General features: G+C 28.8%; 38 protein-coding genes, 9 tRNA genes and 1 other annotated feature. Of the genes, 1 reads left to right on the plus strand and 46 read right to left on the minus strand.

Going from position 1 to position 48109, the window contains the following annotated elements; all coding sequences use genetic code 11:
* Positions 1–652 precede the first annotated feature (652 nt).
* The 46 genes from murD to BN346_RS19985 all read right to left on the minus strand — a co-directional run bounded on the left by murD (position 653) and on the right by BN346_RS19985 (position 46834).
* Complete coding sequence (murD, locus tag BN346_RS19755) at positions 653–2029, minus strand: UDP-N-acetylmuramoyl-L-alanine--D-glutamate ligase (RefSeq protein ID WP_040330839.1); 1377 nt, start codon at positions 2027–2029, stop codon at positions 653–655.
* Between the two features lie 455 nt (positions 2030–2484).
* Positions 2485–3873, minus strand: a complete 1389-nt coding sequence (locus BN346_RS19760; protein ID WP_040330840.1) for a glycine--tRNA ligase — start codon at positions 3871–3873, stop codon at positions 2485–2487.
* A 50-nt stretch (positions 3874–3923) separates the two neighbouring features.
* Positions 3924–4088 (minus strand) — a binding site (T-box leader).
* Between the two features lie 99 nt (positions 4089–4187).
* Positions 4188–4262, minus strand: a tRNA-Asn gene (locus BN346_RS19765).
* A 117-nt stretch (positions 4263–4379) separates the two neighbouring features.
* A complete protein-coding gene (lysS, locus tag BN346_RS19770) occupies positions 4380–5888 on the minus strand; it encodes a lysine--tRNA ligase (RefSeq protein ID WP_101541731.1) in 1509 nt (502 codons plus the stop codon).
* A gap of 37 nt (positions 5889–5925) precedes the next feature.
* A complete protein-coding gene (gene greA / locus BN346_RS19775) occupies positions 5926–6408 on the minus strand; it encodes a transcription elongation factor GreA (RefSeq protein ID WP_040330842.1) in 483 nt (160 codons plus the stop codon).
* 161 nt (positions 6409–6569) lie between these two features.
* Complete coding sequence (gene dusB, locus BN346_RS19780; protein ID WP_040330843.1) at positions 6570–7544, minus strand: tRNA dihydrouridine synthase DusB; 975 nt, start codon at positions 7542–7544, stop codon at positions 6570–6572.
* Positions 7545–7552: 8 nt separating this feature from the next.
* Positions 7553–8332 (minus strand): type III pantothenate kinase, encoded by a 780-nt coding sequence (locus BN346_RS19785; RefSeq protein WP_040330844.1) that lies wholly within the window; start codon positions 8330–8332, stop codon positions 7553–7555.
* 528 nt (positions 8333–8860) lie between these two features.
* Positions 8861–9058: a hypothetical protein gene (locus tag BN346_RS19790; RefSeq protein WP_040330846.1), complete on the minus strand. Its 198-nt coding sequence runs from the start codon at positions 9056–9058 to the stop codon at positions 8861–8863.
* A 1-nt stretch (position 9059) separates the two neighbouring features.
* The gene (locus BN346_RS19795) at positions 9060–9242 is read right to left on the minus strand and encodes a hypothetical protein (protein WP_040330847.1); all 183 of its coding nucleotides are present in this window, start codon (positions 9240–9242) and stop codon (positions 9060–9062) included.
* Between the two features lie 95 nt (positions 9243–9337).
* Positions 9338–10474 carry a sodium ion-translocating decarboxylase subunit beta gene (locus tag BN346_RS19800; RefSeq protein WP_040330848.1) on the minus strand — a complete coding sequence of 379 codons (1137 nt, stop codon included), beginning with the start codon at positions 10472–10474 and terminating at the stop codon, positions 9338–9340.
* A 19-nt stretch (positions 10475–10493) separates the two neighbouring features.
* Complete coding sequence (locus BN346_RS19805; protein WP_040330850.1) at positions 10494–10859, minus strand: biotin/lipoyl-containing protein; 366 nt, start codon at positions 10857–10859, stop codon at positions 10494–10496.
* A gap of 34 nt (positions 10860–10893) precedes the next feature.
* Positions 10894–11241, minus strand: a complete 348-nt coding sequence (locus tag BN346_RS19810) for an OadG family protein (protein ID WP_040330851.1) — start codon at positions 11239–11241, stop codon at positions 10894–10896.
* 13 nt (positions 11242–11254) lie between these two features.
* Positions 11255–12655, minus strand: coding sequence for a carboxyl transferase domain-containing protein (locus BN346_RS19815; RefSeq protein WP_040330852.1), 1401 nt, complete (start codon positions 12653–12655; stop codon positions 11255–11257).
* 357 nt (positions 12656–13012) lie between these two features.
* Positions 13013–14677 carry a formate--tetrahydrofolate ligase gene (locus tag BN346_RS19820; protein WP_040330853.1) on the minus strand — a complete coding sequence of 555 codons (1665 nt, stop codon included), beginning with the start codon at positions 14675–14677 and terminating at the stop codon, positions 13013–13015.
* A 380-nt stretch (positions 14678–15057) separates the two neighbouring features.
* The gene (gene ftsH / locus BN346_RS19825) at positions 15058–17043 is read right to left on the minus strand and encodes an ATP-dependent zinc metalloprotease FtsH (RefSeq protein ID WP_040330854.1); all 1986 of its coding nucleotides are present in this window, start codon (positions 17041–17043) and stop codon (positions 15058–15060) included.
* 105 nt (positions 17044–17148) lie between these two features.
* Positions 17149–17688, minus strand: coding sequence for a hypoxanthine phosphoribosyltransferase (gene hpt, locus BN346_RS19830; protein WP_040330856.1), 540 nt, complete (start codon positions 17686–17688; stop codon positions 17149–17151).
* A 7-nt stretch (positions 17689–17695) separates the two neighbouring features.
* Positions 17696–19072 (minus strand): tRNA lysidine(34) synthetase TilS, encoded by a 1377-nt coding sequence (tilS, locus tag BN346_RS19835; protein ID WP_187372154.1) that lies wholly within the window; start codon positions 19070–19072, stop codon positions 17696–17698.
* 533 nt (positions 19073–19605) lie between these two features.
* A complete protein-coding gene (gene spoIIE / locus BN346_RS19840) occupies positions 19606–22005 on the minus strand; it encodes a stage II sporulation protein E (protein WP_040330857.1) in 2400 nt (799 codons plus the stop codon).
* Between the two features lie 370 nt (positions 22006–22375).
* Positions 22376–22452: transfer RNA gene (locus tag BN346_RS19845), tRNA-Met, on the minus strand.
* 4 nt (positions 22453–22456) lie between these two features.
* Positions 22457–22532: transfer RNA gene (locus BN346_RS19850), tRNA-Met, on the minus strand.
* Between the two features lie 4 nt (positions 22533–22536).
* Positions 22537–22625 (minus strand) — tRNA-Leu (locus BN346_RS19855).
* 22 nt (positions 22626–22647) lie between these two features.
* A tRNA-Met gene (locus tag BN346_RS19860) sits at positions 22648–22723 on the minus strand.
* Between the two features lie 4 nt (positions 22724–22727).
* Positions 22728–22816, minus strand: a tRNA-Leu gene (locus BN346_RS19865).
* 31 nt (positions 22817–22847) lie between these two features.
* Positions 22848–22924: transfer RNA gene (locus BN346_RS19870), tRNA-Met, on the minus strand.
* Positions 22925–22928: 4 nt separating this feature from the next.
* Positions 22929–23004: transfer RNA gene (locus BN346_RS19875), tRNA-Met, on the minus strand.
* A 4-nt stretch (positions 23005–23008) separates the two neighbouring features.
* A tRNA-Leu gene (locus tag BN346_RS19880) sits at positions 23009–23097 on the minus strand.
* Positions 23098–23725: 628 nt separating this feature from the next.
* Positions 23726–24139 carry a S1 domain-containing RNA-binding protein gene (locus BN346_RS19885; RefSeq protein WP_040330858.1) on the minus strand — a complete coding sequence of 138 codons (414 nt, stop codon included), beginning with the start codon at positions 24137–24139 and terminating at the stop codon, positions 23726–23728.
* A gap of 61 nt (positions 24140–24200) precedes the next feature.
* Positions 24201–24491 carry a septum formation initiator family protein gene (locus BN346_RS19890; RefSeq protein WP_074432748.1) on the minus strand — a complete coding sequence of 97 codons (291 nt, stop codon included), beginning with the start codon at positions 24489–24491 and terminating at the stop codon, positions 24201–24203.
* 111 nt (positions 24492–24602) lie between these two features.
* Positions 24603–25001, minus strand: coding sequence for a spore cortex biosynthesis protein YabQ (gene yabQ, locus BN346_RS19895; RefSeq protein ID WP_040330859.1), 399 nt, complete (start codon positions 24999–25001; stop codon positions 24603–24605).
* A 7-nt stretch (positions 25002–25008) separates the two neighbouring features.
* Entirely contained in the window at positions 25009–25302 is a 294-nt protein-coding gene (gene yabP / locus BN346_RS19900) for a sporulation protein YabP (protein WP_040330860.1), read from the minus strand.
* Positions 25303–26294: 992 nt separating this feature from the next.
* Positions 26295–26555, minus strand: coding sequence for an RNA-binding S4 domain-containing protein (locus tag BN346_RS19905; RefSeq protein WP_040330861.1), 261 nt, complete (start codon positions 26553–26555; stop codon positions 26295–26297).
* 173 nt (positions 26556–26728) lie between these two features.
* Positions 26729–27004: an HU family DNA-binding protein gene (locus BN346_RS19910; protein WP_040330862.1), complete on the minus strand. Its 276-nt coding sequence runs from the start codon at positions 27002–27004 to the stop codon at positions 26729–26731.
* A 126-nt stretch (positions 27005–27130) separates the two neighbouring features.
* Entirely contained in the window at positions 27131–28576 is a 1446-nt protein-coding gene (gene yabN, locus BN346_RS19915; protein ID WP_040330864.1) for a bifunctional methyltransferase/pyrophosphohydrolase YabN, read from the minus strand.
* A 255-nt stretch (positions 28577–28831) separates the two neighbouring features.
* Positions 28832–30379, minus strand: coding sequence for a putative polysaccharide biosynthesis protein (locus BN346_RS19920; RefSeq protein ID WP_040330865.1), 1548 nt, complete (start codon positions 30377–30379; stop codon positions 28832–28834).
* Positions 30380–30896: 517 nt separating this feature from the next.
* Positions 30897–31448: a stage V sporulation protein T gene (spoVT, locus tag BN346_RS19925; protein ID WP_040330866.1), complete on the minus strand. Its 552-nt coding sequence runs from the start codon at positions 31446–31448 to the stop codon at positions 30897–30899.
* 502 nt (positions 31449–31950) lie between these two features.
* The gene (locus tag BN346_RS19930; RefSeq protein ID WP_040330867.1) at positions 31951–33045 is read right to left on the minus strand and encodes a SurA N-terminal domain-containing protein; all 1095 of its coding nucleotides are present in this window, start codon (positions 33043–33045) and stop codon (positions 31951–31953) included.
* A gap of 253 nt (positions 33046–33298) precedes the next feature.
* Entirely contained in the window at positions 33299–36844 is a 3546-nt protein-coding gene (gene mfd / locus BN346_RS19935) for a transcription-repair coupling factor (protein WP_040330869.1), read from the minus strand.
* A 164-nt stretch (positions 36845–37008) separates the two neighbouring features.
* Positions 37009–37581 (minus strand): aminoacyl-tRNA hydrolase, encoded by a 573-nt coding sequence (gene pth, locus BN346_RS19940; RefSeq protein WP_040330870.1) that lies wholly within the window; start codon positions 37579–37581, stop codon positions 37009–37011.
* A 1080-nt stretch (positions 37582–38661) separates the two neighbouring features.
* On the minus strand, positions 38662–39828 hold the full coding sequence (locus BN346_RS19945) for a S1C family serine protease (RefSeq protein ID WP_040330871.1): 1167 nt from the start codon (positions 39826–39828) through the stop codon (positions 38662–38664).
* Between the two features lie 144 nt (positions 39829–39972).
* Positions 39973–41394, minus strand: a complete 1422-nt coding sequence (locus tag BN346_RS19950; RefSeq protein ID WP_040330872.1) for a sensor histidine kinase — start codon at positions 41392–41394, stop codon at positions 39973–39975.
* Positions 41394–42080: a response regulator transcription factor gene (locus BN346_RS19955; protein ID WP_040330874.1), complete on the minus strand. Its 687-nt coding sequence runs from the start codon at positions 42078–42080 to the stop codon at positions 41394–41396. The genes BN346_RS19950 and BN346_RS19955 overlap by 1 nt, the downstream gene beginning before the upstream one ends.
* Before the next feature lie 364 nt (positions 42081–42444).
* Complete coding sequence (locus BN346_RS19960) at positions 42445–43401, minus strand: ribose-phosphate diphosphokinase (protein WP_040330875.1); 957 nt, start codon at positions 43399–43401, stop codon at positions 42445–42447.
* Positions 43402–43421: 20 nt separating this feature from the next.
* Complete coding sequence (glmU, locus tag BN346_RS19965) at positions 43422–44783, minus strand: bifunctional UDP-N-acetylglucosamine diphosphorylase/glucosamine-1-phosphate N-acetyltransferase GlmU (RefSeq protein ID WP_040330876.1); 1362 nt, start codon at positions 44781–44783, stop codon at positions 43422–43424.
* Positions 44784–45160: 377 nt separating this feature from the next.
* Positions 45161–45448, minus strand: a complete 288-nt coding sequence (spoVG, locus tag BN346_RS19975) for a septation regulator SpoVG (RefSeq protein WP_040330878.1) — start codon at positions 45446–45448, stop codon at positions 45161–45163.
* A gap of 189 nt (positions 45449–45637) precedes the next feature.
* Complete coding sequence (gene purR, locus BN346_RS19980) at positions 45638–46477, minus strand: pur operon repressor (RefSeq protein ID WP_040330879.1); 840 nt, start codon at positions 46475–46477, stop codon at positions 45638–45640.
* 75 nt (positions 46478–46552) lie between these two features.
* Entirely contained in the window at positions 46553–46834 is a 282-nt protein-coding gene (locus tag BN346_RS19985) for an ArsR/SmtB family transcription factor (protein WP_040330881.1), read from the minus strand.
* A gap of 718 nt (positions 46835–47552) precedes the next feature.
* Here BN346_RS19985 and BN346_RS21835 point away from each other — a divergent pair.
* Complete coding sequence (locus BN346_RS21835; RefSeq protein ID WP_158644521.1) at positions 47553–47717, plus strand: hypothetical protein; 165 nt, start codon at positions 47553–47555, stop codon at positions 47715–47717.
* The last annotated feature ends 392 nt before the right edge of the window (positions 47718–48109 follow it).

Here is a 48109-nt window from a genome sequence, read left to right on the forward strand (position 1 = left end):
TTGTTACTTTTTTGTCAGTCTTTAACGACTGCTTATTTATAATATCATTTTGTGTTTTTATTGTCAATAACTTTTTTCAAGTTATTTTTAAAACAATTCACTGCTTTTCCCTCAACAACTTGCTGATGTCTCGCAGCGACAAGATTTATTATATTAGTATTTATTCTATTATATAATTATTCTCCCACCGATTTAATAAAATTATTCACTTATATCTCTTTTTTTCTCTTTTTTTTTCTTAAATTCATTTATTGATACACTAGGGGTAGTTTTTGCTTTATTTTTATATTATGCCTATTTAACTATACTTTTAAGCTATATTTCTTAAAATTTATTGCTCCATCTTTATTGAAAATGTTAATATAGGGTTTAAATTTAAAATAATACATTTATCAAATGATACTATTAAGCTTACAGTTTATTCTATTATAATGTTGAGAACCAAGTAAAAAGTAAGAGTGAATAGTGATGGTGAATATCACTCACTTCGTTCTTAATATTTATGGCTAGAACCCCATAAAAACTATGTTTTTATATAATCTTTAATCAATTTATTCTCTCTCAATTAGAATAATTCCATTTTTCAACTTGTTTCCTTATAATAAAAATAAGTTTTAATTTATAACAATTAAAACTTATTTCTATATTTATATTATTTTATTTCCTTAATTAATTTTTTAAACTTATTTCCTCTTTCCATAAAGTTAGGGAACATATCAAAACTTGCACACGCTGGTGATAATGTTACAATATCTCCCTCTTTAGCTATTTCTCTTGCAACTTCTACAGCTTCTTCAAGTGTTGATACTGTGTTAATTGGAACTACTATTCCCTTTTCTTTTTCTAGTCTAGAAAATTGTTCTTTTATCTTATCTTTTGTTGCACCTAATACTATTAGGTGTTTTATAAAGCTATATCCTTCAAATGCTAAGGGTTCAAATGGTAAGTTCTTATCATATCCACCAGCAATAAGAATTACAGGTTTTTCAAAAGCTTTAATACTTGCCAATGTTCTAGTTGGACTTGATGCTATAGAATCATTGTAGTATTCAACACCATCTATTTTTCTTATAAATTCGCTTCTATGCTCTACTCCCCCAAATGTAATAGCTACATTTTTCATTGACTCTACACTTACTTCATCACAAGTTGCAGCAAATGCAGCCAATAAGTTTTCAACATTGTGTAGTCCTTTCAGTTTTATATCTTCCCTTTTACAAACTAACTTACCTTTAACATATAATCCGCCATCTTTATATATAGCATCACTATCTTCTGATTTTCTAGTGAATGTATATACTCTACCTTTTGCTTCACTAATCATTTTATTAGTTATATCATTATCAAGGTTAAGAACTAATAAATTTTCACTTTCTTGATACTTAAATACATTTTTCTTACTATCTACATATTCATTCATATCTTTATGCATATCTAAGTGATTAGGAGATAAATTTGTTACTACAGCCACATCTGTTGATGTATCCATAGTCATAAGTTGAAAACTTGAAAGTTCTAATACAACTCTATCATTTTTTGTCATCTTCTCTATATTTGCAAATAATGGTGCTCCTATATTTCCACCTACCCAAGTGGTATATCCAGCTTCCTTTAAAATTTTATATATAAGAGTTGTTGTCGTTGTCTTTCCATCACTACCTGTTATTCCGTATACTTTAGCAGGACAATATCTTACAAACTCCTCCATTTCAGAAGTTACATATGCACCCTCTTCTTTAACCTTAACTAAGGCTTCACTATCAATTCTCATAGATGGAGTTTTGAAAACCACTTCAAATCCTGTTAGATTTGCTAAATAATCTTTTCCTAATTGAAACTTAACACCAAGTTTTGAATATTTATCTACAACTTCTTTAAGTTCATTTTCCTCTTTTTTATCAAATGCAGTAACCTTTCCCCCTAATGATACTAAAAACTCTATTAGTGGTATATTACTAACCCCTATGCCAACTACAGCAATATTCTTGTTTTTTATATATTTCTTGAATTCATTAAAATCTTTTTTCATTTCTATTTTCTCCTCCGAGATTAGTCGTAATTTTAATTATGCCTTACACATTCTATTTAATATCATTATATCATTTTTTCCTTTGCTTTTAAAATTTACATGCTTTAATTGTGATAATTTTCTTTCATTTTATATCATTTCATATTTTAGGCCTTTTTTTAAGTTCATGTCTTTGTTTGTTCATGTCGAAATTTTGAGAATTTATTTAATATATAAACTTATCATTTTTATATTGCACGTTTACCCATTATAGTGCTATACTTTGGTTGTGCCGTAAGGAATATGTTAAAATGATTCCCCAAAGTTTTAACATAACACATAACATATCCCCATGATTAAACCCTATTTTTTACCGGATTTTTATCCGGTTATTTTTTTTATTCTTAAATATAATTAAAAACTCAACAAATAATTTGTTGAGTTTTTTTTATTTATTCATACAATATATAGTTATCTTAGAATTCTACTCTTTCTTCTATATACTTAGCTAGTTCATCTATAGATATTCTAACTTGTTCCATAGTATCTCTATCTCTAACTGTTACTGCATTATCTTCCATAGTGTCAAAATCAACAGTAATACAGAAAGGTGTTCCTATTTCATCTTCTCTTCTATATCTCTTACCTATACTTCCAGCTTCATCATATTCAACATTGAATTTTTTAGCAAGCATGCTGTGTACTTCTAATGCTTTTTCACTTAATTTCTTACTTAGCGGTAATACAGCTGCTTTAAATGGTGCAAGAGCTGGGTGTAAGTGTAATACATTTCTAGAATCTCCACCTTCTAATTCTTGCTCTTCATATGCATTTATTAAGAATGCTAGCGTTACCCTATCAGCACCTAAAGATGGTTCTATTACATATGGTATATATCTTTCATTTGTTGTTGGATCTAGATAATTCATATCTTCTCCTGAATGTTCCATATGTCTCTTTAAGTCATAGTCAGTTCTATCTGCTATACCCCAAAGTTCTCCCCATCCAAATGGGAATAAATATTCTATATCACATGTTGCATTACTATAGAATGATAACTCTTCTTGACTGTGATCTCTAAATCTTAGTGAATCTTCTTTCATTCCTAGGTCAAATAAGAATTTTTTACAGTATTCTTTCCAATAATCAAACCATTCTAAATCAGTTCCTGGTTTACAGAAGAATTCAAGTTCCATTTGTTCAAACTCTCTTGTTCTGAAAGTAAAGTTACCTGGAGTTATTTCATTTCTAAAAGATTTACCTATTTGAGCTATACCAAAAGGTACTTTCTTTCTTGATGCTCTTTGAGTACTTTTGAAGTTTACAAATATACCTTGAGCAGTCTCTGGTCTTAAATATATTTCTGATTTATTATCTTCAGTTATTCCTTGGAAAGTTTTAAACATAAGATTAAATTTTCTTATGTCTGTGAAGTTCTTCTTTCCACATTTAGGACAAACTATTTCATGTTCTTCTATATATTTTTTATATTCTTCATTACTCCATCCATCAGCAACAGCAACTTCTGCTCCTTGTGATGTCATATGATCTTCTACTAATTTATCAGCTCTAAATCTAGCTTTACAATCTTTACAATCCATTAAAGGATCTGAGAATCCGCCAACATGACCTGTAGCAACCCAAACTTGTGGATTCATTAATATAGAACAATCTAATCCTACATTGTAAGGACTTTCTTGAACAAATTTTTTCCACCAAGCTTTTTTTACATTGTTTTTAAATTCTACACCTAAAGGACCGTAATCCCATGAGTTAGCTAAACCTCCATATATTTCAGATCCAGCAAATATAAATCCTCTATTTTTACATAAACTAATAATTTTATCCATAGTTACTTCAGCCATGAAAATTCCTCCTCTATTTACTTATTAAAATAAAAAAAACTATTACTTATTTAAGGGACGAAATTTAATTCCGCGGTTCCACCCTTATTAGCAATAGCTCAACTTTCATATTCAGTATTCAAAAGCGCCCTTCACAATAATTCTTTAATGATTTTCACCAAACATCATCTCTCTAAAAAAGTTTTATTGTTACTCCTCTTTATCATCATACATATTAAATTATATAAATAATTTTATCAAAAACCTTAATATTGTCAAGATAATTATTGTTATACTAAAAAAGCAATACATAAGTACTGCTTTAAATATCAATTTGGCTCCGCGAAAAGGATTCGAACCTTCAACCTATCGGTTAACAGCCGAGTGCTCCACCGTTGAGCTATCGCGGAATATTTATCTTATACTGTAATTATATACAAATCAATAATATTTTGCAATACTTTTTTTAGTTTTTTTATAAATTTTTATAAAAGGGTAGGAATTATTATTCCCACCCATAGTATACATTATTTATTTAATGGTTTCATTGTTGGGAATAAGATTACATCTTTAATAGATGTAGCATTTGTTAAGAACATTATCATTCTATCTATTCCTATTCCTAATCCACCTGTTGGAGGCATACCTATTTCTAAAGCGTTCATGAACTCTTCATCTATCATGTATGCTTCGTCATCTCCAAGTTCTCTTTCTTGTTCTTGTTGCTCAAATCTAGATCTTTGAACTATAGGATCATTTAATTCTGAGTAAGCATTACATACTTCTCTACCATAAACAAATCCTTCAAATCTCTCTGTAAACTCTTCATTTCCACGTTTCTTTTTAGTTAGTGGTGATATTTCAACTGGGTAATCACAAAGGAATGTTGGTTGTATTAAATTCTTTTCACCATATTCTTCAAATAGTGCATTTAATACATCTGCCTTTGTACAGTCTTTTAATTCTTTTTTAAATTCTAAGTGTTTTTCTTTTGCTATTGCTTGAGCTTCTTCATCTGATTTTATTTCATTGAAGTCAACACCAGCATATTCTTTAACAGCATCAACCATAGTTAATCTTCTCCATGGTGGTGTGAAATCTATTTCTGTATCTTCATACATTACTTTTGTTGAGCCATTAACTTTTTCACAAACATAGGCAATAAGCTGTTCCATTATTTCCATCATGTCATTATAATCTGCATAAGCTTCATATAATTCTATACATGTAAATTCTGGGTTATGTCTTATACTCATTCCTTCATTTCTGAAGTTTTTACCCATATCATAAACTTTTTCAAATCCACCAACTATACATCTCTTTAAGTATAACTCTGTAGCTATTCTTAAATACATATCTATATCTAATGTATTATGATGTGTTATAAATGGTCTAGCTGCAGCTCCTCCAGCTATTGGTGATAGTATAGGTGTTTCAACTTCTATGTATCCTCTGTTGTCAAGGAACTCTCTTACACCTTTTATAATTTGAGATCTCTTAATAAATGTTTCTCTAACTTCTTTATTCATTACAAGATCTACTTCTCTTTGTCTGTATTTTAAATCTGGATTTTTAAGTCCATGCCATTTTTCTGGTAATGGTTTTAATGATTTACTTATTAATTGAACTTCTTCTGCACGAATTGAAGTCTCACCTGTTTTAGTTACAAATGCAGTTCCTTTAATTCTAACAAAATCTCCAATATCAAATGTCTTAGCATCTTTGAATGACTCTTCTCCAACTGCATCTAATCTTATATACACTTGGATTTTTCCATATCTATCGTGTACATCACAGAATCCAGCTTTTCCTTGAAGTCTTTTTGACATTAATCTTCCTGCTATAGTTACTCTTTCTTCACCTAAGCTTTCAAAGTTGTCTTTAACTTCTTGTGATGTGTGAGTTCTATTAACTTTATAAACATCAAAAGGATCTTTTCCTGCTGCTTGAAGTTCTGCAAGCTTTTCTCTTCTAATTCTTACTTGTTCATTAAATTCTTCTTCTTTAGCTTTTATATCTATTAATTCTTCATCAATAGTATTTGAATTGTTTTCTGCCATTGGTTATTCCCCCCTATGCTCTTTTAATCTCAAGTATTTTATATTTGCTTACTCCATCTGGAATAGCTACTTCTACCATTTCCCCTACTCTTTTTCCCAAAAGAGCGCTTCCTACTGGTGATTCATTAGAAATTTTATTTTCCATTGGATCTGCTTCAGCTGATCCTACTATTAAAAAGTCAACTTCTTCATCAAAGTCATAATCCATAACTTTAACAATAGATCCTACACCAACTACATCTGTATCTAATTCTGATTCATCTACTACATTTGCATTTCTTAGCATATTTTCAAGTTGTATTATTCTACCTTCAACAAAAGCTTGTTCATTTTTAGCTTCATCATACTCAGAGTTCTCACTTAAATCTCCGTATCCTAGTGCAACTTTTATCTTCTCAGTTATTTCTTTTCTTTTTACTGTTTTTAAATATTCTAATTCCTCTTCTAGCTTTTTAACACCTTCATAGGTCATTACATACTTCTTTGAATCACTCATGTCTTTCTCCCCTTTAATTATTTATAATTAAATTTATTCTAATTTCTTACTTTAAATTCGCGACTTGTGTATTTACCAATACTTTAAGTTATTATAAATCAGCTATTTAGTTGTGTCAATAAAAGTATATGTGCATGCTTTCCTATTATAACAACATATTCTTATATATTATCCACAAATACACTTTTATATTCAATTAGTATACTCATCAGCTCATCATAAGTTACTGCTGAGTTTACTTTGTCCTTAATATCTGTACAATACTTTAATCCTTTTATATACCATGCTATATGCTTTCTCATTTCTCTTATAGCCTTTTTCTCTTCAAAATATTTAACGGCCAAATTTAAATGATTTATGCACATTTCAACTTTTTCTACTCCTGTTGGTCCTACAACTTCTTTTCCATCTAAAGCTGCTTGTATTTCTCTAAACAACCATGGGTTACCCATAGCTCCTCTTGCAACCATTATTGCATCACAATTAGTATGCTTTTTTATGTTTAGAGCATCTTCATAAGAAAATACATCTCCATTTCCTATAACAGGTATTTTCACAGCTTCCTTAACTTTTCTAATTATATCCCAATCTGCACTTCCATTGTACATTTGTTCACGTGTTCTTCCATGTACAGCAATAGCATCAGCTCCTGCGTCTTCTAAAGCTTTTGCAAATTCAACAGCATTTATGTTGTCTTCATCAAAACCTTTTCTAAATTTAACTGTGATAGGCTTTTTACTTACCTTTTTCATTTCACTTACTATTTCAGATGCTAACTTAGGATTTTTCATTAGTGCAGAGCCTTCTCCATTTTTCACAATTTTAGGCACTGGACACCCCATATTTATATCTATTATACGTATATCATCATTTTCACTAAATACACTAGCAGCATAAGCCATAATTTTAGGATCATTACCGAATACTTGAATAGCTACTGGTTTTTCCTCATCTGCAACTCTCATTAAAACTTCAGTATTTTTACTTCCATAGAATAATCCCTTAGCACTTACCATTTCTGTATACACGAGTCCACATCCCATTTGTTTACAAATGCCTCTATAGGCTATATCTGTAACTCCTGCCATAGGTGCTAAAAACACCTCATTTTCAAAATGAAGATTTGCTATATCCATAAAATCACCTATTCCTTGTTCTTTTCATATATAATTCTAAGTCCATCTAATGTTAAAATTGGTTCTATTTTATCTACATACTTCGATTCTTCTGATATTAATGTAGCCAGACCCCCTGTTGCAATAACTATAGGATCCTCTTCACCTTTATCAATCATTTCTTGTTTCATTTTTTCTACTATATAATCAACTTGACCAACGTATCCATATATTATGCCTGCTTGCATACTTGAAACAGTATTTTTACATATTACAGTTTCTGGCTTAACAAGTTCTACTCTTGGAAGTTTTGCAGCTCTTTCAAACAATGCATCTGATGCTATTTTTATTCCTGGACAAATTGTACCACCTAAATAATCTCCATTTTTGTTTATAGCACAAAATGTAGTGGCAGTTCCAAAGTCTATTATTATCATAGCTTTTTTATATTTTTCAAAGGCCGCTACTGCATTTACTATTCTATCTGCTCCAACTTCTTTTGGATTATCATATTTAATATTTATTCCTGTTTTCACTCCAGGTCCTACAACTATAGGATTTTTACCAAAATACTTTCTAATCATATGTTCTAATGAATACATAATATTAGGTACAACTGATGAAATTATTATTCCTTTTATATCATCTTTATTTATATTATTTTGTTCAAATAATTGTCTAACTTGTATACCATACTCATCTGCACTTCTCTTATGATCAGTAGATAATCTCCAATCGGCTATTAATTTTTTATCTCTATATATCCCTAAAACTATATTGGTATTTCCAACATCTAAAACAAAAATCATTTAAATCCACCTCTATACAATTAAAAGCAGCCCTTAGAGCTGCTTTATAGATTATGTTAATAAGTAAATGTGTAAATTAATAATTTAATTTTAACAACTTAATATATTTTGTCAAGTATTTAACTAGCTTTAACAGCTTAAATTTAAGGCTTTAACATAGTTTATTTTCTCTTACCCTTATTTATTTTAATACATTATTCACAAATTGTACATTATAATAATACAATTATACAATTAGTAAACTAACCATCTGTAAGTGCATTTGTTAAATTTTCTATAATTATATACATTACATATTAATTTTTTATAACATCTAGGGTTACAAGTTCAAATTTTAATAAATAACTTAAAGTTTCAACTTGTATTCCTGTAGCTACTTTTTATTAACTTTAATGAGATTAATCAAGAGTATTATTTAAATTCTTGATTAATCTCATTAAATTAATTATATTTATTGTTACTTTGCTAACAATACTAAATCCTCGTTATCATCTAACTGTTAGCTTTATTAAATATTTAAGTGTTCTTTTATGACATTTCAAATTTCGGTAAGGTATTAATTATTTCTTCTTCATCTTTTAATATTTCATATATTTCTTGTTTAAAGCTACCTTCTCTTGAATTCATTACTAGTCTTTTGTATGCGTCTTTCAAACTTTCTTCTTTGTTTTTTACATATCCTGCTACAACATTTATTGCATCTTTATTCTTATTGTTAAGCTGCACGTTAATTACCCCCTAACATATTTTGTAATGCTTCAATATGATTGCTGTGCTTATTAATTAAACCCTCTAAAGAGTTTATAGCCACTTCATCACTTGAGTGCTCCAAGTATTTTTTATACTTACCAATAAGCACTTCTTCTTTTTCAATAACTCCTTTTATATCACTTTTGTTTTGAAATATCATAGGTGAATCACTCCTTTTTCTTTTATTATGGTCAATATAAAAAAGGTATATACCCCTTTTGGATATATACCTTAATAATTCATATTTTATTCATTTTAACCAAACATTGAAAGAAGTACACCTGCTGCAACAGCACTACCTATAACACCAGCAACGTTTGGTCCCATAGCATTCATAAGTAAGAAGTTTGTAGGATCATATTTTTGTCCCACAACTTGAGATACCCTTGCTGCCATTGGAACTGCTGAAACTCCAGCTGATCCTATAAGTGGATTTATCTTTCCTTTAGTTACTTTATACATTATTTTTCCTATTATAACACCTGATGCTGTTGCAATAGAAAATGCTAATACTCCGATTACTATTATACCTATAGTTTTTGGAGTTAAGAAAACTTCTGCTTTTGCAGTTGCTCCAACTGATAAACCTAAGAATATAGTAATTATATTTATTAATGCATTTTGAGCTGTGTCTGCAAGTCTTCCAACAACTCCTGATTCTTTAAATAAGTTACCAAGCATTAACATACCAACTAATGGTTTTAATGATGGTAAGAATAATATTACAAGCATCGCAACTACTATTGGGAAAATAACTTTCTCAGCTTTTGATACTTGTCTTAATCCTCCCATTTTTACTGTTCTTTCTTTTTCTGTTGTTAATGCTTTCATTATCGGTGGTTGTATCATCGGTACTAGTGCCATATATGAATATGCCGCTACAGCTATAGGTCCAAGTAAGTCTGGAGCTAATTTATTAGTTAAAAATATTGCTGTAGGACCATCTGCTCCACCTATTATTCCTATTGAAGCTGCTTCTTGTGGTGTAAATCCAAATAACATAGCAACTGTAAATGCAAAGAATACTCCAAATTGAGCTCCTGCACCCATTAGTACGCTAGATGGGTTTGCAAGTAACGGACCAAAGTCTGTCATGGCTCCTACACCCAAGAATATTAATGGCGGGAATATCTCCCACTTAACACCTCTAGACAAGTAATACAACAGTCCTCCTGCCTCACCATGTGCTGGAGCTGCCATAATGTCTGCTACTGGCAAGTTAGTTAAAAGCATTCCAAAGGCAATTGGCAATAGTAATAATGGTTCAAATTGTTTTACTATAGCTAAGTATATTAAAACACCTATTATTACAAACATTATTAATTCTTTATATGTTAATGCTGCGAATCCAGAGGAAGCTATAAGGTCTTTTAGAACTTCTAAAATATTCATTTATTTTGCCTCCCTTTTATTATCCGATTACAGCTAATACGTCTCCTGTGTTTACAGCTGCTCCTTTTGCTACGTTTACGTCAGCTACTACACCATCTACTGGTGACATAATTTCATTTTCCATTTTCATAGCTTCTAAAACAAATAGAACATCACCTTTTTTAACTGTTGCACCATTTGTTGCATTTATTTTAACTATTGTTCCTGGCATTGGGCTTGTAACCTTTTCGCCACTTGCATTTGATTTTTTTGGTGCTGCAGTTTTTGGCGCTTGAGGTGCTGCTTTTGGTGCAACTGGTTGTGGTGCTGATGTAAATTCACCTTTTACTTCCTCAACTTCTACTTGATATATATTTCCGTTAACTGTTACGTTATATCTTTTCATAATTCTTAATTCCTCCCTAATTTAACAAACTCAATTATCTTAAATTGTTCCATTTAGAATTTGAAACTCTCTTTATACTTCTTATATTTAATCCTTCTAATGATGTTCCAAATTCTAATGCTAAAGCTCCCATTATAGCAGCAACTATTTCAGAATCATCTTGAATATCTATTTCTTCAAATTCTTCAACAGACTCAGCTACTACAACTTGTGTAGATTCATCAGATTTTTCATTTTTAGCTTTTTTAGTTGTTTTAGCAAATATAAAACTTTGAAATTTTATTATATACATTAAAATAACTAATACTGCAAAAACGATTAACATTGCTACTACTGAAACGCCTAATGAATAGGTTAATTTTTCAATAAAAGTTCCTTCCATATCTGATACCCTCCTACACTAATGTGCTTCCATGTTTTTTAGGGTACTCTAATTCTCTTTTAGTTTGTAACATGTCAAACATAGCAAATAACACTTGCTTTGTTTCACTTGGTTTTATAATGTCATCTATTAAACCAACTTCAGCCGCTAAATAAGGATCTGCTACCTCTTTTGTTTCATTTGATTTTAAAGAAATCTTAGCTGTTGGCCAAGCTATAGCTTTATCAAATGCAACTTCTTTGCTTGCAAACGCCAAATATCCAGCACCATAAGCTTCACCTGTAACTAAAGCAACTTTTGGTACTGTAGCATCTGCAAATGCATAAACCATTTTTGCAACATTTGAAGCTAATCCATTTTTCTCTTCTTCTAAACTAACCACAAATGCTTTTGTATCAACTATTGTTAATACTGGTATATTGAAACTATCACATAATCTAACAAATTTACTTACTTTATTAGAAATGTTTACATTTAATTCACTTTGCTCATTTCCTGTTGCAACAACTCCAACAGTTAATCCATTTAATTTAATAAAATAAGTGCTTATTGCAGTTTTTTCACATTTATTTATTTCTAAAACTGAATTTAAATCTGAAATAGCATTAACTATTGAATCTTTTGTAAATGTTTCATTTTCCATTTCATTATTTAATTCTTCTTTTGCTATGTTTAAATCAGAACATTCTTCTCCTAAACAAGCACCTTCTAAATTGTTTGATGGTATGAAATCAAATATTTTCTTTATAGTTTCTATAGCTTCCATTTCACTTTCTACTGCAAAATGTGCATTTCCACTTTTAACAGCTCCATCACCACTATAACAATTGTTATTTATGTATAATGCTTCCTTAATTCTTAAGCTATCATTTGTACTAACACTTAATTCTGATATATTTTTAACTACTACAGTAAAATCACTTAAAGTAGCATTCATCGCCATAGTTCCATTACATGGTCCTGCAACCATTGATATTTGTGGAACAACTCCACTTAATTTTGATGATTTTCTTAAAATATTTCCATAAGATGCTAAAAGTTCTAATCCTTCTGAAACTTTTCCACCTATTGAATCAAATATTTTAATTATAGGTGCACCCATTTTTGCAGCTTCATCCATAATGTTGCAAATCTTTTTGCTTACAACACCATTAAAAGATGCTCCTTCAACTGTGTAATCTTCACTATATACATAAACTAATCTTCCACCTATAGTTCCATGTCCAGTAACTACACCTGCACCATTTTTTTTCATTAAACCGCCAACTTCTATAAAAGAACCCTCATCCAATAAATTTAAAATTCTTTCTCTAGCAGTCATTTTCTCTAAATTATGTTGCATTGCAACTTTTTCTTCTCCACCGCCTTGGTGAGCTTTATGTCTAACTTCATCAAAGACATTCAGTTTATCCATATCATTGCCTCCTGACTTTTGAATACTCATGTTACCCACAAACAATAATATCATAATTGTTTCAGGTTGTATACAATATTTGCAAGTTTTATTTCATTTTTCTGTGTATTGAAAAAAAACTTCTGTTTATCTATAAGAAAGAATTAAATTATTCGTTTTTCAAATATTGATACTAAAAAAATAATATTTATATCACCTTTTAAAACTTCATAACAATAGAAAAAGACTAACTATAAAACTACATTTTTATAATTAGTCTTTTTTATTTTAATTATTCATTATATAGGTCTCCAAATTTTAGAATTAAGTTTGATTTTCTATATTTTTAAAACTAAATTCTATACTTTAATTTTTAAATTAGAATAATCCGTATATAACACCATTTTCATCTATATCTATTTTTTCAGCTGCTGGAACTTTTGGAAGTCCTGGCATTGTCATAATATTACCTGTTAATACAACTATAAATCCTGCACCATTAGATAATCTTACTTCTTTTATAGAAATTTTAAAATTTGTTGGTCTTCCTAATAACTTTGGATCATCTGATAGTGAGTTTTGTGTTTTAGCTACACATATAGGTAATTTGTCTGCTCCTATTTTTTCAATCTCTTTTATTTGCTTTTTAGCTGCAGGTAAAATCTCAACACCATCAGCTCCATATATTTCTTTTGCAATTCTATTTATCTTTTCAATTATAGATAGATTCTCATCATATAATACTTTGAAATCATCTTTTCCTTCCTCTATAACCTTAACAACTTTTTCAGCAAGGTCCATTCCACCTTCTGCACCTTTTCCCCATACTTCTGTTAAAGAAACTTCTACACCTAATTTTGCACAGAATTCTTTTATGAAGTTAATTTCTTCGTCACTATCACTTACAAATTTATTTATAGCTACTATAACGGGAACACCAAATTTTTTAACATTTTCTATTTGTTTTTCTAGATTTCCTATTCCTCTAGATAAAGCTTCTACATTTGAATTGTTTAATTCATCTTTAGCTACACCACCGTGATGTTTTAATGCTCTTATTGTTGCAACTAAAACTACAGCACTTGGTTTTAAGTTTCCATATCTACATTTTATATCGAAGAATTTTTCTGCACCTAAGTCTGCTCCAAATCCTGCTTCTGTTATTGCATAATCACCTAACTTTAATGCCATCTTAGTAGCTAATATACTGTTACATCCATGTGCTATATTAGCAAAAGGTCCTCCGTGAATTATTGCTGGTGTATTATCTAATGTTTGTACTAAATTAGGTTTCACTGCATCTTTCATAAGCATTGCCATTGCACCATGAACACCTAGCTCCTTACAATAAACTGGCTCTCCATCTAGATTATATGCAACTAATATATCTCCAAATCTTTCTTTTAAATCCATTAAACTATTAGATAAACATAATATAGCCATAACTTCTGATGCAACAGTTATAGTAAATCCATCTTCTCTTGTAAATCCATTGGCTTTTCCACCAAGTCCAACTAGTACTTGTCTTAATGCTCTATCGTTCATATCTAAAACTCTTTTGAATAAAATTCTTCTTGAATCAATTCTAAGTACATTGCCTTGGTGAATATGATTATCTATTGCTGCACTTAATAAGTTATTTGCACTAGTTATTGCATGCATATCTCCTGTAAAATGAAGATTTATGTCTTCCATTGGAACCACTTGTGCATATCCACCACCAGCAGCACCACCTTTAACACCAAAAACAGGTCCTAATGAAGGTTCTCTTAAAGCTATAACTGCATTTTTACCCATTTTTTTCATTGCTTGTCCAAGTCCTATTGTAACTGTTGATTTTCCTTCACCTGCAGGAGTTGGATTTATTGCTGTAACTAATATTAGTTTCCCATTTTCTTTTTCTCTATTAAGAACATCCAATGATATTTTTGCTTTATATTTACCATAAAGCTCAACATCATCTTCCTTTAATCCCATACTTTTAGCTACCTCTACTATAGGTAACATTTTAGCACTTTGTGCTATTTCAATATCTGTTTTCATAACTTACGCCCTCCTAAAATTAATCTAATTTTTCTTTCTTATTATATAGAGTTACAAATTACAATTTTAACTTACACCTTTATTCATTCATAAATTTGAATTATCTTTTAACAATAGCCTTCACTGAGTTATTCTAAAATTATGTATAAATTATAATTCTACTTTGTTTCCCTACTATTAATAAGCCCCCTTTTATATATACTATTTTAACTTCAATTAAACCTACAATAAAATGTTAAAGATTTATTAATATTTTCAATATCACGTACATTTTATTTGTTTCATATAATATTATACGACATATTGCGTACTTTTTCACCTGTTTTATGGATTTTGTTAATAAAAATAAATAGGTATGAATTCATACCTATTTATCAAAATTATATTTCTTTATTATCTGATTCTTCATTTGAAGCTTCTTCTTTTGAAGTTTCCACTTCTTTTGCTTCATTAATCAGTTCATCTTTAACTATAGCTTCTTCTTTATCACTATTTTGTAAAGTTTCATTAGAATTTTCTTCTAATTGTTTTTCTTCATTTTTAACAAGTTCATCTAAACTTTTTCCATCCATAATAGTGTTAAATTCTTCAGCTGTTAATTTTTCTCTTTCCATAAGAGCTTGTGCTACAGCATGTAATTTATCAACATTTTCAGTTAGAATTGTTTGAGCTCTTTCATAAGCTTCTCCAACTAACTCTCTTATTTCTTTGTCGATTAATGATGCTACTTCTTCTGAGAAATCTCTTGAATGACCAAGATCTCTTCCTAAGAATACTTCACCTTGCTCTTTTCCAAATGATATTGGTCCAAGCTTTTCACTCATGCCATATTCCATAACCATCTTCTTAGCTATAGAACTTGTTCTGTCTATATCATTTTTAGCACCAGTACTTATTTCTTTAAGTATTAAAGCTTCTGCTACTCTACCGCCTAGAAGACCTACCATCTCATCTTTTAATTTAGAACGAGAAGTGTAACTTGTATCTTCATCTGGTAAGTGAAGAGTATATCCACCTGCCATACCTCTTGGAATTATACTTATTTCATGTACTGCATAAGAGTTTGGAAGATATTTAGACACAACTGCGTGACCTGCTTCATGGTAAGCAGTTAATCTCTTATCTTTATCACTTATAACTCTTGATTTCTTTTCTGGACCTGCAATAACTCTTGTTATAGCTTCCTCAAGTATATCCATAGTTATAACTTTCTTTTTACCTCTTACTGTTAATAATGCAGCTTCATTCATTAAGTTTTCTAAGTCAGCACCAGTAAATCCTGGAGTTCTCTTAGCTAGTACTTTTAAATCAACATCTTCACCTAAAGGTTTATTTCTTGAGTGAACTTTTAATACTTCTTCTCTACCTTTAACATCTGGTGGACCAACAACTATTTGTCTATCAAATCTACCTGGTCTTAATAATGCAGGGTCTAGTATGTCAGGTCTGTTAGTTGCAGCAATCATTATAATTCCTTCATTAACCCCAAAACCATCCATTTCAACTAGTAATTGATTTAATGTTTGTTCTCTTTCATCGTGACCTCCACCAAGGCCAGCTCCTCTTTGTCTTCCTACAGCATCAATCTCATCTATAAATATTATACAAGGTGAGTTTTTCTTTGCTTGCTCAAATAAATCTCTTACTCTTGAAGCACCTACACCTACAAACATTTCAACGAAATCTGAACCAGAAATACTAAAGAATGGTACTCCTGCTTCTCCTGCTACTGCTTTTGCAAGTAATGTCTTACCTGTTCCTGGAGGACCAACTAAAAGTACACCTTTTGGAATTCTTGCTCCAACTTCTATATATCTACTTGGATTTTTTAAGAAGTCTACAATTTCTTCCAATTCATCTTTTTCTTCATCTTCTCCTGCTACATCATTAAAAGTAACTTTCTTTTTATCAGGTGTAGCCATTTTTGCTTTGCTTTTTCCGAAGTTCATAACTCCACGGTTTCCACCGCCGCCGCCACCAGATTGTTGCATAAACATGCCCCAAAATGCTACTAACATTATTATTATTAAGAATGTTGGTAACATTGTAAACCAGAATGGGACTTCTTGAGGTGCTGAATACTTAACAGATTCTATTGTTTTATTTTCAACATCACTTCTTAATTCAGCAAATTCTTGACGTGGCATTTGTGTTATATATTCTGTTCCATCATCAAGTTTTCCCATAATAGTTATGCCATTTTCGTCCATAGTGGCCGTTTTAATTTTACCATCTTTCCAATTCTGTTCGAATTGTATGACATCTAATTGTTTTATACTACTTTTTCCATCATATAAAGAAAAAGCAGATACTATTACCAATATTAAAACTATTAACCAGACCGTTGCGCTAGAAAATTTCTTCACTAAAGGCCCCCCTCTCTTTCTAATAGTATTTTATAGTTAAACTATTAAATATTATATCATAAACAAAAAAATATGAAATAATAATAATATAGTAATTTATTCATATTATTTGTAAATTGACTCTTTTAAAATACCTATGTATGGTAAATTTCTATATTTTTCAGCAAAATCCAATCCGTATCCTACTAAAAAACCATCTTCTACATCATCAAATCCAATATATTTTGCATGTACTTCTTCTTTTCTTCTTTCAGGTTTATTTAATAAACATGCTATTTCTAAGCTTTCTGGATTTCTAGCACTTAGATACTTCATTAAATATTTAAGTGTAACACCTGAATCTATAATATCTTCTACTATTAATACATGCTTTCCTTTAACTTCAAAGTCTAAATCTTTTATTATTTTTACTATACCTGAGCTTTCACTAGAACTTCCATAGCTTGATACTGCCATAAAATCCATAAAACATGGTATTTTTATTTCTTTTACAAGATCAGCCATAAATATAACAGAGCCTTTAAGTATTCCTAATACCAAAAGATCCTTACCTTCATAATCTCTAGTAATTTCTTTCCCCATCTCAATTACTCTATTCTTTAGTTCCTCTTCTGATAATAGAACCTTTTCTACATCTTGTTTCATGATTTTCCTACCTTTCTATAGCTACCATTAAAATATTTTTAGTATCTTTATCTATTTTGAATTTTTCACTAACCTTATATCCAACAATCCACCCAACTTCATTTCCAAAACATACTAAGGGTGTTATGTCTCTAGTCTCTCTAGGTACTTTCATATTAATAAATATGTCCTTTAACTTTTTAGTTCCTGTCATACCTAGTGGCGAAAATTTATCTCCATCTTTTCTATATCTTAATTTGATTTCTCCATTTATTTTATCCAAATCAAAATATTTTACATTATCACTTTTTTTAAGTTTTGAATTATTTATCTTTTCTAAAACCTTTGTTTCTACATATGCATCTATTGAATCACAATATTTTCTTTCATTAATATTTATATTAAATTCTAACTCATTTTTATTATTACTTTTTTGCATATATATATGTAGATTTTTATATACATTTTCAACTTTTACGTTTCCAGGTACAAGGACAAATTTACCAGTATTGTGATTATACAATTTTATTATGTCATTAATGTGACTACTTTCTATATTGTATAAGTCACCTTTAACACTTAAAATTGCTTTTCTAATAACTCTGGATACAACAGCCTTATGCTCATTAAATAGTTCACTATATATTATAACCCTATCTTCTTTTTTATCACACCATTTATGAAATTTTTCATTAGAAACTTCCTCAATAAATTCATTATCTTCATTTAATAATGTACTCATTCTGTTTAATGTTTTAACTATATCTTTATTAAAGTTTTTTTCAATATATGGTATCAACTCTAATCTGACTTTATTACGAGCATATATGCTTTCATAATTGGTTTTATCTATTGCTGGAGTTAACTTTTTATCGCTACAATAATTTTCTATTTCCACTCTAGAACATTCAATTAAAGGTCTTATAAAAACCTCATCTCTTACAGGCTTTATTCCTATTAATCCTTCACTTCCGCTACCTCTCATTATCCTCATCAAAACCGTTTCTGCTTGATCATTTAAATTATGAGCTATAGCTACCTTATTATAATTATTTTCCTCTGAAACTTTTTTGAAAAAATCATATCTAGCTTCTCTACCTGCCATTTCATGTGACATTCCAGTAGTTTTAGCCATTTCATTTATATCTATTCTCAATAAATGAAATGTTATATTTTTTTCTTCACAGTATTTTCTACAAATATCTTCATCTCTTTCTGCATCATTTGCTCTTAAAAGATGGTTTACATGTGCTGCACCTAACTCTATGTCTAATTCATCTTTTAAATCATTTAATATGTTTAAAAGCGTCATTGAATCTGGGCCACCAGATAATGCAACTAATACCTTATCCTTTTTTTCTATCATTCTATTTTTTTTAATTGTTTGTAGAACTTTATCTTTCACAAAATCACTTCCCAATTCATGTTCATCTAACCATATTAACATATATTATCTTTTAATAAAATACTATCATTCGTTTTTTTCATTTATAAAATTATAAATTATATTTTTAAACTACCATTATATAAGTTATTTTTTGACTTCATATTATACTACATAATTACTTATGTTTTCGTTTCAAAATAACACAATTTTACATATAGGTATTTTAAATTTTACACTTTATTCGATGTTTGACAATCCTAACTAATATTATTCACTTTTTAGTTTTGATTCCATTTATAGAGTTTTAAGTTCAAATTTAAATAATATACTTATTAAATGATACTACTAAGTCACCACTTATTCATATTCATAGCTAATTTAATATAGATTATTGATAAAAAAAGAAAAAAAATGAAGAAATGTAAAAGCACACTTCTTCACATAAATATAACAGTAAATTAAGGGAGCTTTTCTATAGGATTTATAAACTAGCTACAACTTTATAAACCCCATAGGAGAGAATCTATTTTTATTTTACTTGTTCTCAACTTTTAATTATATACATTAGACACTTTTGACACTATTACTGTCATATCATCATTCACCTTATTCTTACTAATCTTCTTCGCTTCCTCAATAATTCCATTTGCAAGTTCTTCTACATTATCTTCATGCCTTATCATATAATCTAATATCCAATCAATCCTTCCACCTTCCTCAACATCTGAAATTCCATCACTTATCATAACAATTAAATCTCCATGTTTTATTTCTCTTTTATATGTTTCAATATCCGCTTCATCTAAAACACCTATAGGTAAGCTTTTTGATTTTATAATATCTACCGTATCATCTGATTTTATAAAACTTGCTACCGCTCCAACTTTCATAAAATCTATCTCTCCTGTATATAAATCAATACTTGCTAAGTCTATAGTAGAAAACTTCTCCTCTTCACAGAATTTTAAAGTCATTATAGAGTTTACAGTGTTTATCGCTGTTATTTTACTAAATCCCGCACCAGTAAATTTCTCAATTAGTTCAACAGCCGCCTCACTCTCCCTTCCAGCTTGTGGCCCTGATCCCATACCATCACTTAATACTGTCATGTAATTTCCTATTCCCATATTTCCAAACACGAAACTATCTCCATGTACATTAAATCCTTCTTTACTTGCCTTTGCTACATAAGTATTAATTTTAAAGTTAGGTGCTTCTTCAAAAACTATAGTGCACTTATTAGTTTTTGGATTTATATTGCACTTATCTTCATTTATTATCATAGATTTTCCTGTAGCTTCATTTATTAATGGCAATATTTTATTAGAATATATTGTTAAAGACTCATATTTTTCAGAAGTTATCCTCACAACATCCCTTCCTTTATCGTCTACAATACAAAATACATCATCATAATATAAAGCATTTTTCTCTAACAACTTCAATATATCTCTTTCAAGATCTCCATCAGTTTCAATATCCTCATTAAATTCATCAACAAGCTCCTCAACAGATTTTGCCATGTTATTTATTTGATTTGATAAAAGTTCTCTCCCTTCACTTAATCTATTTCTCCACATTTCATTTATTATATATTTATTTACAACATCTTCTGAATTTCTAGTTAATGCTCCTTTCTTTAAACATTTTCTTTCTAATTCTATTGGAAAACCTCCTATATTTTTTTGTTTATTTTCTATAAGTTCTGCAAATGCACTATACGTTGCATGATGCTCCCTACTCCAACATATACAATTAGCATTGCACTCCGAACAAACTCTCGTAGCTAAATTATCTATAAGTTCAGCACTTTTCGTTTGCATCATAAGTTTATCATTATCTACTAAATCAGCTAAAATCGTAGACATATTCTCTAACACATCAGAAAAACTATCTAATTTTCCTAAATATATATTTCTTATATTGTTTAAATAATTTCTATCTAAATTAATCTTTTTCTTTTCACTATTTATTTCTGCCTCTATATTATTATAAAATTTCGAAGGTATTAGAAAGAATAATCCTACTGCAATAATTCCGTCTATAAGTGCAAAATTTTTATCTGGTAAATTTACACTTGACGTGATTATATATACTCTTGCAATAAGAAATGTAACCAAAAATGATATTGCAACAAAACTCTTCCCAGCTTCTTTAAACGCTCCAGCTATTAATCCAACCATTCCAAGTACTGCAATGTACAAAAGTATTGATTGATTACTCATTCCAATTATAGCTCCCATTGATATACCAACAGTTGCACCTATTGCACTACCACTAGTAAAACTAAAAAGAAGTACAATAGCAAAAGCTAATATGTTAGTTAATGAAACTCCAAATAATTCAATTCCCCAAGTTCCTGCAACTAATATTGAAACTACTAGTGACATACAAATAATTTCTTCATCTCTAAATAAATGTTTTGTTTTTATTTCTTTAAAGAATGTATTACTTGTTTGTAACATAAAATATATTGGGAATATACAGCAAAGACTAGTTACAGTAACAACTAATGACATTGTAAAATTAAACTCATTACTAAATAAGTTATATATCAAAATTGTAGAAGAAAGAACTGCTGCCATAGCTATTTTTCTTTTCTTTTCATCTAACTTTGTTTTTGATAATGTTAGTGCCATAATTGTAACTATAGGAACTAATGCATAATACATACTTGCATTTTTTATATACTTTTCCATTGTTATATATCCAAGCAATGTTCCAAAAGCTGAAATTAATGACATCTTGCTATTTTTGTTACTTAATACAACTATTAAAAACGCAATACCAAAAGGAGCTGTGCTATTTATCATCATTGTTCTACTTATAAAAATACTCATAATAAATAAAATTCCGGCTTTTAAATATATGTTTTTACTACTCTCCTCACATTTAGTTGTATTTATCTTTCTAATTCTTTCATATGAATTTATTTCTGCACCATATTGCACTTAAATCACCCACCTATTAATTTATAAATTTATTATAACAAGGCTTACTGGAAATTAATGTCATTCGATGGGGTTGTCCATTAAGTTTTTTCTGACATGAATTTTTTATTTTTTACTTTTAAATTACTTGCTAAAAAGTCATCTAAACGGCTAGCTTTTACATTATATGGTAATTATTGGGTTTGTTTTTCCATTTTAAATTTGAATTAAATATATGTTTAATGTTGTCATATCAAAGTGGTTTTTATTATAAAATAGGATTTTTTTAATTAATTTTTGTGTAATAAATTTGGTAACAGATTTTTATGTGGTTAGATGTCAAAATTTATTAAGAGAAATAAAAAAAGACTTGCCATTGCAAATCTTAATGTGGTAGCGGAAATAGGACTTGAACCTACGACACTTCGGGTATGAACCGAATGCTCTAGCCAGCTGAGCTATTCCGCCATGTTGGTTGCGGGGGCAGGACTTGAACCTACGACCTTCGGGTTATGAGCCCGACGAGCTACCAGCTGCTCCACCCCGCGATATTGGTGCTTGAGACCGGAATCGAACCGGTACGGTGTTTAACCACCGCAGGATTTTAAGTCCTGTGCGTCTGCCTGTTCCGCCACTCAAGCGTATTCAATTTTTAAAGTTTTTTGGTTGCGGGGGCAGGACTTGAACCTACGACCTTCGGGTTATGAGCCCGACGAGCTACCAGCTGCTCCACCCCGCGATGTTGGTGCTTGAGACCGGAATCGAACCGGTACGGTGTTTAACCACCGCAGGATTTTAAGTCCTGTGCGTCTGCCTGTTCCGCCACTCAAGCGTATTTTGTTTTAACACAATTACAATGTGCATGGTAGCGGAAATAGGACTTGAACCTACGACACTTCGGGTATGAACCGAATGCTCTAGCCAGCTGAGCTATTCCGCCATGTTGGTTGCGGGGGCAGGACTTGAACCTACGACCTTCGGGTTATGAGCCCGACGAGCTACCAGCTGCTCCACCCCGCGACATTGGTGCTTGAGACCGGAATCGAACCGGTACGGTGTTTAACCACCGCAGGATTTTAAGTCCTGTGCGTCTGCCTGTTCCGCCACTCAAGCGTATTCAATTTACATTGCTTTGTGTTTTGTTTCGTCGCTTTCAGTTCCCAGCGACAATATTTATTATAGTGGAATCACACCTTCTTGTCAACACTTTTTCTACATTTTTTTTGTGTTTTTTAAAACAGTCCTCAAACGCAGTGTTTTAAAGGCTTTCAGATATATTAGTATACTCCATATTCATTAAAAGTATGTATTTTTTATAAAAAAAAGTATAAAAAATAGCTTACAAATTTCATTTTATCCCTCTTAAAAATTATAAATTATATATAATAGCAAGGTTGAAACCTCGCCTGCTTTATCAATTGACAGTTGACAATGGACATTTGACAGTTATGGATTATATTATTCATTTCATTCATAATATATTTGATTATTTCTTGTTTAAACCTCTTACCCCTTTGTAGCTGAGACTTTAGTCTTGGCGATTTTTAATATGGATATAAATTTAAAAATATCAACGTGTAACAGCAAGGTTAAAACCTCGCCTACCGATTTGTTGGCACTCACCTACAGAGATTGGCACTAATTGATACTCTACAATGGACATTTGATAATTGTGGATAGTTGACAGTTTCTATATAAAAAAAAGGAACGTTATTTAAACGTTCCTTTTGAAAGATTTATATTAATAACTTGAGCTTTTTCTTGAATAGCCACGACCTTTATTGTCTTGACTTTTTTTCAAATCTTGAAATCTTTCTTCACTGTCTTTTGAGAATTTAGATAACATATCTTCAAAAGATGATGAAGTAGCTTTAGCTTTTTCTTTATCCCAATCTATTTCAGCAGGTTTCATAGATTTTTTAGGTACACCTGCTTGTTTTATTGATAGACTCATTTTTCCATTGTCATCAACTGAGATAATTTTAACTTTTACAACATCATTTTCTTTTAAATGTTCTCTAACATCCTTTACAAAAACATCAGATACTTCTGAAATGTGTACAAGTCCTGTTTTACCTTCCACTTCTACAAAAGCTCCAAAATTAGTAATATTCACAACTTTACCTTCTACAATACTTCCAGCCTTTAAGGTCATATTAAAAAGACTCCTCCTTAAATAATGTTTAAATTTATATTATGTTAAAAAACATAAATGCTTATTTTTTGTTTACACTTTCATCTATTACAGGCGTCTCACCATCTTTAATAAGACCAAGTTTTTCACGAGCTAGCTTTTCAATGTATTTGTCTGTTTTAGATAATTCTATCTCATCCTGTAATTTTATATTTTCTTCTTTTAGTTTTTTAGATTCAACAGTGTAACCATCTAGATTATTTTTTTGTCTCTTCATTATTATTTGTTGATTTATCAAAGTGCCCGTTAAATAAATACCTAGAACCCCTAGTATACAGTACTTCGTTTTTTTCTTCAATATTCCATTCACCACCTAAAACGAATAATACCCTTAATTATATCCTCAACAAAATAAAATATACTTATTAACTAACTCATAAGTATATTTTAATTTGTATTTTCAATTAGTTCAAGTTATTTTGTGTTAATTTTTAATTTTTCCGTTTATTTTATATATGCAAAATCTTACAGGATAAGACACAAGGTAAAAGATTACTCTTATTATTTTTGTAAAGCTATGTAATAGCTTGTTTAAAATGTCTATAAACGTAGAACTTATAACCTTTATGTATATTAATAATCCTGTCAGTATATAAACAAAAACATTAAAATTCATATATGCGTAATTAGTATACATCATGAATAGAAATACTATGCAGCCAGTAGCTATCCAAAACAATACATCTTCTACTACAGTTACTATCTTGCCTATATTTTCAAAACCTCTAATTATTCTATATAAATCAAATAGAACTCCTATAAGAACTCCACTTACCAAACTAAAAATGAACAACAATAGTTGCCTCTCCATTGTTAACAACATAATTTAGTTACCTAAAAAGCTTTGAAAAAGCACCTTTCCCTTTTCTTGGTTTCTTTTCCTCACTAGTGTAAACTATATAATCTATCTTTCCACTAATCATTACATCACCATTTTGCACATCTAATTTGTTCATTTTTAAGTTACTCCCTCTTATCTCCATTGAACCTAACACAGTTGTCAAAAGAATTTTCTCATCATCAAAACTTATTATTTCTTGAACTCCATTAAGTGTCATCTTTTTTCTTGAATCTAATGTCAAATAACTTTTTTTATCTTCTATTTTATTATTTTTATTTTCCATATGGTCCTCCTTGCATATTCTCTCCATAAATATAGTATTTCTATAGTATATATATATGCTTGAAAATGGAAAATATTTTAAATTCATATGTACTTCTTAACTTATTTAATAAATTAGTTCTAAATATTATATCTTAATTTTTTTATATTCATATCAAAAACGCCAAGATTGAAATCTCAGCTACTAAGGTGAAAAGATTAATATGCAATATATATTTTATGTAGGGTGGAATTCATTCCAGCCATTTAAATATACAAATAAGGGTATTATGAATGAAATGAATAATATTATAAATAACTGTCAAATGTCCATTGTCAACTGTCAATTGGTAAAGTAGGCGAGGTTTTAACCTTGCAATTACATGATGTTGTATTAAAATTTATATCCATATTGAAAACCGCCAAGACTGAAGTCTCAGCTACTAAGGTGAAAAGATTAATATGCAATATATGTTTTATGTAGGGTGAAATTCATTCCAGCCATTTAAATATACAAATAAGGGTATTATGAATGAAATGAATAATATTATAAATAACTGTCAAATGTCCATTGTCAACTGTCAATTGGTAAAGTAGGCGAGGTTTTAACTTTGCAATTGCATGATGTTATATTAAAAATTATATCCATATTGAAAACCGCCAAGATTGAAGTCTCAGCTACTAAGGAGAAAGAAGTTAAGATAATCTCTACCATAACTTTTCACCTTTCACTCTTAACTCTTACTTGGTTCCAAATATAAAAATAGCAATAACCTATAAGAGTTATTCATGTTTCAGTTGAGAGTTTTAACTCTAAGTTTTAATCTGTATTTTTAAAATTGTAATTTTCAATTGTCAACTGGTCCCATATATAAATATAGCAATAAACTGTAAGATTAGTACTATCATTTGAGAAATACATTACTTTAAATTTGAACTTGGAACCCTATATTATATCTTAATTAAAAAAAATTTTGCGTAAAGTATCTATCTCCTTTACACAAAATTTCTTTATTATTCTTTATCTTCTTCACCAGATATTATTTCATACAATCCTTTAGCATCTTCTTTTGTAACATGTGATGCTATGTTTATAATTCTTGCTTTTAAAACTTGAGTTGCAAATTGTATTTCTATAATATCCTCTTCTTTTACATTTGTTCCCGCTTTAGCAACTTTTCCGTTGATAAGAACTCTTCCACTTTCACAAACTTCTTTCGCAACAGTTCTTCTTTTTATTATTCTTGAAACTTTTAAATACTTATCTAATCTCATTTTTTACTCCTACTCTAATTGATATAATATTCTGTACCTTTGAGAAGTTTTAAATTTTAACAAATAAACCTTCAAAGTTATTATCTCTTTAAATATCATAACATATATATGCTATATATTTAAAAAAAACCCAGAAAATTTCTAGGTTTTTAACAATATATTTTTATATATAATTATTTGTTAACTATATCTTTGAATTCTTTTCCAGCTTTGAAAACAGGTGCTTTTGATGCTGGGATATCTATTTCTTCTTTAGTTCTTGGGTTTCTTCCTTTTCTAGCTGCTCTTTCTCTAGTTTCGAAAGTTCCAAATCCTACTAATTGAACCTTTTCTCCTCTTGCTAAAGCCTCTTCAACACTTTCTATGAATGACTTTAAAACAACTTCAACATCTTTTTTAGTTAAACCTGATTTTTCTGCCATGCTTGTAACTAATTCTAATTTATTCACAATAGTACCTCCTTAATATTAAAACGCTTCTTCATTCATAACTTCATATACATTGAATATAAGATAGCATATTATCGACATATTTTTCAAGCTAAATTTTATTTATTTTTACTAAAAGTTTGAAATTTATCTATGCTTTGCTTCTTCCCATAACTCATCCATTTCTTCAAGTGTCATGTCCAAAAGGTTTAAGTTTCTGTCTCTTGCACAATCTTCTATAAATTTAAAGCGCTTTATAAACTTATCTATAGTATAATTTAAAGCAATTTCAGGGTCTATGTCAAGAAGTCTTGCAATATTTACTGTTGCAAATATTAAATCTCCCACTTCTTCTAGTATTCTTGACTGGTTTTCGCCATTATATACATCTTTTATCTCATTTAATTCTTCAATAACTTTATCCATAGCAGGATTTACATCATCCCAATCAAATCCTACCTTTGCAGCCTTTTTCTGAACTTTGTCTGCTTTTAATAAAGCTGGTAGCATTTTAGGTACATTTAGCATATCTTCTGTATAACTATCGTACTTCTTTTCTTCTTTCTTTATAGTTTCCCAATTTTTTAATACTTCATCACTATCTTTTACAACAGTATCTGAGAAAATATGTGGATGTCTATTTATCATTTTATCACATATGCCTCTTATTACATCATTTATATTAAAAAATCCTTCTTCTTTACTTATTTGAGCATGGAAAACTACTTGAAGTAGTAAATCCCCTAGTTCTTCTTCTAAGTTTATGTCATCTTCGTTATCTATAGCTTCTATAACTTCATAGCACTCTTCTATTAAACATCTTTTTAATGATTCATGAGTTTGCTCTAAATCCCAAGGGCAACCATCTTCACTTCTTAAAGTATTCATTATTTTTAATAAATCATGAAAATCTTTAACTTCATCCAACTTTTTAGGAATATATATAGATGTTAAATAATCTATATCTTCTTGTCTATCTAGTTCATATAATTTTATTTTTCTTATACTCTCTAAACCTTGCACTCCTGCTGCTCTAACAAAGTATATTTCTGTCTCGTCATTGTAATATTCTAATAATGCAAGCTTTGTTTCTGATGCTATAAACTTATTATAAACCTGTGTTATTATTAATCCTACTCTTTTATCTAAAATTTGATTATTTATATCAAATGCATCTATTATTTTTATTCCGCTTATAGGATCTATTTTTAAACTTTCCATAACAGCATCTACAAAACTAACTGCTGGCTCTATTTTGTATGGAATATTAAGTTCTTCACATTTTTTTATTAATAACGTAACTGAATTCTCTGCAACTAATGGATGTCCTGGCACTGCATACACAATTTCATCATTAGTTTCATATTTTTTTATAATGTCATCAGCTATAGACATATATACTTCATCAAAACTATTGCTTTTTTCATACATACAATCATAGCTTTCAAATTTTACTCCTAAGGACTTTAAGTACTCTACATTTGGATGCTTTTCAGTTCTAAATAAAACAGTTTCACTGTTTCTTAAAAGTTCTAAAGTTCCAACTGTAAGCGCTTCTTTAGCCCCAGGTCCTAATCCTACTATTTTAATCATTGGCTTCACGCTCCCTATATTTTATGCTTTTTCATAGGATTTCAAAATATATTTTTAAATTATACTTTTACCAATTTGAAAATTCAAGTTTATAATTTATTCATAATTATAATTTTAAATTCTATACTTATATTAAAATAAATAAACATTATATTTTAAGCTCTAAATGTTTGTTGAAATTTCCAATTATAATTACAATAGGCCTTTAAATAATTGATGTATAAATAAAAATTTTAGTTTTGTTTTCCCATAAAATTAAACATTAATCTTTGCAGTTTTTTTATCTCTTTTTATATCATTTATATCAAATACTTTTAATACTAGTATTAATACGCCATATACAATTGCACCCGCTATAATAGCTACTAAACAAGCTATTGTATTGCTTATTGTATAATTATAGACAGTATTATATGTGAATACAACCACAACAGTCATAAATAAAGTTGATATTGCTGGTTTTATTAAACTTTCCATAATATTTAATTTTACATCAAACACTTTTTTAATTTGTCTCATATTCAAAAATACTGTTACCATATATCCACACATTGTTCCTATAACAGCACCATATATGTTTATTACTGTTATAGGTATTAATACATAACTTATAATTACTTTAACTATGCAACCTATAGCTAAATTATAAACTGGTTTTAAATAATTGCCAACACTTTGAAGAAGTGCTGTAGTTGTTTGAGTTATTACTATAAACGGTACTGTAAGCGAAACGAATTTAAGTATATTATATCCCCCAACATCTTTCATAAAAATTAAATGCATTATAGGTGCTGCTAAAGTATATAATCCCATTGTGCATGGCAATGCTATTATAAAAGATAATTTAAAAGACATATCAACTCTTCTATTTAGTTCAAATTTATGCCCTGCAGCATAAGCTTCTGCAATTATAGGAACCAATGTTGAACAAAGTGCAATAGATAATGCAAGTGGTACATTTGCAAGAGTCATTGCCTTACCTGTTAATTGTCCATAAAGAACTGTACTTTCTGATATGTCAAAACCTGCTTTTAAAAGTCTTTCTGGAACTATCATTGAATCAATTAGTGACATAACTGTTCCAACAGCTGCTCCTAACGATATAGGAAGTGCAGCTTTAGCTATTTCTCCTAACATGCTCTTAGATTTCTTTGTAACATAATGTCTTTGAGTATTCTTATATCTCAAGTATGCAGATATTAAATATATAGTACCCATGACTCCACCAATAACAGTACCTATTGCAGCTCCTCCTGCACCATAAGCTATTCCTCTAGATACTAACACATAAGTAAAAAACACTCCGCCTATTACTCTACCGAATTGTTCTATTACTTGAGACACACCTGTATAAGTCATGTTTTGCATACCTTGGAAAAAGCCTCTTAAGGTACACATTATACACACAAATATTGGTGCTACTGCTATTACCATAAAGGCTATATATGAATTTTCATGCCACTTCATACCTCTTATTATAGGTTTTGCAAAGAACATCATTAAAAGTGATACAATTATTCCAAGCGGAAGCATAAATCTAAATGTATCCCTTAATACTTTTGTTGCTCCATCATAATCTTTTTTTGCATTTAATTCTGCAATTATCTTTGACATGGCTATCGGAACACCTGATGCTAATGCTACAAATGTCATATATAAAGGATACGACATCTGATAATATCCCATTCCTTCATCACCTATCAAAGCTTGTATAGGTATTCTAAAAAATAAACCTAAAAACCTTGCAAAAATAGCTGTAAAACCTAGTATCATTGTGCCCTTTACAAGCGATTGCTTCTTCATATTAGTTTCCCCCCAAATATTTTTTTAATATCAATATTATCTATTTAAAATTTATTGATTTCTTTTTTTATTTTCATATGAAGTTTGTCCATCTTTTTTTTAATCCAATAACAACTATTAGATCAGTTGAATTTATATTTTAATATTACTTTTTAGATTTTTATTTTTATTATTTTTCTTTGAATTCTATATATTTAAATAAATCATTTTATATGTATACTTTATTTTCAAATTTTCAATTTTATTACTTTTGAAACTAATATATTGAATAAATAATTCTTATAAATACATGGTTTTTCAATTTTAAAATTTCCATTTTTACTTAAACAAGTTTATCTCTAAACTAAATTCTTGATTTTAATATAAAAAATGAATTTGAACATTTATTCTCATATTTATCCATGACTTTGTAAATATTTTATTAATATTTTATTATGCAGTTTATTTGTCTTTTTTATGTCAATATTAATAAATGGTGGTTGCAGGGCAATAAAAAAATAATGGCATATAAATGCCATTATTGTTCCATTTGTTTTGCTAAGAAGGCGGATGCTGTTTCAGCTAGTTTTAACTCTAAATCTCCGAATTTTGCATTTTCCTCTTTAGAAACTATTATTACAGCTCCTATAGCATCTCCTTCTGCAACTATCGGACTTATAACTTGAGCTTTATAAACATTCTCATCTTCACTATCATATAGTGGAACTACTTTTTCTGAACCACTTCCTAATATAACAGCTCTTCTTCCCTCCATTATGCTTTCTATATCACTTCCAACTTTTTTATCCATATATTCTTTTTTAGAGCATCCACTAACTGATATAATACTGTCTTTGTCTGCTACTATTACTATATTTCCTATTGTTTGTTGAAGTGCTTCTGCATATTCTTTAGAAAACTCACTTAGCTCTTCAATTGGAGAGTATTTTTTTAATATAACTCCACCTTCTCTGTCTGTGAATATTTCAAGTGGATCTCCTTCTCTAATTCTAAGAGTTCTTCTTATTTCTTTTGGTATAACAACACGACCTAAATCATCTATACGTCTTACTATTCCTGTAGCTTTCATTATTTGATTCCTCCTAATAAGTTCAGTTAATTGTTTTATGTTGTGCTATTATTATCCTTCTATTTTTGAAATTTTATACACTATTATATAAATATTAGATTTATTTTAGTGAAATTTTTCATAATAAACCTATAAAATTATATATTACTAAATTTTTTGTCCTCTTTGTACCTGAGATTTTACCATAAGTTTATTATGATATGAGTATAAAATACGTTGTGCAAGAATGAATTCTCACCTACAATGGTTGGGTCTTTAATTTGAAGTTTGATTACTTTTTAAAAAAGAATGATGATTTGGTCTTTTATTTGATTTACTTCGTAGCTGAGGTTTTAACCTTGGCGAATTATAATGTGGGAATAAAAGCTTAAAATAATATATTTGAAATACGTCTCACAAGAATGAACTCTCGCCTACAATGGTTGGGGCTTTGATTTGAGATTTAATTTATTATAATAAAAAAAGAATAGCAAATTTCTTTACTATTCTTTCCATAAACATTTTACTGTAGATTTTTTTCATATACTTTCATTTCTTTTTTAGCTTCTTCTTGCCATTTTTGTGCTGCTTCTTGCCAAGCAGTATTTTGTTTATTAGTTAGTAATTCAGATTTTATTTGTTCTTTTAAACCGTCTAAAGGTTTTACTGGATACTCTTTTTTGTCATAACATTTTATGATATGATATCCAAATTGAGTGTGAACAGGTGCTGTAGTGTATCCACCTTTAGTTAAAGTCATTGCAAACTGCATAAATGTTGGATCCATTCCTGAGTTTACATAGTTAACCCATCCTAAATCTTCAAATCTATTCTCTTTTGCTGCTTCACCTTGTTTATCTGCTGATTCATCTTTTTTCTCTTCGTCTTTTTTGTCTTCAGATTTATTAGCATTCTTTTCTTCTTGAGCTTTCTTAACTTCATTTCCAAGCTCATCAAAGTCTTTTCCTTCTCCTAATTTTTTAATTATATCATTAGCTTCATCTTCAGTTTGAACTAAAATATGTTTTAACTGAGTTTGATTTGGTTTTTCTGTATATTCCATTTGATTAGAGTCATATTGTTTTTTAACCTCTTCATCAGTAACTTCAATATCCTTAATTACATGCTCATGTAACTTTTCAGATACTAATTGGAATTTTATATTTTGTTTTAAGCTTTCTTCTGTTTCACCAGTTTGTTTTAAAGCCTCTTTGAATTTATCTTCACTATCAAAAGAATCAACTATTTTCTTGTATTCTTCGTCTACATATTTTTTAGTTTCTTCTTCAGTTGGCATAGCTTTTAATTCTTCTGCCTTTTTCTCTATAATTTTTTGAGTAACCATATTATCTAATACTTTTTGTCTGTATTGTTTTAATACGTTTTTACCCTCTTCTGTATTTTCATAGTTTTCTCCATTTTGAGCTTTCATTTGATTTTTAACTGGAGCTAATTTTTCATCAATTTCTCCTCTTGTAATTTTCTCACCATAAATTTTAGCTGCTGTAGCTTTTGCTAATCCTTCAGGTGTTCTTTCAATTAAATTACATCCTGCTAATAGTGATGCAGTCATTATAGTCATCATAGCCACTGCTATTATCTTTTTAACACGTTTCACTGTTATCTCGTTGCCAATAATTTTTAAATCCTATGTAATTTCTGCAAAATTCATTAGAAACCATTTAGATTTATCTATTTTTATTGCAACAATTCACCCCTTCCATTCGGTATTTTATAAATTTAAAAAAAATTAAGATTAAAACTAAACCAAGGTTAATTTTAAAATATCAATATTGCATATGTGTGACATTTACATTATTTTATCACATCTTTTTCATTTTTAACATATTTAACCATTAATTTAAGTTTTTCTACTTACTTTTCTCCACAGAACCCATTTCACCATTTTTAAGTTCTATCATGTATTTTACCATGTCAATTAAGTCTTTTAAAAGATCATTTTTCTTGCTATCTACAATTTTGTATGCTAAAGCTGGAGTATCTCCTAGTTTGAAAGTAATAGTTTTTATATACTTATCAAGAATTCCAGTTATTATACCTTGTGTCAAATACTTTTTATTTTCAAAAGTTATTAGAACTTCACTTTTATTCTCTTTTATTTCAATTATGCCAAGTTCCCTTGCCAAACATCTTAAATATGCTATATCCATAAGATTGTACACTGATTTTGGAATATCTGAAAATCTATCTTCTATTTCCTCTTGTAATTCCATCATGTATTCATAGCTATCTATTGCAGCTATTTTCTTATACACTTCTATTTTTTGAGTTTCATCAATTATATAATTTGCTGGTATATAAGCATCTGTTTTTAATTCTACAGTTGTTTCTAGAGGTTCATTTTCAATTTCACCTTTTATAATTTTTATAGTGTCTTCAAGCATTCTACAATATAAATCATACCCAACTACAGCCATATGTCCATGCTGTGATGATCCCATTATATTTCCTGCTCCCCTTATTTCTAAATCTCTCATTGCAATTTTAAATCCTGAACCAAGCTCTGTAAAATCTTTTATGGCTTTTAATCTTTTCTCTGCAACTTCCGTTAAAATCTTATCTTTTGTGTATGTGAAATATGCATACGCTATTCTATTACCTCTTCCAACCCTACCTCTTAACTGATAAAGCTGAGAAAGTCCCATTTTATCTGAATCATAGATAATCATAGTGTTTGCATTTTGTATATCTATTCCTGTTTCAATTATAGTTGTACATACTAAAATATCATATTTATAATCAGTAAAATCTAATATTATTTGCTCTAGTTCTTTTTCTGACATTTGTCCATGTGCTATTGCAACATTTGCTTCTGGAATAAGCTTTTGTATGTATGCAGCCATGTCTTTTATTGTTTCAACTCTATTATATACAAATAATATTTGACCTTCTCTATTGATTTCCCTCATTATAGCATCTCTTACTAATTGCTCATTAAACTCAACTACATACGTTTGAATAGGGTATCTATTTTCTGGTGGAGTTTCTATAACACTTATATCCCTTACACCCGTTAGTGACATATGAAGTGTTCTTGGTATAGGTGTTGCTGATAATGTTAGAACCTCAACATTCTTTTTCATGTTCTTTATTTTTTCTTTATGAGTAACTCCAAATCTTTGCTCTTCATCTACAATTAAAAGTCCTAAATCCTTAAACACAACATCTTTTTGAAGTAATCTATGTGTTCCTACAAGTATATCTACATTTCCTTCTTTTAGTTCTTTTAATGTATTTTTTATCTGAGCAGAAGTTCTAAATCTACTAACCATATCAACACTTAATGGGAAGTCTGAAAATCTTTTCATCATATTTTTATAATGTTGTTGTGCTAATATTGTTGTTGGAACTAAAAATGCTACTTGTTTTCCTTCCATTACACATTTAAATGCAGCTCTAAGCGCAACTTCAGTTTTACCATAACCAACATCACCACATAAAAGTCTATCCATTGGCTTATCACTTTCCATATCCTTCTTGATATCATCAATAGATGTTAATTGATCTGGTGTTTCATCAAATGGAAATTCCTCTTCAAACTGTTTTTGCCAAACAGTATCTTTTGTGTATTTATGTCCCTTTATTTGAGCTCTTGTTGCATATAGTTTAACTAAATCTTCTGCTATATCTTCTATAGATTTTTTAACCTTATTTTTAGCTTTTACCCATTCTGCACTACCAAGCTTATTTATCTTAGGCGGATTACCGTCTCCCCCTATATACTTTTGAACTAAATCTAATTGTTCTGCTGGAACATATAAAGTATCTCCATTATTGTAGCTTAACTCTAAGAAGTCTTTTTTATTTCCTTGAACTTCTAATTGTTTTATTCCTTTGTATACACCTACTCCATGGTTTACGTGAACAACATAATCTCCAAGTTTTAATTCTGTAAAACTCTTGATTTTGCTAGCACCCTTTACCTTTTTCTTTCTTGAACTCTTTCTTTTAGATTGTCCAAATACTTCCTTATCAGATATTACACATATTTTAAGACTTGGATATTCAAATCCTTTTAATAAATTACCAAAAGTTACAACAACTTCTCCAAATTGAATATTATCAATTGTATCCTTATAAACAGCTTCTATATCTCTATCCTTAAGTGTGTCTATAAGCCTTTCTCCTCTTGTTCTTGTACCTGATAATATCACAGTCTTATATCCTTTTTTCTTCTTTTCCTTTATATCCTCTATGAGCATATCTAATTGACCATGATAATCATAAATTGTTACTTGAGAAAAACTTGAAATACTACGTGGTTTTAAAATCTTAGTTGATTTTGCCATTGCATCAACAGTTATAGTGTTTTTATTTTCTAAAAATTCTATAACTGATTTCGGTGGAATTAATAATTCACCTTGTCTTGGAAGAATATTTCCTCTATTTAAAAATGTTTCAAAATTTTGTTCAAATTCATAATATACACTTTCTAATTTCCCATTACATCTTTGAACTTCATCCACTATTACATAACAGTCTTTGAAATAATCAAATAATGTTGCTGTGCTTTCATAAAAATATGGCATGTAGCTATCTATTGTTTCAAAACTCCATGTTTCTTTAAGACTTTCTAGATTTCTAGTTATAATTGCATTTAATCTTTCTTTAGAATCTGAATCTTTCTTTTTGGTAAAGTTTTTAATCATGTCTTTAAAGTCAGATTCTATGCCCTTACATGCTTCTTCTATACTATCACTATTTATTATGATTTCTTTTGCAGGAAACACACTTACAGTTTTAACCTTGTCTATGCTTCTTTGGCTATCTGGATTAAAAGTTCTTATAGAATCTATTTCCTCATCAAACCATTCAATTCTATATGGGTATGCACCTATAGGAGGATATAAATCTAATATTCCTCCCCTTAAAGAAAACTGTCCTTTTGACTCTACAATGTCGCATCTTTCATATCCACATTCTATAAGTTTTTCTGCAAACTCTTTAATATCTACTGTATCTCCAACTTTAAATGAAAACATATATTTTTTAAACAATTCTACCGGAGTATAAGTAGATAAAAGTACATCTATAGATGCAACAACTATCTGAGATTTTTTCTTTAACATGCTACTTAGTATTTTAAGCCTTTCCCATCTTAAATCTCCTGATATTGCGTCTACATTATAAAACACTATTTCCCTAGATGGAAAATAGCTTATATCATTTACATATAAACTTAAGTCTTCATATATATTTTTAGCTTCAACATCACTATGAGTTACTATTAATATTTTTTCATTTATATGCTCATATATAGAATTTATTAAATAACTTTTCGCTGATTCCGACACTCCATACACAGCAATTGGAAACTCATTTTTATCTATACTTTGAGATATAACTTTAAATTCACTACTATTCCTAAGTGGAGCCATAAGTCCATTCAATCTCAAAATTATCACCTCTACTAAAATATCTATTTTAAAAATTGCTACAAATTAGTTCATATAATATATATTTTATAAATAAGGATAAAGCCTGTTTTTATAGAATAAAACAATATATTCAAAACTTGTTTTATCCATCAGGCTTTAATTATATATAAAATATTAATCGTCTAATCTTCAGATGCCTTAAATCCATTAAACTTATTCATTGCATCTTGTATACCGCTTGATACTATAGTTTCTATAGCACCAATGCTTGGTTCAAAAGTTTTTTCTAGTAATACTCTATCATCATTTGAAAATTTACCTAATACATGCTCTATAAGATCATACTTAGGTGCTCCTACTCCAACTTTTATTCTTGGAAATACTTCTGTGGTTAAATTAGCAATTATGCTTTTTATTCCATTATGTCCACCAGCACTTCCTTTAGCCCTAATTCTTAAAGTTCCAACATCTAAGCTTATATCATCATATATTACTATAACATTTTCATTTGGTATTTTATAAAAGTTGCAAAATTCTCTTACACTATCACCACTTAAATTCATGTAAGTTTGTGGTTTTAATAGTATAACCTTTTCTCCTTTTATTGATGTTTCACCATACATACCTTTAAATTTTGTCCTATTAATAGAAATATTATACTTATCTGCAAATAAATCTATAACATCAAATCCGACATTATGTCTTGTTTTATCATATTTTTCTCCTGGGTTACCTAATCCTACTACTAAATACATTTCATCCTCCATCGTATATTAAATATTCTAAATATAAATTCTACTCAAAAACAAATATAATTATTTATAATTTATATCCATTTTTCAATAATTTATTATGAATTCTCGTTTACAATTTTAAACTCAAATCTGTAATGTATATTAAATAACGTTATGCAAGGTTGAAACCTCGCCTACAATGGTTGGGACTTTAATTTTATTTGCTTTGTAGCTGAGGTTTTGACCTTGGCGGATTATATCCTTGCTAAGTTTTATTACTTCTATTCTTAAGATATACCAATCAACAAGAGGGACAGAGACATATTTAGGGCTATTTATTTTCTCATAATTTATTTCCCTTTTAAAAAAGATATTTATCTAAACTAGTAAAGTCAGTCCCTAAAAAATTTAAAATTAAGCTCAAATATTAAAATTTTAAAATGTGTCTTGCAAGAATGAATTCTCGTTTACAACTTTAAATTCAAATTTGTAATATATATCAAATTACGTTATGCAAGGTTGAAACCTCGCCTACAATGGTTGGAAATCAATTTAATTATCCTCGTAGCTGAGGTTTTAACCTTGGCGGTCTTTGATTTGGATATAACGACTAAAAAACAATACCTCATAATACCGTTTAGCAAGAATGAATTCTCGTTTACAACTTTAAATTCAAATTTGTAATATATATTAAATTACGTTATGCAAGGTTGAAACCTGGCCTACAATGGTTGGAAATCAATTTAATTATCCTCGTAGCTGAGGTTTTAACCTTGGCGGTCTTTGATTTGGATATAGTTCCTTAAAAACAATACCTCATAATACCGTTTAGCAAAAATGAATTCTCTCCTACAATTTTAAATTCATTTTTAATTTTTCATTTCTATAAGTTTTAAAGATATATTTGAAATTGTGTATTTTTCTGCAAGTTTAAGGAACGGTTTGTTGCCGTTCCTTAATTAATTATAAATATATTAATATCAATCTTATATTAAATATAACAAAATTACAATTATTTTTTAACATACACTTTAAATTTTCATATGAATCTTTGTCTCAATTAAAACCATTTCATTTAAAGTTTAATGTTATTTTATAAAATTAATTAGTCATTCTATAATAACCTAACCTTACATTTACAAATTCATATTTTCCTTTTTTAAGGATTTTGCATTCTACTAATTCTCCATCTTTTAAGCCTTTTAAACATCTATTTAAATCTTCAATTTCTTTCACTTGTATATTGTTCACTTCAACTATAATATCTGTTGGTCTTAATCCAGCTTCATATGCATTACTTTCCTTTAATACATCTTTAATATATATTCCTGTTATTCCTTCACTTGAACTCTTTGGTATAGCCTTTTCGCCAACTATTCCTAGTCCTAATTTCAATGAACTTCCTTTTTGCATCAATGCATCAATCACAGCTTTTGACTCTTTTAAAGATATTGCTAAACTTTCGTCTTTTAAGTGTTGTGAATAATTTAGTGCATTATTATTTATTCCTATAAATTCTCCCCTTAAATTACAAAGTGGTGTTCCTGTATCTCCAGGCAAAATTTTAACTGTATTTTTTATTGTTGTATATCCTATGGGCTGTCCACTTTGTCTATCTACTATTGAAACCCTTTGTTCCTTATTCTCTATTTTCCCATGTGAATAGTTCTCTTTAAATGAGTTAGCAATAGGATTTCCTATTGCTAACACTTCATCTCCATTATTAACCTCATAACTATCATTTATCGCCATTGCTTTCAAATTCGTTGCTTCTATCTTTATAACCGCTAAATCAAGCATTGCATCTACACCTATAACTTCAGCATAATACACTTTATTATCATTTAATTTAACCTTTATTTGGTCAGCATTATTTATAACATGTCGATTGGTTACTATATAACCATCACCACTTATAATTGTTCCTGCACCGCTGTTAAATTCTTCATGACTTTGAGTATTGATCTTACTTATAGATACAACTGATTCTTCTAAAATATTTGCAAGTTCCTTAATAGCCAATTCCTTTTCTTCTGATGTAACATTTTTTTGCTCTAATTTAATATTTTTCTCATTAATATTCTCAAATTTATAATCAACTATAAACTTAGCTGCTATTGCTCCTGAAAGGGAAGCTATAATAACATAAATAATACAGCGTTTTACTTTATCATAAAACTCTTTCTTTTTATCCTTCGCCTTTTGAAATCTAATATCATCACCAATATTAGTAGACGACTTGTCTTCCCAGCTCTTGTCATTATTCATATAGCTCCTCCTTCCCTCTCATCATCACTAAATTGTAAAGTCTCTCCCTAAAACCAACAATCTAACTTTTTCTATAACGTATCTATTAATTTACTTCACTAAAATTTTCACTATAAAATTCAAATACTGATATTTCATTATTGTTTAAGCTAATGTTAACGTAAATACAAACATTACACCATCTTCAGTGTTTTCAACCCAAACTTCTTCGTCTAACATAGTTATGATTTTCTTTACTATTGATAATCCTAGCCCAGAACTAACTCTGTTTGTTCTAGATTTATCTCCTCTATAAAATCGTTCCCATATGTTTTTAAGTTCATCATCTGATATATGCTTACCTTTATTTTCTATAGATATATAAGCTTTTCCCGCTTTTGTTTTGCAAGATATAATAATTAATGCCCCTTCATCAGAATGCTTTATAGCATTATCTAATAAGTTTATTATCACTTGGAATATTCTATCCTGATCTCCATAAACTAATAGTTCATCAGATTCAAAAAATACATCAACTTTTATTTTTTTCTCTTTTATTTTACCTTCATTCTTTAAAATGCTAAGCCTAATTATGTCATTAATGTCTATCTTCCTTAATGCTAACGTTATACGTCCTTCTTCAATTGCTGACATGTCTAAAAGATCATTAACAAGTCTTGTAAGTCTTTGCGTCTCTTCATAAGCTATTGTTAAATAATGTTCTTCCTTTTCTTTTGGTACAACACCATCTAATATCCCTCTAATAAATCCATTTATAGATGTTATTGGAGACCTTATATCATGAGATACATTGCAAATAAATTCACGTCTATTTTTCTCTACCTTTTCTAATGAATTAGCCATGGAATTAAATGCTTCTGCAAAGTTTCCTATTTCATCATTGCTTTTTATTTCAACTCTCTTTTCAACATCTCCATTTGCTATTTTCCTTGCTACTGTACTCATATTTTGCAATGGTTTTATAACTATTTTATCTACAAAAATGTAGATTATTCCAATAGATAAAATCATTACAATAGCCGTAGATAACCATATAATTCTATATATATTTATAAGTGATTCCTTTAATTGATTTGTCTTAACACCAACTATAATAGTTGCTACAACCACATTTTCATCACTTACAATGTCTTGCACTAAAGAATAATCTCCTGTAGGTATTAATTCATTTTTTTTAGTTACCTTTTCAAGAACGTTTTTCTTATTTTGGCCCAAGACATTCTCGTCATTTTTATCAAACACTTGCTTTCCTGTAATATTTTTTTCTTTGTCCTCTATGGATACAAATACATAGCCATTAGCATCCACTAAAAATATACTTTCTTCAAAGTGTTTACCAATAAATTTAATTCTACTTTCTAATTCGCCTGACTCTAAGTTTCCTTGCATATAACTTAAAGTTAATTCTTTTATTGCGCTTGCATGATTTAAAACCTGATCTTGTTTTTCTTCTATATAATGATTATTAAACCAAAGTGACAAAACTGTTGCTATTAGTGACAAACTAAAAAATATAATTACTGTGTATATAAGCACCATTTTTGAGAATAGGTTTTGTCTTGCCATTACTTCACCTCAAACTTATATCCTACACCCCAAACTGTTTCAATTTGCCAATTTGATCCGCCTTCAATCTTTTCTCTAAGTCTTTTAATATGAACATCTACAGTTCTTGAATCTCCTGGATAATCATATCCCCAAACTTCACATAATAACTGTTCTCTTGTAAATACTCTATTTTTATTACTAGCTAAATAATATAATAATTCAAATTCTTTAGGTGGCATTTTAACTTCTTGATTTTTATAAACTACACTATAAGAATTTGCATCTACTATTAAACTATCATATGTTATTGTTTCTTTATTTTCTGATTCCATTGTATATCTTCTTAAAACAGCTTTTACCCTTGCAATTAATTCCTTAGGCTCGAACGGTTTAACGATATAATCATCAGCTCCTAATTCTAGCCCTAAAACTTTATCAAAAGTTTCACCTTTTGCAGTAACCATTATAACTGGTATTTCGCTGTCTTTTCTTATCCATTTTAATACATCCATTCCATCAAGGTATGGTAACATTACGTCTAATATAACTAAATCCGGCTTAAAACTTAAAAAACACTCCTGTGCTTCTTTTCCATCGTGAGCAGTTTTTATGTTATACCCTGCACTTTCTAAGTACATTTTTATAACTTCGCAAATATTTTTGTCATCATCAACTACTAATACCTTAGCTATTGAACCTTCCATAACATAAGCCCTCCTAATTATTTTTATATATTTATATATTTACAATGTTTTTAATACATCATATAATACTTGTCCTTATAATTATCATACTATTATTAATATTAATTATAAATTACAATTCATTATATTAATAGACTTGTCTACATAATCTCTTCCAGGAAAATATTACCTCATGTTTAACATTGTTATATTTAATCATACTTCCATTATAATAGGTATGAGGTATAATTATAAGTTTTGTTACAAAACATTCACATTTTTTTGTAAATCTATGATATTACTATTACATTTTCATGAAAATTCATAAAAATAAGCATATAAATAAAGTGGTACTAAAAAAATAGTACCACTTTATTGTTTTATATTAATCAAATAATTTACTTACAGAAATATCTTGGTAAATTCTCTTTACAGCTTCAGCAAATATTGGTGCAACTGATAAAGTTTTTATTTTTTCTATTTGTTTTTCTTCTGCTAAATGAATTGTATCTAATACAACTAATTTTTTAATTGCAGATTTTTCTATTCTCTCTATTGCAGGTCCTGATAAAACGCCATGTGAACAGCATGCATAAACTTCTTTAGCACCTCTTTCAACTAAAGCATTTGCACCATTACAAATAGTTCCTGCTGTATCTATCATATCATCGATAAGTATAACTCTTTTATCTTTTACATCACCTATTATGTTCATGATTTCACACACATTTGCTTTTGGTCTTCTTTTATCAATTATAGCTATTGGTGCATTTAATCTATCTGCAAAGTTTCTTGCACGAGTTACACTTCCAAGGTCTGGTGAAACTACTACAACATCATCTGCATCTTTAAAACCATTTTCTATAAAGTGTTTAGCAAGGATTGGAGCTCCTGTTAGATTATCAACTGGAATGTCGAAGTAACCTTGTATTTGAGCTGCATGTAAATCCATTGTTAATACTCTATCAGCTCCTGCTGCAGTTATTAAATCTGCAACTAATTTAGCTGTTATTGGATCTCTTGCCTTAGCTTTTCTGTCTTGTCTTGCATAACCATAGTAAGGAATAACCGCTGTTATTCTTCCTGCTGATGCTCTTTTTAATGCATCAATCATTATTAAAAGTTCCATTAAGTTATCATTTACTGGTGAGTTAGTTGGTTGAACAACAAACACATCAAGTCCTCTAACTGTCTCAGCTATATTAACTGATATTTCTCCATCACTAAAGTGTCCTACCTTAGAGTCTCCAACTTTTAATCCTAAGATATTTGCTATATCTTCTGCTAATTTTGGATAAGAATTTCCTGTAAAAATCTTAATGTTTTTACCATGTGATATCATACGTAGTCCTCCCATTTTTATTACTTATTTTTTTTTACCCAATTTTCTTTATTTACTTGTCTAGCTCTTGCAATAGCTAGAGAATTTTTTGGCACTTTCTCTGTGATTGTTGAACCTGCAGCTATATATGTATCATCTTCAACTTCTACTGGAGAAACTAAATTAGTGTTACATCCTATAAATGCATTATTTCCAATAATAGTTTTGTTTTTATGAACTCCATCATAGTTAACCACTACAGTTCCACAACCAAAATTACATTTTTCTCCTACTTCTGCATCCCCTATGTATGTTAAGTGAGATATCTTTGTTCCATCTCCAATTGTAGATTTTTTGATTTCAACAAAATCTCCAATTTTTACTTTGTTTCCTATAACACTTTGTGGACGTATGTAAGCAAATGGTCCTACTGTTGTATTTTTTCCTATACTACTTTCTATTATAACTGAACTTTGAATTGTTACATCTTCTTCTATTTTACTATCGTTTATTCTACAACCTGGATATATTATACAGTTATCTTTTATAACTGTTTTTCCTTCTATAAAATTGTTTGGATATATTATTGTATCTTTTCCTATTTGAATATCACAATTTATATATACGTTATCTGGATCTATTAGGATTACTCCATTCTCCATATGTTTTTCATTAATTCTTTTTCTCATTATTCTTTCAGCTATGGCAAGCTCACCCTTAGAGTTTACTGCTGTAATTTCTTCTACTGGCACATCAACTGCGCCAATTTTCTTTTCTTTACCCTTTAGAATTTCTATAACATCTGTTAAATAATATTCGCCTTGGTTATTGTTATTATTTAAATTTGATAATGCAGATAATAATTCTTCAATATCAAAACAGTACATTCCTGAATTAATTTCTTTTACTTTTGCTTCTGTTTCATTACAATCTTTAAATTCAACTATTTTTTCTACTTCATTATTTGAATTTCTTATTATTCTTCCATATTTAGCTGGATTATCCATAATAGAAGTTAATATAGTTGCACTGAAACTTCCTTCATTATGATAATTTAAAAGTTTATTAACTGTTTCTTCAGTAATTAAAGGTCCATCTCCAACAAAAATTGCAACTGTTCCTTTTTTTCCTTTTAGGAATTCTTCTGCACACATAACAGCATGACCTGTACCTAATTGTTTATCTTGAACTGAATAAACAACATTTCTATCTTTTGTTCCTTCTTTTACTTTTTCTGCGCCTTTTCCTATAACTACATCTATATCTTCAACTTCACATTTTTTTAAAGTATCTATAACATGATTTATCATTTCTTTTCCGCATACTTTATGTAGAGTTTTAGGCGTTTCGGATTTCATTCTTTTTCCTTCTCCTGCCGCCAATACGATAGCACATTTATACACTTAATACACCTCTTTAAACTATATCTTAATTTTATACAAATTAATCCTTTAATTTGCATTATATATTCTAATACAATCAACATTTTTTATAATAATATTTAATTTTTACTAAATATTATTATTCATACCTTTATTAATTATATTTTATATAATTTATTTTTGCAAATAAAAGTGAATATTTTTTTAGTTTTTTTTCAAAAAGTACACCTTTTAATAATTTTATTCGCACTTTTATATGGTTTTTTCTTAATAATAAAACGCATAAAATACACTTTTTAACATTATTTATGTGTTCTATTGTTATAAATATGTTGTACAATTATTTTTTTACAAAAAAATAAAAAGGAACAACGTCCTTTTTATTTTTACAAATAAATTTATTTTTCTTCTGAATCAACAACAGTTTCTTCATTTCTAACTTTTTCATACTCACCTAATATAGCTGATTGTATTTTTTCTCTTGTTTCTGTGTTGATTGGATGTGCTATGTCTTTAAATTCTCCATCTGGAGTTTTTCTACTAGGCATAGCTATAAAATATCCATTTTGGCCTTCTATAACTTTAATATCATGTATAACAAATTCATTATCTAATGTTATAGACACTATGGCCTTCATTTTTCCTTCTGTAGCAATTTTTCTAACTCTAACATCTGTAATTTGCATATGAACTCCACCTCCAAGCTGTGCTATAGTGTATTATTCTCCATATTTTTTAAATATCCTCTTTATTTTTTTGCAATTTTTTATTTTCTAACTATTTTAACAATTTATTAAAATTTTTCTTATAAATTTTCCTATAAATAAGAAAAGAAGCATTATAAAATGCCTCTTTCTATTATAAATTCCTATTGCCTATATTTTATCTATGTACTTTTCTGATGGCTTCACAATAGCTGTCCCGTCTTCACTTATTCCATTATACTCTATAAGTGATACATAATTTTTTATTATTTTCTCTTTTGCATCAAAGTTGTTGTCAACAAGAACACCACAACCTACAAGTTCACTATCAAACTCTTGTAGAAGCTCATCTATTCCCTTTGCAGTTCCGCCACCTCTCATAAAGTCATCAATAAATAGGCATTTACTATTTTTCTTCATTGCTTTTCTTGATAAAGACATAGTTTGGATTCTCTTATTAGTTCCTGATAAATAATTAACATTAACACTTGCACCTTCTGTTACTCTAGTTCTATTTCTAACAGTAACTAACTGGACTCCTAAATTTTTAGCTACTTCGTATGCTAGTGGTATTCCCTTAGTTTCTATTGTAACTATATAATCAACTTCTATATCTCTAAACATAGCAGCTAGTATTTTTCCTGCTTTTGATATAATGTCTGGATTAAACATTAAGTCTGTAACATATAAAAAATCTCCAAGCATTATTCTATCTTTTTCTCTAAAAACATCACAAAGTTCTTGTATAAATAAATTCTTTTCATATTTAGACATATCTATAGTAAACTTTATTCCACCAGCTGCTCCTGAAACTGTTTCAACTTTTCCCATATAAAGTTTTTCTAAAGTTTCTCTAACAATAACTACATCTTCACTTACTGTAGATTTTGCTGCATTAAATATTTCTGTAAATGTATTTAAATTAACTACTCTGTTTGGTGACTCTGTTAAAATTTTTGTTATTCCAACAACCCTTTGATTTCTACTAAACTTCTCAGATGATTTTTCCATACTCTAATTTACCTTTCTCAACTTATAATCTTTTAGATCTCTTTTATATCATAATTTATATATCAACTTTTTTATCTATTCCTTAAACAAAACTTCTATTATTTCTTTTACTTTATCATTACATATATAATAGTTTACTTCAAGTCCATCTCTATTTCCTTTTATTATACCTGCTGCCCTTAACTTTTGCAGATGTTGAGACACTGTTGACTGTGGAAGCTCTAAGCAATTTTGCATACAAGTTACATTTCGTTCACCCTTTTCAAGTAAACTTCTTACTATACATAACCTTGCTGGATGCGCTATCGCTTTTAAAATTTCTGCATACTCTATATATAATTCATTATTATTCCCCATAAAACAAACAACCTTTCTAAATTTCTCTATAGGATTTAAATCTTAAACTTAATAAATATTATCTTCCTTAATTAATAATATTAATTTTGAATTTATATCATTCATAGAATTCCAAGCTGGAATTTTAAACAATAGATTTATCAAATGACGTTACTTATATTACAGTTTATTCTATTATCATGTTGGAAACCAATTAAAAAGTAAGAGTGAAAAGTGAATAGTGATAGTGAATATTACTCACTTCGTTCTTAATATTTAAAAATAGAACTATAAAAAACTAGTTTTTTTATATACTTTAACTAATTTGCTTAGCAAATTATCATAAAAATTGATTTTTTAAAAACTGAGACGTCAGTTTTATCCTTCATTGTTAATTGTTAATTTTTTATAGCACTTTCTCAACTGAAACATGAATAACTTAAAGTTTCAACTTGGACTCCTATATTATTATATACATTATTCATATATTATGATTTATAAATATATTATAAATAATAATATGCAAATTTAAAACACATTTTATACAATAACTATTATTTCACGTTTTCTAAATGTTAAACATCATTGTTCTAAAACTTCAAACTCATATTTCATTGTTGCTTTTGGTATAATTTTTCAAATAAAACGTGAATAACTATATGTTTTTGAGAAATACTATTATAAGATTTTAAGTTACTTATATATTTTTACTACAACTTGATTATAAAGAGGTGTTATAATGAAAAAACTTTTTACAGAAGAAGATTTAAAACATGCTTTTGATTTAGGAAAGCAACAAGCTATCCTAGATTCAAAATCAAACCAAAATAATGCAAGACAAAATGAATTTTCATCTGAGATTTCCTCCAAGAATGAAAATAAAGATTCCCAAGATTTATTTTAAATACACCTTAGCACATATTAGAAAAAGTGGATTTTTAAATCCACTTTTCTCTTTTACATTTATTTTCCTTTTGTAGCTAAATATAGGGTTCCAAGTTCAAATTTAAAGTAATCTCTTTATCAAATGATATTATTAAGCTTACAGTTTATTTCTATTTTTATATTTGGAACCAAGTAAGAGTTAAAAGTGAAAAGTTATAGTTGATATTACTCACTTCGCTTTTAATATCTAAAAATAGAAATGCTTAAAAACTACGTTTTTATATTGTTTTCAACTAATTTGCTCTGCAAATCTAATAAAAAATCATTCTTTAAAATTGGAAGTCCAATTTTCACATTAACTTTCAATTTTCAATTTTCCATTTCCAATTAAATTAATTAGAATTCTCAACT

The organism is Clostridium ihumii AP5 (assembly GCF_000612845.1).
Classification (GTDB): Bacteria; Bacillota; Clostridia; order Clostridiales; family Clostridiaceae; genus Clostridium_J; species Clostridium_J ihumii.

Coding starts and splice junctions, on each gene's coding strand:
- BN346_RS19955 (WP_040330874.1), bottom strand. CDS start 42,080: ATGGAAGGTTCAATAGCTAAGGTATTAGTAGTTGATGATGACAAAAAT.
- murD (WP_040330839.1), bottom strand. CDS start 2,029: ATGAAAAAAGATTTTAATGAATTCAAGAAATATATAAAAAACAAGAAT.
- hpt (WP_040330856.1), bottom strand. CDS start 17,688: ATGAAACAAGATGTAGAAAAGGTTCTATTATCAGAAGAGGAACTAAAG.
- BN346_RS19785 (WP_040330844.1), bottom strand. CDS start 8,332: ATGATTTTTGTTTTAGATGTTGGAAATACCAATATAGTTTTAGGGATA.
- BN346_RS19760 (WP_040330840.1), bottom strand. CDS start 3,873: ATGGCTGAAGTAACTATGGATAAAATTATTAGTTTATGTAAAAATAGA.
- BN346_RS19985 (WP_040330881.1), bottom strand. CDS start 46,834: ATGGGGAATAATAATGAATTATATATAGAGTATGCAGAAATTTTAAAA.
- spoVG (WP_040330878.1), bottom strand. CDS start 45,448: ATGCAAATTACAGATGTTAGAGTTAGAAAAATTGCTACAGAAGGAAAA.
- yabQ (WP_040330859.1), bottom strand. CDS start 25,001: ATGTTGTTAACAATGGAGAGGCAACTATTGTTGTTCATTTTTAGTTTG.
- yabN (WP_040330864.1), bottom strand. CDS start 28,576: ATGATTAAAATAGTAGGATTAGGACCTGGGGCTAAAGAAGCGCTTACA.
- BN346_RS19810 (WP_040330851.1), bottom strand. CDS start 11,241: ATGGAAGGAACTTTTATTGAAAAATTAACCTATTCATTAGGCGTTTCA.
- BN346_RS19960 (WP_040330875.1), bottom strand. CDS start 43,401: ATGATATCACATGGTAAAAACATTAAGATTTTTACAGGAAATTCTTAT.
- pth (WP_040330870.1), bottom strand. CDS start 37,581: ATGTATTTAGTAGTAGGATTAGGTAACCCAGGAGAAAAATATGATAAA.
- BN346_RS19920 (WP_040330865.1), bottom strand. CDS start 30,379: ATGAAGAAGCAATCGCTTGTAAAGGGCACAATGATACTAGGTTTTACA.
- greA (WP_040330842.1), bottom strand. CDS start 6,408: ATGAGTGATTCAAAGAAGTATGTAATGACCTATGAAGGTGTTAAAAAG.
- BN346_RS21835 (WP_158644521.1), top strand. CDS start 47,553: ATGAAAAAACTTTTTACAGAAGAAGATTTAAAACATGCTTTTGATTTA.
- BN346_RS19905 (WP_040330861.1), bottom strand. CDS start 26,555: ATGAGATTAGATAAGTATTTAAAAGTTTCAAGAATAATAAAAAGAAGA.
- BN346_RS19795 (WP_040330847.1), bottom strand. CDS start 9,242: ATGATATTTCAAAACAAAAGTGATATAAAAGGAGTTATTGAAAAAGAA.
- BN346_RS19815 (WP_040330852.1), bottom strand. CDS start 12,655: ATGGATAAACTGAATGTCTTTGATGAAGTTAGACATAAAGCTCACCAA.
- BN346_RS19885 (WP_040330858.1), bottom strand. CDS start 24,139: ATGACCTTAAAGGCTGGAAGTATTGTAGAAGGTAAAGTTGTGAATATT.
- purR (WP_040330879.1), bottom strand. CDS start 46,477: ATGGAAAAATCATCTGAGAAGTTTAGTAGAAATCAAAGGGTTGTTGGA.
- BN346_RS19820 (WP_040330853.1), bottom strand. CDS start 14,677: ATGAAAACAGATATTGAAATAGCACAAAGTGCTAAAATGTTACCTATA.
- BN346_RS19950 (WP_040330872.1), bottom strand. CDS start 41,394: ATGGCAAGACAAAACCTATTCTCAAAAATGGTGCTTATATACACAGTA.
- BN346_RS19800 (WP_040330848.1), bottom strand. CDS start 10,474: ATGAATATTTTAGAAGTTCTAAAAGACCTTATAGCTTCCTCTGGATTC.
- spoVT (WP_040330866.1), bottom strand. CDS start 31,448: ATGAAAGCTACAGGAATAGTAAGACGTATAGATGATTTAGGTCGTGTT.
- BN346_RS19805 (WP_040330850.1), bottom strand. CDS start 10,859: ATGAAAAGATATAACGTAACAGTTAACGGAAATATATATCAAGTAGAA.
- BN346_RS19945 (WP_040330871.1), bottom strand. CDS start 39,828: ATGAATAATGACAAGAGCTGGGAAGACAAGTCGTCTACTAATATTGGT.
- yabP (WP_040330860.1), bottom strand. CDS start 25,302: ATGGAAAATAAAAATAATAAAATAGAAGATAAAAAAAGTTATTTGACA.
- dusB (WP_040330843.1), bottom strand. CDS start 7,544: ATGGATATAGCAAATCTTCATTTTGAAAATGAGGTGTTTTTAGCACCT.